The organism is Stenotrophomonas sp. 115C5 (assembly GCF_056861055.1).
Genome location: NZ_JBSPUQ010000008.1, coordinates 1 through 56,997 on the forward strand (window position 1 = coordinate 1; position 56,997 = coordinate 56,997).

48 protein-coding genes (1 of these 48 only partly in view) are annotated in these 56,997 nt (G+C 66.9%); 32 read left to right on the plus strand and 16 right to left on the minus strand.

What is annotated here, in order from left to right; all coding sequences use genetic code 11:
* Nucleotides 1-111 precede the first annotated feature (111 nt).
* From AC13FN_RS11455 to AC13FN_RS11480, 6 genes are all read left to right on the plus strand, one after another.
* Nucleotides 112-567, plus strand: coding sequence for a MarR family winged helix-turn-helix transcriptional regulator (locus AC13FN_RS11455; protein ID WP_012481667.1), 456 nt, complete (start codon nt 112-114; stop codon nt 565-567).
* A gap of 108 nt (nt 568-675) precedes the next feature.
* Nucleotides 676-885: a DUF1656 domain-containing protein gene (locus AC13FN_RS11460; protein WP_329923400.1), complete on the plus strand. Its 210-nt coding sequence runs from the start codon at nt 676-678 to the stop codon at nt 883-885.
* Nucleotides 882-1,799: an efflux RND transporter periplasmic adaptor subunit gene (locus tag AC13FN_RS11465; protein ID WP_482984425.1), complete on the plus strand. Its 918-nt coding sequence runs from the start codon at nt 882-884 to the stop codon at nt 1,797-1,799. The genes AC13FN_RS11460 and AC13FN_RS11465 overlap by 4 nt, the downstream gene beginning before the upstream one ends.
* A complete protein-coding gene (locus AC13FN_RS11470; RefSeq protein WP_482984424.1) occupies nt 1,796-3,256 on the plus strand; it encodes an efflux transporter outer membrane subunit in 1,461 nt (486 codons plus the stop codon). The genes AC13FN_RS11465 and AC13FN_RS11470 overlap by 4 nt, the downstream gene beginning before the upstream one ends.
* Nucleotides 3,257-3,259: 3 nt before the next feature.
* The gene (locus tag AC13FN_RS11475) at nt 3,260-5,299 is read left to right on the plus strand and encodes an FUSC family protein (RefSeq protein ID WP_482984423.1); all 2,040 of its coding nucleotides are present in this window, start codon (nt 3,260-3,262) and stop codon (nt 5,297-5,299) included.
* Between the two features lie 50 nt (nt 5,300-5,349).
* The gene (locus tag AC13FN_RS11480; RefSeq protein ID WP_482984422.1) at nt 5,350-5,748 is read left to right on the plus strand and encodes a hypothetical protein; all 399 of its coding nucleotides are present in this window, start codon (nt 5,350-5,352) and stop codon (nt 5,746-5,748) included.
* 394 nt (nt 5,749-6,142) lie between these two features.
* On the opposite strand, the gene recD is transcribed toward AC13FN_RS11480, so the two are convergent.
* The 3 genes from recD to recC are packed head-to-tail and all read right to left on the minus strand — an operon-like array spanning nt 6,143 to nt 15,047.
* On the minus strand, nt 6,143-8,026 hold the full coding sequence (recD, locus tag AC13FN_RS11485; protein WP_482984421.1) for an exodeoxyribonuclease V subunit alpha: 1,884 nt from the start codon (nt 8,024-8,026) through the stop codon (nt 6,143-6,145).
* On the minus strand, nt 8,023-11,703 hold the full coding sequence (recB, locus tag AC13FN_RS11490; RefSeq protein WP_482984420.1) for an exodeoxyribonuclease V subunit beta: 3,681 nt from the start codon (nt 11,701-11,703) through the stop codon (nt 8,023-8,025). Before recB ends, recD begins: the two co-directional genes overlap by 4 nt.
* Nucleotides 11,700-15,047: an exodeoxyribonuclease V subunit gamma gene (gene recC / locus AC13FN_RS11495; RefSeq protein ID WP_482984419.1), complete on the minus strand. Its 3,348-nt coding sequence runs from the start codon at nt 15,045-15,047 to the stop codon at nt 11,700-11,702. Before recC ends, recB begins: the two co-directional genes overlap by 4 nt.
* A 189-nt stretch (nt 15,048-15,236) precedes the next feature.
* Here recC and AC13FN_RS11500 point away from each other — a divergent pair, with 189 nt between their 5' ends.
* The 6 genes from AC13FN_RS11500 to AC13FN_RS11525 are packed head-to-tail and all read left to right on the plus strand — an operon-like array spanning nt 15,237 to nt 19,333.
* Nucleotides 15,237-16,025 carry an ABC transporter ATP-binding protein gene (locus AC13FN_RS11500; RefSeq protein ID WP_010487485.1) on the plus strand — a complete coding sequence of 263 codons (789 nt, stop codon included), beginning with the start codon at nt 15,237-15,239 and terminating at the stop codon, nt 16,023-16,025.
* On the plus strand, nt 16,025-16,774 hold the full coding sequence (locus tag AC13FN_RS11505) for an MlaE family lipid ABC transporter permease subunit (RefSeq protein WP_005414955.1): 750 nt from the start codon (nt 16,025-16,027) through the stop codon (nt 16,772-16,774). Before AC13FN_RS11500 ends, AC13FN_RS11505 begins: the two co-directional genes overlap by 1 nt.
* A 59-nt stretch (nt 16,775-16,833) precedes the next feature.
* Complete coding sequence (gene mlaD, locus AC13FN_RS11510) at nt 16,834-17,358, plus strand: outer membrane lipid asymmetry maintenance protein MlaD (RefSeq protein ID WP_010487482.1); 525 nt, start codon at nt 16,834-16,836, stop codon at nt 17,356-17,358.
* Nucleotides 17,355-18,017, plus strand: coding sequence for an MlaC/ttg2D family ABC transporter substrate-binding protein (locus AC13FN_RS11515; RefSeq protein ID WP_010487479.1), 663 nt, complete (start codon nt 17,355-17,357; stop codon nt 18,015-18,017). Before mlaD ends, AC13FN_RS11515 begins: the two co-directional genes overlap by 4 nt.
* A complete protein-coding gene (locus AC13FN_RS11520; protein WP_197645807.1) occupies nt 18,007-18,318 on the plus strand; it encodes an STAS domain-containing protein in 312 nt (103 codons plus the stop codon). Before AC13FN_RS11515 ends, AC13FN_RS11520 begins: the two co-directional genes overlap by 11 nt.
* A gap of 1 nt (nt 18,319) precedes the next feature.
* Entirely contained in the window at nt 18,320-19,333 is a 1,014-nt protein-coding gene (locus AC13FN_RS11525; RefSeq protein WP_482984418.1) for an MlaA family lipoprotein, read from the plus strand.
* Between the two features lie 85 nt (nt 19,334-19,418).
* Here AC13FN_RS11525 and AC13FN_RS11530 read toward each other — a convergent pair whose 3' ends face one another.
* The 3 genes from AC13FN_RS11530 to AC13FN_RS11540 form a co-directional block, all read right to left on the minus strand.
* A complete protein-coding gene (locus tag AC13FN_RS11530) occupies nt 19,419-19,964 on the minus strand; it encodes a redoxin domain-containing protein (protein WP_197654316.1) in 546 nt (181 codons plus the stop codon).
* A 127-nt stretch (nt 19,965-20,091) separates the two neighbouring features.
* Nucleotides 20,092-20,490, minus strand: a complete 399-nt coding sequence (locus tag AC13FN_RS11535) for a hypothetical protein (RefSeq protein ID WP_049486899.1) — start codon at nt 20,488-20,490, stop codon at nt 20,092-20,094.
* Nucleotides 20,491-20,561: 71 nt separating this feature from the next.
* The gene (locus tag AC13FN_RS11540; protein ID WP_049436087.1) at nt 20,562-22,118 is read right to left on the minus strand and encodes a DNA recombination protein RmuC; all 1,557 of its coding nucleotides are present in this window, start codon (nt 22,116-22,118) and stop codon (nt 20,562-20,564) included.
* 45 nt (nt 22,119-22,163) lie between these two features.
* Here AC13FN_RS11540 and AC13FN_RS11545 point away from each other — a divergent pair, with 45 nt between their 5' ends.
* On the plus strand, nt 22,164-22,769 hold the full coding sequence (locus AC13FN_RS11545) for a glutathione S-transferase family protein (protein ID WP_217014669.1): 606 nt from the start codon (nt 22,164-22,166) through the stop codon (nt 22,767-22,769).
* Nucleotides 22,770-22,922: 153 nt separating this feature from the next.
* Here AC13FN_RS11545 and AC13FN_RS11550 read toward each other — a convergent pair whose 3' ends face one another.
* Entirely contained in the window at nt 22,923-23,930 is a 1,008-nt protein-coding gene (locus tag AC13FN_RS11550; RefSeq protein ID WP_049436092.1) for a zinc-binding alcohol dehydrogenase family protein, read from the minus strand.
* Nucleotides 23,931-24,021: 91 nt separating this feature from the next.
* Between AC13FN_RS11550 and AC13FN_RS11555 the strand changes: the two genes are divergently transcribed.
* The 3 genes from AC13FN_RS11555 to AC13FN_RS11565 are packed head-to-tail and all read left to right on the plus strand — an operon-like array spanning nt 24,022 to nt 26,069.
* Nucleotides 24,022-24,993, plus strand: a complete 972-nt coding sequence (locus AC13FN_RS11555) for a LysR family transcriptional regulator (RefSeq protein WP_329766192.1) — start codon at nt 24,022-24,024, stop codon at nt 24,991-24,993.
* Nucleotides 24,994-25,008: 15 nt separating this feature from the next.
* Nucleotides 25,009-25,638: a leucine efflux protein LeuE gene (gene leuE / locus AC13FN_RS11560; protein ID WP_043397672.1), complete on the plus strand. Its 630-nt coding sequence runs from the start codon at nt 25,009-25,011 to the stop codon at nt 25,636-25,638.
* Nucleotides 25,635-26,069 carry a hypothetical protein gene (locus tag AC13FN_RS11565; RefSeq protein ID WP_049436096.1) on the plus strand — a complete coding sequence of 145 codons (435 nt, stop codon included), beginning with the start codon at nt 25,635-25,637 and terminating at the stop codon, nt 26,067-26,069. The genes leuE and AC13FN_RS11565 overlap by 4 nt, the downstream gene beginning before the upstream one ends.
* Nucleotides 26,070-26,092: 23 nt before the next feature.
* Here the strand turns inward: AC13FN_RS11565 and AC13FN_RS11570 are convergent, their stop codons facing one another.
* Entirely contained in the window at nt 26,093-26,995 is a 903-nt protein-coding gene (locus tag AC13FN_RS11570; RefSeq protein WP_049436099.1) for a LysR family transcriptional regulator, read from the minus strand.
* A gap of 121 nt (nt 26,996-27,116) precedes the next feature.
* Here AC13FN_RS11570 and AC13FN_RS11575 point away from each other — a divergent pair, with 121 nt between their 5' ends.
* Together AC13FN_RS11575 and AC13FN_RS11580 are read left to right on the plus strand one after the other, a co-directional pair.
* On the plus strand, nt 27,117-28,112 hold the full coding sequence (locus AC13FN_RS11575; RefSeq protein ID WP_482984417.1) for an aldo/keto reductase: 996 nt from the start codon (nt 27,117-27,119) through the stop codon (nt 28,110-28,112).
* Between the two features lie 175 nt (nt 28,113-28,287).
* A complete protein-coding gene (locus AC13FN_RS11580; RefSeq protein ID WP_054172873.1) occupies nt 28,288-29,715 on the plus strand; it encodes an amino acid permease in 1,428 nt (475 codons plus the stop codon).
* A gap of 55 nt (nt 29,716-29,770) precedes the next feature.
* Here AC13FN_RS11580 and AC13FN_RS11585 read toward each other — a convergent pair whose 3' ends face one another.
* Both AC13FN_RS11585 and AC13FN_RS11590 read right to left on the minus strand, forming a co-directional pair.
* Nucleotides 29,771-31,006, minus strand: coding sequence for a dipeptidase (locus AC13FN_RS11585; RefSeq protein WP_482984416.1), 1,236 nt, complete (start codon nt 31,004-31,006; stop codon nt 29,771-29,773).
* Nucleotides 31,007-31,184: 178 nt separating this feature from the next.
* Complete coding sequence (locus AC13FN_RS11590) at nt 31,185-32,354, minus strand: class I SAM-dependent rRNA methyltransferase (protein ID WP_010487449.1); 1,170 nt, start codon at nt 32,352-32,354, stop codon at nt 31,185-31,187.
* A 373-nt stretch (nt 32,355-32,727) separates the two neighbouring features.
* Between AC13FN_RS11590 and AC13FN_RS11595 the strand changes: the two genes are divergently transcribed.
* Complete coding sequence (locus tag AC13FN_RS11595; RefSeq protein WP_010487446.1) at nt 32,728-33,690, plus strand: TerC family protein; 963 nt, start codon at nt 32,728-32,730, stop codon at nt 33,688-33,690.
* A gap of 106 nt (nt 33,691-33,796) precedes the next feature.
* Nucleotides 33,797-34,567 carry a rhomboid family intramembrane serine protease gene (locus AC13FN_RS11600; protein ID WP_478413116.1) on the plus strand — a complete coding sequence of 257 codons (771 nt, stop codon included), beginning with the start codon at nt 33,797-33,799 and terminating at the stop codon, nt 34,565-34,567.
* 109 nt (nt 34,568-34,676) lie between these two features.
* Here AC13FN_RS11600 and AC13FN_RS11605 read toward each other — a convergent pair whose 3' ends face one another.
* The 6 genes from AC13FN_RS11605 to rpmH all read right to left on the minus strand — a co-directional run bounded on the left by AC13FN_RS11605 (nt 34,677) and on the right by rpmH (nt 42,426).
* Nucleotides 34,677-35,792, minus strand: coding sequence for a glycerophosphodiester phosphodiesterase (locus AC13FN_RS11605; RefSeq protein ID WP_482984415.1), 1,116 nt, complete (start codon nt 35,790-35,792; stop codon nt 34,677-34,679).
* A gap of 137 nt (nt 35,793-35,929) precedes the next feature.
* A complete protein-coding gene (gene mnmE, locus AC13FN_RS11610; protein WP_482995110.1) occupies nt 35,930-37,279 on the minus strand; it encodes a tRNA uridine-5-carboxymethylaminomethyl(34) synthesis GTPase MnmE in 1,350 nt (449 codons plus the stop codon).
* A gap of 3 nt (nt 37,280-37,282) precedes the next feature.
* Nucleotides 37,283-39,955 carry a polysaccharide deacetylase family protein gene (locus AC13FN_RS11615; RefSeq protein ID WP_482984413.1) on the minus strand — a complete coding sequence of 891 codons (2,673 nt, stop codon included), beginning with the start codon at nt 39,953-39,955 and terminating at the stop codon, nt 37,283-37,285.
* Nucleotides 39,956-40,070: 115 nt separating this feature from the next.
* Complete coding sequence (gene yidC, locus AC13FN_RS11620) at nt 40,071-41,786, minus strand: membrane protein insertase YidC (RefSeq protein WP_482984412.1); 1,716 nt, start codon at nt 41,784-41,786, stop codon at nt 40,071-40,073.
* A complete protein-coding gene (gene rnpA / locus AC13FN_RS11625; RefSeq protein WP_021203275.1) occupies nt 41,786-42,280 on the minus strand; it encodes a ribonuclease P protein component in 495 nt (164 codons plus the stop codon). Before rnpA ends, yidC begins: the two co-directional genes overlap by 1 nt.
* A gap of 5 nt (nt 42,281-42,285) precedes the next feature.
* Nucleotides 42,286-42,426: a 50S ribosomal protein L34 gene (rpmH, locus tag AC13FN_RS11630; RefSeq protein WP_005411729.1), complete on the minus strand. Its 141-nt coding sequence runs from the start codon at nt 42,424-42,426 to the stop codon at nt 42,286-42,288.
* A gap of 255 nt (nt 42,427-42,681) precedes the next feature.
* Between rpmH and dnaA the strand changes: the two genes are divergently transcribed.
* From dnaA to cls, 12 genes are all read left to right on the plus strand, one after another.
* Nucleotides 42,682-44,013, plus strand: a complete 1,332-nt coding sequence (gene dnaA / locus AC13FN_RS11635) for a chromosomal replication initiator protein DnaA (RefSeq protein WP_005411730.1) — start codon at nt 42,682-42,684, stop codon at nt 44,011-44,013.
* Nucleotides 44,014-44,288: 275 nt separating this feature from the next.
* A complete protein-coding gene (gene dnaN / locus AC13FN_RS11640) occupies nt 44,289-45,389 on the plus strand; it encodes a DNA polymerase III subunit beta (protein WP_005411731.1) in 1,101 nt (366 codons plus the stop codon).
* A 979-nt stretch (nt 45,390-46,368) separates the two neighbouring features.
* On the plus strand, nt 46,369-47,463 hold the full coding sequence (gene recF / locus AC13FN_RS11645; protein WP_054172880.1) for a DNA replication/repair protein RecF: 1,095 nt from the start codon (nt 46,369-46,371) through the stop codon (nt 47,461-47,463).
* A gap of 112 nt (nt 47,464-47,575) precedes the next feature.
* Complete coding sequence (gene gyrB / locus AC13FN_RS11650) at nt 47,576-50,035, plus strand: DNA topoisomerase (ATP-hydrolyzing) subunit B (RefSeq protein WP_010487426.1); 2,460 nt, start codon at nt 47,576-47,578, stop codon at nt 50,033-50,035.
* Nucleotides 50,036-50,102: 67 nt separating this feature from the next.
* Nucleotides 50,103-50,948, plus strand: a complete 846-nt coding sequence (locus AC13FN_RS11655; protein WP_401744576.1) for a CPBP family intramembrane glutamic endopeptidase — start codon at nt 50,103-50,105, stop codon at nt 50,946-50,948.
* 71 nt (nt 50,949-51,019) lie between these two features.
* Complete coding sequence (locus tag AC13FN_RS11660) at nt 51,020-51,826, plus strand: M48 family metallopeptidase (RefSeq protein ID WP_010487422.1); 807 nt, start codon at nt 51,020-51,022, stop codon at nt 51,824-51,826.
* 132 nt (nt 51,827-51,958) lie between these two features.
* Complete coding sequence (locus AC13FN_RS11665) at nt 51,959-53,146, plus strand: tetratricopeptide repeat protein (protein WP_032128511.1); 1,188 nt, start codon at nt 51,959-51,961, stop codon at nt 53,144-53,146.
* A 143-nt stretch (nt 53,147-53,289) separates the two neighbouring features.
* A complete protein-coding gene (locus tag AC13FN_RS11670; RefSeq protein ID WP_478057850.1) occupies nt 53,290-53,955 on the plus strand; it encodes an energy transducer TonB in 666 nt (221 codons plus the stop codon).
* Between the two features lie 94 nt (nt 53,956-54,049).
* Nucleotides 54,050-54,811, plus strand: a complete 762-nt coding sequence (exbB, locus tag AC13FN_RS11675; RefSeq protein ID WP_004132614.1) for a TonB-system energizer ExbB — start codon at nt 54,050-54,052, stop codon at nt 54,809-54,811.
* 57 nt (nt 54,812-54,868) lie between these two features.
* On the plus strand, nt 54,869-55,294 hold the full coding sequence (locus tag AC13FN_RS11680; protein WP_012509603.1) for an ExbD/TolR family protein: 426 nt from the start codon (nt 54,869-54,871) through the stop codon (nt 55,292-55,294).
* 3 nt (nt 55,295-55,297) lie between these two features.
* Entirely contained in the window at nt 55,298-55,711 is a 414-nt protein-coding gene (locus tag AC13FN_RS11685) for an ExbD/TolR family protein (RefSeq protein WP_032129281.1), read from the plus strand.
* A 101-nt stretch (nt 55,712-55,812) separates the two neighbouring features.
* Nucleotides 55,813-56,997: the 5' portion of a cardiolipin synthase gene (gene cls, locus AC13FN_RS11690; protein WP_217014683.1), read on the plus strand. The gene runs 276 nt beyond the window's last position; 1,185 of the gene's 1,461 nt are visible here — the first part of the coding sequence; its start codon is at nt 55,813-55,815; its stop codon lies beyond the right edge, outside the window.

Genomic DNA, 56,997 nt, shown 5'->3' on the forward strand with positions numbered 1-56,997 from the left:
CCCCGCCGCCCCACCCGGCACCAGGCAGGCGCAACGCTTTCCTCAACCCACCCACCCATTCAGCAAAAACCATTGATAGGAATGAAATTAGTAGTATCCTATCTATCTCTTATGGACCGACCCCTCGACGAGCGCACCGTGCTGCAGATGCAGCTCAGCTCCGGCCTGCTGTACGCAGGGCGGCAGTGGCAGCGCTTGGCCGACAGCCGGCTCGGCAGCTACGGCATCTCCACCGCCTGCACCATGCCGCTGCTGATGATCGGCCGCTCCGGCGGTGGCATCCGCCAGGTGGCGCTGGCCCAGCAGCTGGGCATGGAGGGGCCTTCCCTGGTGCGCCTGCTGGACAAGCTGTGCGCCAGCGACCTGGTCCGCCGCGAAAGCGATGCCAGTGACCGCCGCGCCAACCTGCTGTGGCTGACCGACGCGGGCCACGCGCTGGTCAGCGAGCTGGAAGACCAGTTGATCGGCCTGCGCCAGGACGTGTTCGGCGAGCTTTCCATGGATGAACTGCACGCCGTGCTGAAGGCATGGCGCCTGCTGGCCGAGGCCGCCGACCGCATCACGTAAGAGCGCTGCCCCCGAACACCGCCGCTGCCGTGCATACGCCAGCGGCTTTTGCCCGTTGCCGTTGTTTTGTTGTCCCTCCCCTCCCCCACCTCGCCCCCGCCCCTTCCGATGCCCGGTGAATTCAGTCTCCATGGAGTGTTCGTCCCGACCCTGCTCGGGTTGATGTTGTTGGCCTACCTGATCAACAGCGGTCTGCACGCGCTGCTGCAGCGTGCCGGTGCCTATCGCCATATATGGCACCCGCCACTGTTCAACCTGGCGCTGTACGGGATCGTGCTGGGCCTGCTGTTCCACCTCCTGCGTTGGATGCAATCGTGAACAAGATCGTGAAGAAGACCCTGCCCATACTGCTGACCAGCGCAGCCGTGATCGTCGCCCTGCTGGTGCTGCGCCAGCTGTGGGTCTATTACATGAATGAGCCGTGGACCCGCGACGCGCATGTCGGTGCCGACGTGGTGCAGGTGGCGCCGGACGTGTCCGGGCTGGTGGAAACGGTGGACGTGGCCGACAACCAGGCAGTGAAGAAGGGCGACCTGTTGTTCGTGGTCGATCGCGCCCGTTATCGCATTGCGCTGGAACAGGCCAAGGCCAGCCTGGCCGAGCGCCAGGCCTCGGTCGCCCAGCTGCGCCGCGAGATCGGTCGCGACCGCAGCCTGCAGGATCTGGTCGCCGCCGAGGATGCCGAAGTGCGCCGCGCCAAGCTGCAGGCTGCACAGGCTGCGCTGGCCACCGCACAGGCGGCGGTCGACCTGGCCGAGCTCAACCTGGGCCGTACCGAGGTGCGCGCGCCGGCCGATGGCCGGGTCAACGACCGCACCCTGCGCGTGGGCGACTACGTGGTGGCCGGCAAGCCGGTGCTGGCGTTGCTGGATACCGGCTCGTTCCGCATTGATGGCTATTTCGAGGAGACCCGACTGCGTGGCGTGGCACCGGGCCAGACGGTGGACATCCGCCTGATGGGTGAATCGACGCCGCTGCGTGGCCACGTGGAAAGCATCGCCGCTGGCATCGAGGACCGCTACCGCAGCAACGGCAGCACCCTGCTGCCGAACGTGACCCCGGCCTTCGACTGGGTGCGGCTGGCGCAGCGCATTCCGGTGCGCATCGCCATCGACGAAGTGCCAAAGGGCGTTGAGCTGATTGCCGGCCGTACCGCCACGGTGACCGTACAGACCAACAGCACGACGCATGCAGACAAGGTCGGCACCGCGCCGACACAGGCGGGCCTGTGAACGCCACCCTGCCCCGTCTCGGCCTGATCGTCGCGCTGGCCAGCCTGGCCGCGTGCAGGACCGTCGGCCCGGACTACGCGCTGCCGGAAGGCTCGGCGTTCAAGCGCCCGGAGGCCAATGCGGCCTTCATCGATACGCAGAACCCGCAGGTGGCCGCCAACCAGGCGCTGCCCGACCGCTGGTGGTCGCTGTACAACGACCCGGTGCTGGACGGCCTGATCACCCAGGCGCTGCGTGACAATGTGGAACTCAAGGCCGCCGATGCGCACCTGCGCCGTGCCGCCGCCGTGTACGAACAGGCGCTGGACGCCGGTGGCTTCGAGTACGAGGCCGAGGCCGGCGTCAGCCGCGCACAACTGTCGGCCGAGTCGTTCCTGCAGGAGCACGAGCTGCCGGTGATCAACCTGGCCGATGGCAAGTTCGCGGTCAGCTACCAGTTCGACCTGTTCGGCAAGCTCAAGCGCGGCGCCGAAGCGGCGCGTGCCGACGAGCAATCGGTCGCTGCCGCGCGCGACCTGGCCCAGGTCAGCGTGGTGGCACAGGTGGCCGACAGCTACCTGGAGATCTGCCATGCCAACCACGAACTGCACGTGGCCGAGCATTCGCTGCAGCTGCAGCAGCGCAGCCGCACCGTTACCGAGCGCCTGATCGCCGCGGGCCGCGGCACGCCGCCGGAGCTGGCCCGCGCCAATGCCCAGGTGGCGCTGCTGGAGGCCGCACTGCCTCCGCTGCATGCGCAGCGTTCGGCGGCCGCCTATTCGCTGGCCGCACTGCTGGGCCAGACCCCGGGCCAGCTGCCGGCCGGCGTGATCGACTGCGCGCACGCGCCCGGCCTGGCGCAGCCGCTGCCGGTCGGTGATGGCCGTACGCTGCTGCAGCGCCGCCCGGACGTGCGCCAGGCCGAACGCAAGCTGGCCTCGGCCACGGCGCGGATTGGCGTGGCCACCGCCGAGCTGTATCCGGACATCCGCCTGGGTGCCTCGGTGGGTGCCGCCGGCCTGCTGGAAGACTTCGGCACGCCGATGACCCAGCATTGGTCGATCGGCCCGCTGATCTCGTGGACGTTGCCGTCGTCGGGCACGCACGCGCGCATCCACGCCGCCGAAGCCGGTGCCGACGCGGCGCTGGCCGAGTTCGACCACACGGTCCTGCAGGCGCTGCGCGAGACCCAGACCGCGCTGGACCGCTATGCGCAGGACCTGCGCCGGCTGCAGTCGCTGCGCATCGCGCAGGAACAGGCCGCACTGGCTGCCGAGCAGAACCGCCGGCTGTACCAGGGTGGCCGCACGCCGTACCTGTCCAGCCTGGATGCCGACCGCAGCCTGGCCACCAGCGATGCCACCCTGGCCGCTGCCGAAGCGCAGGTCTCGCGCGACCAGATCCACCTGTTCCTGGTATTGGGTGGTGGCTGGCAGGCCAGCGCCGCCGCGCCCAACGCCTCGACCGCAGCGAAGTAAGCCATGAACGCGCTGACCGACCGCCAGGCCTGGCTGTTCTCGATCAAGACCTACCTGGCCGCGGTGGCCGCGCTGTACATCGCCATGGCCGGCAACCTGTCGCGCCCGTACTGGGCGATGGGCACGGTGTACATCGTCAGCCAGCCGCTGCTGGGCCCTACCCGTGCCAAGGGCGTGTACCGCATCGTCGGCACCCTGGTGGCCGGCCTGGCCACCCTGCTGGTGCTGCCGGCACTGGTGGAAACGCCGCTGGTCCTGAGCGCGGCGATGTCGATCTGGCTGGCCGGCTGCCTGTTCATGGCCCTGCTCAACCGCGGGCCGCGCGGCTACGCGTTCCTGCTGGCCGGCTACACCACCGCCTTCATCGGCTTCCCCGCAGTGACCTCGCCGGAAACCATCTTCGACACGGTGGTGGCGCGCAGCGAGGAGATCATCCTCGGCACGGTGGTGGCGGTGCTGTTCGCCTCGCTGCTGTTCCCGGCCTCGGTGCGCCCGATGCTGCGCGCCCGCATCGGCAACTGGATGGAGGACGCCGCGCAGTGGTGCCGGCAGATCCTGGAACGTGGCCGTGCACACGCGCCACGCAACCGGTTGGCCGCCGATCTGGTGCAGTTCGAGGCGCTGATCGAATTCCTGCGCCGCGATGATCCACGCCATGCAGGGTCAGCGGTGTCGATGGAGCGCCTGCGCGAGCGCATGCTGCTGCTGTTGCCGGTGCTGTCCTCGATCGCCGACCGCCTGAGTGCGCTGCGCAGCGATGGCCAGGCGTTGCCGGAAGGCCTGCCGGAGCTGATCGACGCCATCCACGACTGGCTCGACGGGCCGACCAATGCCAGCGAGTACGCCCGCCTGCGCGCGCGCATCAGTGCGCTGAAGCCGCAGGTGGACCGCGACCTGCAGCACCTGCAGCTGGCCAGCCTGCTGCTGCGCCTGGAGGAGCTGGTGGACCTGTGGCAGGACTGTCGCACCCTGCAGCACGCGATCGACCACGGCACCGCACCGCTGGATCGCGCGCACTACCGCATCCGCACCGAACGGGTGGCCGCCGACAAGCACGTCGACTACGGCATGGCGCTGTTCTCCGCGCTCAGCGCCGGCGTGGCGCTGATGAGCTACTGCGTGCTGTGGATCGCGCTGGGATGGGAAGGCGGCGGCAACGGTGCGATGATGGCCGCGGTGACCGCCGCGTTCTTCGCCGCACAGGACGATCCGGCGCCGAGCATGGTGTCGTTCCTGGTGTGGGCGATGGTCGCCTCGGTGGTGGCCGGCGTGTATCTGTTCGGCGTGTTCCCGGCCGTGCACGACTTTGGCCTGCTGGCACTGGTGCTGGCGGTGGCGTTCCTGCCCCTGGGGCTGATGCTGCACCACCCCAAGAGCGCGCTGTTCGCACTGCCGCTGACAGTGAACCTGGCCGCGCTGCTGAGCCTGCAGAACACCTACAGCGCCAACATCCAGACCTTCCTCAACTCGTCCATCGCGATGTTCATCGGCATTGGCTTTGCGGTGGTGATGACCCGCCTGTTCCGTTCGGTCGGTGCCGAATGGACCGCGCGCCGGCTGGTGCGGCAAGGCTGGACCACGCTGGCCGAGGCCGCCGAAGGCCGTGGCCAGCAGGACCGGCAGCGCTTCGCCGCACGCATGCTCGACCTGCTGGGCCTGCTCGCACCGCGCCTGGCGGCGACGCCGGAAGGCAGCGACATCGCCTCGGTGGACATGCTCAACGAAGCGCGCATCGGCCTGAACATCCTGCAGCTGCGCCGCGCCCGGCTGGAACTGCCCGAGCGCAGCCGCGAAGCGGTCGAGCACATCCTGGAAGAGATCGCCGGGCATTACCGCCGTCAGATCGCCGCGCGCAAACCCATTGTGGCGGCCGACGCGCTGCGCGAGCGGCTGGATACCTCGCTGGGCCGGGTCGGCAGCGTGGGTGCGTGCAAGGCCCGCGACGAGGCACTGATGGGCCTGATCGGACTGCGCTTCGCGTTGTTCCCGGAGGCGAAAGCGTTGGCGCCGGGGCTGGCAATGGACACGGCGACGCAGACGTAGCGCGCTACCCTGTGTGCCCACAGACCCCGGCACTGCAACAGGACGGTTCAATGAGTTACGACATGATGGTGTTCGAGGCCAGCGCCGCCCCGCGTGAGGCGGCGGCGTTCATCGCCTGGTTCGAAAAGCAGACGCAGTGGAACGAGCGCCACGAGTATGACGACCCGGCCGTCAGCAGCCCGGCGCTGCAGGCGTGGTTCGCGGAGATGGCGCAGGACTTCCCGCCGTTGAACGGCCCATTGAGCAACGACGATGACGATCGTGCCGAAGTGACCGAGTACAGCATCGGCCACCAGGTGATCTATGGCGCGTTCGCGTATTCGGTGGCCGAGCGCGCGCATGGCCGCGTGCAGGACCTGGCCGAGGAGCACGGCGTGGGGTTTTTTGATGTGAGCGCCGATGAAGCCGCGATTGTGTTCCCGGATGGCCTGGTGCTGATGCCGGAGTAGGTCTGGCGGCAGGGCTGCGCCCTGCACCTGCCGAATCAACGGCAACGGCAACGTCAGATGCGTGCTATCCGTGGGTTGGCGGGGTCGGTCCGGTTGCGGGGGACGCTGCAAGTACGTCCCTGTAAGCTCGGTCGCCGCTTGCTCGTGTGCGCTGTCCTGCGCACACGGCAAGACCGGGGTTGGGCGTCCTGCCGAACCCGCCCGAGGCATGCCTCGGGCCCATGCGGCTCACGCCCCCCGCAACCGGACCCACCCCGCCTTCGATAGATTCCCGCGATCTGTCGGAATGGCATGGCTTGCTTCTGGTGGGTGTCGACCTTGGTCGACACGGTAGATCCACGCCATGCGTGGATGAAGGTGCGCGTTGTGATTGGAGGAATTGGAAGGAGTGAGGTCAGAACAGCTGGCCCTGCACCGTCGGTTCTTCGATCAGTGTCGAGGGTGCTTCGATCACGTCTTCCGCACCCAACCGCCAGGCCAGGCCACCCAATCGACTGGCGTGGCGTTTCAATGCGGCCTGCAGCACCTCTGCGCTGCCTGCTACGTGCAGGCGCTGGCGGGCGCGGGTCAGGCCGGTGTAGACCAGCTCGCGCGACAGCACACGGCTGTCCTGGCGCGGCAGCTGCAACCACACTTCGTCGAACTCCGAGCCCTGTGCCTTGTGCACGGTCATCGCAAAGGCGCTTTCGTGCGCGGGCAGTGCGGCCGGGTGGAAGGCGCGCGGCTGGTCGACGGTGTCGCCGGGGAACCAGGCCACCATCGCGCCACTGCCATCGCGCAGGCAGATGCCGATATCGCCGTTGAACAGGCGGTGCCGGTAGCTGTTCTCGGTGACCAGCAGCAGGCGGCCCTGGAAGTAGCCCGGTGTGTTGCCGGCCAGCAGCTGTTCGATGCGGCTGTTGAGCCCGCGCGCGCCCTGCGGGCCTTCGCGCAATGCGGTCAGCACGCGCAGGCGCCCGGCCTGCTGCAGGGCATGTACCGGGTCGGCGGCCTCAGCCAGTGCGCGCCAGTGGCCGAGCAGGTGCTCGCGCTGGCCACGCAGTGGATCGGCTTCGCCTTCGTGGAAATGTACGCCGGCCAGTTCACCGCTGCGAAGCAGCTGCATTGCAGTACCGCTGTCACCCTCGCGCACGGCGTGTGCCAGCGGTGCCAGATCCAGTGCATCACTCTGCCGGTAACCGCGCTGCAGCTGCACGCGGCGGCCAGCGAAGGCGCGCGGTGCGGCCTGCGGCTGCAAGGTGGCCGGCGCCAGCAGACCATGCAGTGCCCGCGCGTCGTCAGCACGGGTGCCGATGCCATCGCCGCTGGCGCGCAGGATCGCGCTGAGCACGTCGCCAGCTTCGACCGACGGCAGCTGGTCGGGATCGCCGAGCAGGATCAGCCGGGTGCCGCTGGCGATCGCGTCGACCAGTTTGGCCATCATCGGCAGATCGATCATCGACGCTTCGTCGACCACCACCACATCCACCGGCAGTGGACTATCAGCGTGGTGGCGGAAGCGCGGTGAATCGGGAATCACGCCGAGCAGGCGATGCAGGGTGGTGCCGGTACTGGGCAATGCCGCGCACAGCGTCGCATCCACTCCTTGTTCCTGCAGACGTTGCACGGCTACGCGAAGGCTCTCGGCCATGCGCTCGGCAGCGCGACCGGTCGGCGCGGCCAACGCCACCTCGGGCAGCGGCTGGCCGGCATGCCGGGCCTGTGCGGCCAGCAGCAGCAACAGGCGCGCGATGGTGGTGGTCTTGCCGGTGCCGGGGCCGCCGGTGACCAGCGCCAGCGGATGGCGCAGGGTCACCCCGGCCGCGCGTGCCTGGTGATCTTCACTGGTCAATGCCTGCGGGAACAGCTGCGCGAACAGCGGCGCCAACGCCGTCATGTCCGGCGCCGGCAGCGGATGCCGGCCGATGCGCTGCAGCCCGGCCGCCAACTGACGCTCGTACTCGCGATAACGGCGCAGGTAGAGCAGGCCATTCTCCAGCACCAGTGGCGCATCCTCGGCGATGGCGTCGGACTGCTCGGGTGTCGCCACCCACGGCGACGCACGCAGCTGTGCCATCCAGTCGTGCGCGGCAGGCCACTCGGGCACGCCTTCCAGCAACCGCTGCGGTTGTACCGGATCGAACGCGGCGTGGCCCTGCGACACCGCCAGCGAGGCCAGCGCCGCCGCCACTGCCACGCTGTCAGGGGTATCCTCCCGCAAGCGTTGCAGGCTGGTCGCCAGTGCGTGATCGAGAGTGCGCAGCTGGCCGTTTCGATACAACTCGTGCAGCAAGCTCATGCGCTGGCTCCACGGGCACGTGCGGCCAGTTCGGCCTGGGCCTGCTCGCCACCGGCGAACAGCGCGTCCAGCGCATCTACCAACGCCAACGGGAAACGATCCACATGCACGCCATTGCCGGCAGCATCCAGGCCGCGGCAGAACAGGTAGCGGATGCCGCCCATGTCACGTTCGTAGTCATAGGCCGCGCCCAGGCGGAAGCGCAGCCAGCGATGCAGGGCCACGGTGTAGATCAGCGCCTGCAGGTCGTACTCGCTGTGCCGCATGGCAATGGCCAGCAGATCCGGGCTGTAGCCGGGCAGGCGGTTGGACTTGTAGTCGAGCACGTACCAGCGCCCGTCGCGCACGTAGGTCAGGTCGATCATGCCGGTCATCAGCCCTTCCAGGCGGCGACGCTGGCCGAAGCCTCGACGACCACTGGAAACGCCGTGCGAATGAAGGACCTGCAGCAGCGCCGGCACCGTGGTCGGTTCGATGGCGAAATGGAAGTCGATTTCTGCGCGGCGCTCGCCTTCACCCAGGCTGTGCAGCGCACCGCCTTCGGGTAGCGGCACGGTCAGCGTGTGGCCAACCAGCGGCATCAGCACCGCCACGCCATCGTCCAGGTCGACATCGGCATAGCCTTCGTCGTGCAGCGCCTTGCGCAGCACCTCGGCCTGCCCCTCGGGCGCTTCCGTTCCCGGTTGCCAATCCGCCCATGCAGCGAAGTCGACGTTCTCCATTGCCTCATGCAGCACGTTGCCGAAGCGACTGCCCATGAAACGCGGATCGAGCGGTGCGCTGTCTTCGGCGGCCGCGGTGGGTTCCGGCAGGGCCGGTTCCAGCGGCAGTTCCGGGCCAGCCGGTTCGTCGGCCGCCGGTGCTGGCAGTTCGGTGGCGGCCGCTTCGATATCGTCGCCGGCGCCACCATCGGCATGGGCCAGCTGGGTGAAGCTGTACACCCACCAGTCATGCGGCACGCGCCGGGTCAGTGCACGCACCGCCGGAAGCTCACCTTCCACCTCGGCCGCCAGCTGCGGCAGCGTGGCCGGCGTTTCGCTGTCGTCGACATGTACATCGCCATGTGTGCGCAGCCCCTGCAGATCACCCAGCAGGGGCGCCAGGCGCGTCCTGCCGAGCCCGGCCAGGTCGCCCACGGCGATCCACAGCGCGTGCTCGGCACGGGTCAGGCCGACATACAACAGGCGCGCATCTTCGGCACGCTGCTCGCGTTCGCGCTGCGCGGTGGCTGCTTCCCAGGCCTCGTCCTTGTCCAGCTTCCAGTGCAGCTGGCGCTGGCCGCCCACATGCACCGTGCAGTGCGAGGCGGTGTTCGGCGCACCGCCGTCGATGCCGACGAACGGCAGGAACACCAGTGGGTATTCCAGGCCCTTGCTCTTGTGCAGCGTGATGATCTGCACGCGGCGCGCGTCCGACTCCAGGCGCAGCAGCTGCTGCTCGTCATCCTGGTCGGCGCTGGCCATCTGCCCCTGCAGCCAGTCCAGCAGGCCGTGCATGCCCAGCGCCTGTGCGGAGGCTTCCTGCAGCAGTTCACCCAGCTGCAGATAGTTGGTCAGGCGGCGCTCGCCATCGATCAGCGCCAGCAGGCGCTCGCCTTGTGCAGCACAGACGTCGGCGATCACCGCGAACGGTCCGCCGCGCTGCCAGCGTTCGCGCCAATGCAGCAGCTGTGCCTGGAACCCGCGTTGCAGGTCGCCCTCGCGTTCCATCGCCGCAATCGCACTTGCGCGCTGGCCGAGCAGCACGGTGGCCAGCGCCGCACGCAAGCGGCCTTCGTCGGCCGGTTGCAGCAATGCCAGCAGCAGCGCACGGAGATCACGCGCTTCAGGAGTGGCGAACAGGCTCTGCTTGCCGGCTGCCACTGCCGGAATGCCACCCTGGTGCAGCGCGCGCTGCACCAGGGTGGCCTCGCGATGTGAACGTACCAGCACCGCGATGTCACCGGGCTGCACCGGTCGCCCGCGCAGCACGGCGTTGCCGGCCCGCGCATCGACCAGGGTCTGGTGGATGGCGGCGACGCAGGCCTGGGTGGCCGCGTCACGCGAGGCGTCGGCACTCATCGCCTTGTCACCGCCACTGCGCAGCACGTGCAGGGTCAGCGCGACGGCGGCGCGGCCATCGCGCAGGTAATCCTCGTCAACGCGCACGCCACCGGGCCGCACCGGCTCGAACTGGATGTCGCGTTCGAGGAAGGCGTCCTCGCCACCGTTGTCATACAGCGCCTGCAGCGCACGCAGCACGGCCGGTCGCGAGCGGAAGTTCTGGTCCAGTACCGGCGCCTGCTGCGCCACCTGCTTGGCCTTCAGGTAGGTGTGGATGTCGCCGCCGCGGAAGCCGTAGATCGCCTGCTTGGGATCACCGATCAGGAACAGCGCCGGCGCCAGGCCGAGTTCACGCACCTCCGGCGAATCGCCGAAGACGGTGTGGAAGATGCCCCACTGGCGGTCGTCGGTGTCCTGGAACTCATCGACCAGCGCGATGCGGTACTGCGCGCGCAGCTGCTTCACCAGTGCCAGCCGCTGCGGGCCTTCCAGGGCGAGCGCTACCCCATCGATCAGATCGTCGTAGGTCTGCACCCGGCGCGTGCGCTTCAGCGCCTGCAGCCGCTGCGTGGCGTCGGCGCGAAGCGCGTGCAGGAAATTCAGCGCGGTAGCGCGCAACCAGGCATCGCGTTCGGCCAGCAACGCGACATAGCGCGCCAACGGCGTCTGCAAAGCGGATGACGGCGTGCGCTCGGCGAACTTCTTGTTGGTCTTGGCGGCCAACGCCTCCGGCAGCAGCGCCGGCAGGCGTTCGCTGATCAGCAGCTCGCGCGGGTCGGCGCGCCCGGCCCAGGCCAGCAGCTGCCGGCCCAGCGGGTGCAGCCAACCCAACTTGTAGGACACACCGTTGAGCCACTTGTTGTCGACCGCATCGCAGAGGTCGATGAAGAACTGCTCGCCATGCTCGCGCACGCTTGCGGACAGTGCTTCTGCCGCGCTCTGCAATGCCGGGTGTGGATCGGCCAGTGTCACCGGCTGTGGCAGCGGATGCAGCGGTGGCGTGCCCAGCAACGCGCGCAGATCGGCGGCCAGCGCGTCCGGGTTGGACCACAGCCAGGTCAGCGGCTCCAGCGTGGCCGGGTCGTTGGCGTGCACCCGCCACAGGTCGGCCGCCAGCTCCTCCAGCAGCTCGCGGTCACTGGCCAGCAGTTCCGGCGGATCGAAGGTATGGCCGCTCTCCAGCGCATGCTCGCGCAGCACGCGGGTGCAGAAGCCGTGGATGGTGAAGATGGACGCCAGATCGATCTCGTCGGCCGCCACCTGCAGACGGCGTTTCAATGCGGCGGCGCTTTCGCTGCCCTCGTGCAGATGACGCTGCAGCACCGCGCGGGTGAGGCGCACGTCCGGCGCTTCGCCCTCGGCCGGTTCCAGATCGACCAGGCGTGCGGCCAGCGCCAGGCGCTCGCGGATGCGCTTGCGCAGTTCCTGGGTAGCGGCGTCGGTGAAGGTCACTGCCAGGATCTGGCCGATGCGCAGGCCCTGCTCCACCACCAGGCGGGTGAACAGCGTGGCCAGGGTGAAGGTCTTGCCGGTGCCGGCGCTGGCTTCGATGAGGCGGATGCCGTCCAGCGGCAGGGTCAGGTAGGGATCACGGCTGAGGGATTCGATGCCGTCTTCGGCGATGGCGGTGCTCATGCGTTGCCCTCCTGGCGTGCTTCGGCGCCGAGAGTGCGGCCTTCGCGCACCGCGCTGAAGACCACCTGGCTGTTACGCAGCAGGTCGGCATAGCTGGCATCGCTGGCGAACGGGTCTGCGCCGCGCAGCAGCAGCTGCCAGGCGTCGCTGCTGGATTCACCCCAGGTGCGGTCGCTGCCGTGCCATTGCTTCCAGCCTTCGCTGCGCTGTTTTTCTGTCGGCGCGTTGTACAGCACCCAGCCGGTGTACGGGGCAAAGCGCAGCGGCTCACGCAGGCCACGTTGGCGCAACTGCAGCAGCGCACGCAGCGCCGCGCGCGCAGCCGGAACGCTCAGTGCCGGAAGCACATGTGGGCCGGGACCGGCGTCGCCGCCATCGTGGAACTGCACAAGTGGCAGCGCGTCGCCAGCGGCGTTGGCCAGCAGCCAGTCCAGGCCCTGACGAATCACTGCGTTGCCATTGAGCGTGCCGGCACGCAGGCGCACCAGCCCTTCGGGATGCCGATCGGCCACGCGGCCATGCAGGCGCACGCCATCGATGTCCACTTCGTAGCGACGGCTTTCCAATGGTTCGCCCTGCATCCAGCCCAGCAGCGCGCTGGCATACGGGCGCGTCTTCAGCTGCTCCACCTCGAACTGGCGCTCGCCCAATGGCCCCGAGGGCAGCAGGCCACGCGCGCGCAGCCGCGGGTACAACGGCTCGGTATCGCCGCTGAGCGTGGCGCGCACCACCGCCGCCTGCACGCTGCGCTTTTCCGGCCCGCGCGAGGACAGCACCAGCGGTTCCAGGTCATCAACCTCGTCGACATCGTCGGCCAGGCGCAGGCCCAGCGACTGTGCGAGGAACTGCCCGGCCGGGTCGCACAGGAAGCGGCGCAGGGTATCGAGCGCGACCTCCTCTTCCACCGCATCGTCGAGCGGCGGCGGCAACGGTGCATCGAACCACGGCTGCAGGCCACCGCGCTGGCCGGTCAGGCGACCGGCGGCCGGATGCCACTGGCGGCGATAGCTGAAGCGACGCGGGTCGCCATCACCGAACGCGGCTGGCGAGAACGGCTGCAGGGCATGGCGCACGGTGAAGTCGCGGACCGCCGCAGGCGGATCGAGGTGATACGCGGCGGCGGCATCGATCAGTTCGCTGACCAGCACCGACGGCTCACGCACGCTGCCATCGCGCGGATCGGCGCCGAGATAGCTGAGATAGAACACCTCCTGCGCGGCGGCGAACAGCTGCAGGAACAGGAAGCGGTCGTCTTCCCGGGTAGAGCGGTCACCTGGGCGGCGACGCGGCGTATCCAGCTCGGCGGTGAGCTGGTTGAGACCAGCGGCCGGGTCGCGGCGGGGGAAATCACCATCGTTGAGCCCGAGCACGCAGATCACCCGGAACGGCAGCAGGCGCATCGGCACCATGCGGCCGAAACTGATGCCACCGGTCAGCAGCGGCGCGCGCGTATCGGCCTCGCCCAGCGCCCCGGCGAAGTGCGAACGCACCACCTCCGGCGGCACGCCGTCTTCGAAACCGGCCTTGGCGGCATCGTCGGCGAACTGGTTGAGCAGCTTGCGCAGGCGCTCCAGCGCGCGCTGGCTGTTGGGCGAGCTGGGCGCGGTGGGCAACAGTGCATCCAGCAGCGACAGCAGGCGCTGCCGCCACTGCGCCGGGGTCAGCAGCTCGCCGAGGCGACGCTGATAGATCGCCAGCACGCGCAGCAGGCGCAGCAGCCGGTCCAGCGCGTCCAGCGCGCCGCCTTCCAGTTCGATCCACGGCGCCACGCCTGCCAGGTCGGCATCGCTGCCGGTGGCATGGCCGAGTACCAGGCGATCCAGCGCGAACTGCCAGGTGTAGGCGTCGTCGGCCGGTGCCTGGTGCTGGTTGCGGTGCTTCGCATCCAGGCCCCAGCGTGCACCGGCCTGCTGCAGCCAGCCGTGCAGGCGATCGAAGTCCACCGCTTCCAGCCCGGCCGCTTCGGCCAGCGGCGCGCTGGCCAGCAGGTCCAGCACTTCGTTCAAGCCAAAGCGCGAGACCGGCAGGCCCAGCAGGTGCACGAACACATCGGCCAATGGCTCGCCCGCCAGTGGACTGCTGTCGGCCAGCGCATACGGAATGTGCTCCTCCTCGCCGCCGCGACCGCCGAACACCGCCTCCAGGTAGGGCACATAGGGATCGATGTCCGGCGCCAGCACCGCGATCTCGCGTGCTTGCAACGGCGGGTCGAAGCGCGGGTCCTGCAGCAGGCTGCGCAGCTGGTCGTGCAGCACCTGCAGCTCGCGCAGCCGGGTATGGCAGGCGTGTACCTGCAGGCTGGGGTCGTCGCTGCGCAGGCCGTCGCGCAGCTCGCCCGAGGGCAGTGCGCGGCGGTGGAACAGATCGCGCTGCAAGCGATGCAGCAGGCTGTCGGACAGGCCGCCTTCGTCCAGCGTCGGCCGGGTGTCCTCCTCCGGATCGGAATAGGCGGCGATCTCGCCGGCCGGGTGCACCACCTCGTAACTGCCCAGCACCGCCATGAAGTCGCGGCCGGCCGCTCCCCAGGCTTCCAGCAGGCGGTTCTCGCCGGCCGCTTCACCGAAGGGATCGGGCGCGCCGCTGCGCAGGCGCTCGGCCAGCGTCTGCAGGTCGCCCCAGTACGACTGCACCGGGGTGGGCATATAGAAGTGCAGGTCGCCCACCCGGGCCTGGGTGGCCATCACCCGCAGCACGTCGGGCGAGATGTTGAGCGTCGCGAACGCAGACATGCGCGGCGGCAGGCCTTGCGGCAGCGGCTGGCCGGCGCCTTCGAAGCGGTCCAGGTACTCCTGGATGCGGCGGGCGCGATAGTCGTGGCCCCGGGTGATGGTGCGCCACAGGATTGCCTGCGGATCGGCCGGATCGGCCCCGGCCGCCCAGCGCAGCAGCCAGTCACGCCGCCAGGCCTGGTACTTCTCGAACACCGAGGCCAGCTCGCCGGCCAGCGCCCACGGCTTCAGAGCATCATCGCCGGCAAGATAGGACTGCAGCGCGCGCATCGGTGGCTGCGCCAGCAACGACGGATCGCGCAGCGCCTGATACAGCTTCCAGTGCAGGCCGGCGGCGTCCAGATCGTCCTGCTCACCGCTGACATTGGCCTTCAGCGCGCGCGCCACGAACTCACCCGGGGTCAGGAACTCGAGGTTGGCAGCCACACCGAACTCGGCCGCCAGCGTCGCCTGCAGCCAACGCCGCATCGCCACCTGCGGGATCAGCACCACTTCCGGCGCCAGCAGCGGCTGGCCCGGTACCGGCGCACGCACGTTGCGCGCCAGCAGCGCGGCCAGCACGTCCAGGGAGTTGGAATGGTAGAGGCGGAAATCGCTGCCTGGGTCACTCATCATGCACAGTGTGCAGGACGGCAGGCAGTATTCAATGGTCAGCCCATCGCCGGTACGGATTGTTCCGGGCTGCCGGGTGATTGTCCCGGCCTGCGCGAGGCCTTGCCGTGCAACAATACTGGACCGTCCAGTCTGCTTATGTTCAGCCGACGGGCCCGATCCTTCGATGTCTAAAAAACGTTAATGGTGCCCATGTCGGCTTCCACCTCCAGTCTGGTGCAGTTATCCAACGTCCGCATCGACCGGAGCGGACGCACGATCCTGCGCGACGTGTCGCTGCAGGTGCCCAAGGGCAGCATCACCGCGGTGCTCGGTCCGTCCGGCAGCGGCAAGTCGACCCTGCTGGCGGCGCTGACCGGCGAACTGCGCCCGGTCGCCGGCGAGGTCACCCTGTTCGGCAAGCCGATCCCGCATGACAGCGGCGCGCTGCTGGAAATGCGCAAGAGCGTGGGCGTGCTGCTGCAGGGCAACGGCCTGCTGACCGACCTCACCGTGGCCGAGAACGTCGCCCTGCCGCTGCGCACGCACACCCGCCTGCCGACCGCCGTGCTGCGCCGGCTGGTGCAGATGAAGCTGCATGCAGTGGGCCTGCTGGCCGCCGCCGATGCCTGGCCGCGCGAGCTGTCCGGTGGCATGGCGCGCCGTGTGGCGCTGGCCCGTGCACTGGCGCTGGACCCGCCGCTGATGATCTACGACGAGCCGCTGACCGGGCTGGACCCGATCGCCTCGGGGGTGATCATGAGCCTGATCCAGCGCCTCAACCACAGCCTGGGCCTGACCAGCATCATCGTCAGCCACCACGTGCATGAGACCCTGCCGATCTGCGACCAGGTGATCGCGATCGCCAATGGCGGCATCGTGTTCCAGGGCACGCCCGAGGCACTGCAGTCCAGCCAGGACCCGCTGCTGCGGCAGTTCCTGCACGGCCAGCCGGATGGCCCGATTCCGTTCGATGCCGCGCCACGCGCGAGGGTTGCCTGATGCCGTTCGTCCAAGCCACCCGCTCGCTTGGCCGCGCCGGCCTGTTCTCGCTGACCGTGCTGCGCGGTTCGCTGCCCACGCGTGATTTCCTGGCCGAGCTGACCCGCGAGATCTACAAGATCGGCGCGCGCTCGCTGCCGATCATCGCCGTCGGCGGTGCCTTCGTCGGCCTGGTGCTGACCCTGCAGGGCTACCGCACGCTGACCACCTTCGGCGCGGCCGACGCGCTGTCGACCCTGCTCGGCCTGTCACTGTACCGTGAGCTGGCACCGGTGCTGACCGCGCTGCTGTTCATCGGCCGCGCCGGCAGCTCGATCGCCGCCGAACTGGGCCTGATGCGTGCCACCGACCAGATCAAGGCGCTGGAGCTGATGGCGATCGACCCGGTGGCCAAGGCGGTGGCGCCGCGCTTCTGGGCGGCGGTGCTGACCGTGCCGTTGCTGACCGGCATCTTCTGTTCGCTGGCGATCAGCGCCAGCTACTTCGAAGCGGTGCATGTGCTGGGCCTGGACAACGGCGTGTTCTGGTCAGCGCTGCGCAACAGCGTGGATTTCTGGGACGACTTCGGCGTGGCAATGCTGAAGTCGGCGATCTTTGGCGGCACTGCCGCGCTGGTCGCCGCCTACGTTGGTTTCCATGCCGAGCCGACCATCGAGGGCACCTCGGTGGCGACCACCCGTGCAGTGGTCAACGCTTCGCTGCTGGTGCTGATGTTCAACTTCGTGCTGTCGGCAATGTTGTTCACCTAACCCCTCCACCGGCGGTGCGCAGGCGCGCGCGGCCACCACGACTCGATCAGGTAATCCACATGGCCATCCGCGGTCCCAGACTTGAATTCTCTGTCGGCGCATTCCTGCTGCTGGCCCTGGCCTCGCTGATGGTGCTGGCCGTGGCCTCGACCAACCAGCGCTGGAGCTGGGGCAGTGAAGGCTATGACCTGAAGGCGCGCTTCTCCCAGGTCGGCCAGCTGCGCAAGCAGGCGCCGGTGAAGATCGGCGGCGTCACCGTTGGCCAGGTCGCCTCGATCGACCTGGACCCGGTGAAGTTCGAATCGATCGTGACCCTGCGCATGGACAGCAAGGTCAAGGACCTGCCGGCAGACACCTCGGCCGGCATCTTCACCAGTGGTTTGCTCGGCGAGAGCTATATCGGTCTGCAGCCGGGCGGTGATCCGGACGTGCTGAAGGCCGGCGACGAGATCGTCTTCACCCAGCCGGCGGTGGACCTGATCCAGCTGGTCGGCAAGTACATGTTCAGTGGCGGCGCCGGTGGCGGCGCTGCTCAGAAGCCCAACGATGGCGCGCAGGCGCCTGCAACGGAACCGCAACCATGAAGATGAAACTGATCCCGGCCCTGCTCGCCTCGGCGCTGCTGGCGGCTACCCCGTTCCTGGCCCAGGCCCAGGCCGCCGCGCCTGCCGCTGCAGCGACGCAGAGCCAGGCCGGCAAGGTGGTGATCGATGCCAGCAGCCGCATCCTGTCCACGCTGCAGCAGCGCAAGAGCGAGTTCACCAGCAACCCGGCCAGCCTGCGCAGCTACATCGACAGCGAGCTGACCCGCACCTTCGACCGCGACTACGCCGCGCGCCTGGTGCTGGGCCCGCACGCCCGCGGCGCCTCTGACGCCGACATCAAGCTGTTTGCCGATGCCATGGCCGACAGCCTGATGCAGCGCTACGGCTCGACCCTGCTCAACATCCAGGGCAAGCCGAGCTTCCGCCTGAAGGGTGAAAGCCCGCTGCCGGGCAATCGTGGCGTGCGCGTGAGCACCGAACTGGTGCGCGCCGGCAACGAGCCGACCCCGGTCGAGTACTGGATGCGCAACGTGAATGGCCAGTGGAAGATCTTCGACGTCAACATCGAAGGCATTTCCTACGTGCAGACCTTCCGCAACCAGTTCGATACCCCGCTGCGCCAGAAGGGCATCAAGCAGGTGGCCAACGAACTGCACAGCGGCAGCATGCAGGCCGGGCCCGCGGGCAATGGCAAGTAACGCACTGGCGCTTCTGGAAGGCGACACCCTGCGCCTGCGCGGGGTGCTCGACCGTGCCGCGGTGATCGCGCTGTGGCCGCAGCTGCAGGCCCTGCCGGCGAAGCTGTCACGGCTGGAGCTGGGTGAGGTCGAACGCGTGGACAGCGCCGGCCTGGCGCTGCTGGCCGAACTGGCGGCACGTGCGCGCAACGCCGGCCACCCACTGGCGATCTCCGGCGCACCGGCCGGCTACAACGAGCTGAGCGCAGCCTACCGGCTGTCGCCCAACCTGGATTTCAACGCTACTTCTGCTGCGAGCTGACATGAACGTCGTACGCACTTTCCCCCTGATCGTCCTGGCCACCGCCCTGACCGCCTGCGCCGGCAAGCCCGCACGCAGCGATGCGCCGGCGGCCAGCACCGTGGTCCCGGCCAGTACCATCGCCGAGGCCTCCGCCCCCACCGCCGATGCCGCTACGGTCGATGCCGCGCCGGCCGCAGCCGTGGTTGCCGCACCTGCACCGGCCACGCCACCATCGGCACCGGCCCGCAGCGCCGACACCGCTGCGGCCAGGGCCGCAGCGGCAACCGCCCCCGGTGGTGATGACGACTTCGATGCCCTCTATGGTGGTGCCGGCAACACCGGCAGCGCGGCGGCCTACGATCCGTGGGAACCGTTCAACCGCAAGGTGCACACCTTCAACAACGCGGTTGACCGCGGCATCGCGCGCCCGCTGGCCACCGCCTACACCCACGTGGTGCCGCGCTTCGCCCGCACCGGCGTCAGCAACTTCTTCAGCAACCTGCGCGCACCGGTGACCATCACCAACCAGCTGCTGCAGGGCCGCGGTGCCGATGCGTGGGACAGCCTCGGCCGCTTCCTGATGAACAGCACGCTGGGTATCGGCGGCCTGTTCGATCCGGCCAGCAAGGCGATGGTGCCGCGTCGCAATGAGGACTTCGGCCAGACCCTGGGTGCCTGGGGCTGGCGTCGTTCGCGCTACGTGGAACTGCCGTTCTTCGGCCCGCGTACCGTGCGTGATGTGTTCGGCCTGGCCGGTGACATTCCGCTGTCGCCGATCCGCCGTATCGAAGAGGACAAGATCCGCATCGGCCTGCAGGGCCTGCAGCTGGTCGATACCCGCGCGCAGCTGCTGGCGATCGACAACCTGCGTGACACCGCCGTGGACGAGTACTCGCTGGTACGCGATGCGTGGATGCAGCGCCGCAACTACCAGATCGAGAACGATCTGCGCAGCAAGCGCGACCGCGGCCACGACGATGCCAATTCGCCGATCCCGGTCGATGCCATGCCGATGCCGAACTGGAGCAACTGATCGCTGCAGCCCGTGCATGAAAAAACCCCGCCTCGGCGGGGTTTTTCTTTTCCGGTAGGTGCCAACCTCGGTTGGCACGCTTTCCTCAGGCCGCCAGCGCGGCCTCGATGGCTTCGCGCAGGCGCGTGTCATCGGCAGCCACGTCCGGGGCGAAGCGCGCGATGACCTTGCCGTCGCGGCCAACCAGGAACTTCTCGAAGTTCCACAGCACCGCCGGCGCTGCGTGGATCGGAATCTCCTTGCTCGCCAGGCGCTCACGCAGCGGACCTTCGCCGATCGACTGCGGCTGGGCGGCGGTCAGCTGCTGGTACAGCGGGTGGGTGTCGTCGCCGGCCACGCTGATCTTGGAGAACATCGGGAAGCTGACGTCGTAGGTGAGCTGGCAGAACTGCTGGATCTCCGCCTCGCTGCCCGGCTCCTGGCCGAGGAAATTGTTGGCGGGGAAGCCCAGCACTTCCAGGCCCTGCGCGTGCTTTTCCGCATACAGCGCCTGCAGGCCTTCGTACTGCGGGGTCAGGCCGCACTTGGAGGCAACGTTGACCAGCAGCAGCACCTTGCCCTGGTAGTCGGCAAGCGAGGACGGCTGGCCGTCGATGGTGGTGAGGGAAATGTCCTGGATCGGGGTGCTCACGCGGGGGCTCCGGCAACAGCGGGGAATGGCCCACCAGCATAGCGCCGCGCGCGCTGTTGTAGAGCCGAGCCCACGCTCGGCTGATGGCCACAGCCGCCGAGCGTGGGCTCGGCGCTACAGGCAGGATTCAATCCACGCAGATCGTGCCCTGCGCCTTGCCGTCATCAATGCGCTGGCGGCAGCCGAAATTCTGGCGCACATCGCGCTGGCAGGTCCCGGTGGCGACGCTGCCGACAGTCACCTCGCCGCCGGCCAGGCACTGGCCCGTGCAGTCGCTCCTGCGGCTGCAGGCCTTGCCGGCGTCGGCGTAAGGAATCACGCACTGTTCGCGCTGCAGCCGGCCCAGCCGCTGCAGGGTGCCGCCAGCGGCCTGGCAGTCGACGTCGCGCGCTTCGCGGTAGGCCTCGGCTGCTTCAGGGCTGGTGGCTGCAGCAGGTGCGGCCGCCGTATCGGCGGCCGGTGGTGCGCTGCTGCAGGCGGCAAGCAGCGCGGTCAGGACAAGGCTGGTGAAGCGGCGCAGGCGCATGACGATACCTGATCGAAGCGGACAGGCCGCCAGCATACGCATCGGCGATGCAGGCGGCGTGTCAGCGTGGCTCAGGTCTCGTCGCCGTCGCCTTCACTGCCTTCGTCCTCGCCCGCCGCATCACCCTCGGCCAGATCGCCGAGCAGCGACTGCGCCTGTTCGGACGCCAGCGACTCCACGCCACGCAGGCGCCGTTCGATGGTGCGGGTCTTGCGGCTGGCCTCGCCGATGCTGCGACCCACCGTGGTGATCTGCTTCTCGGCCTTTTCGAGGATGCCGGCGAACTTGCCGAACTCGCTCTTCACCGCACCCAGCAGGCTCCACACCTCGCTGGAACGTTGCTCGATGGCCAGCGTGCGGAAGCCCATCTGCAGGCTGTTGAGCAGCGCGGTGACCGTGGTCGGGCCGGCCACCACCACGCGGTGCTCGCGCTGCAGCAGGTCGACCAGGCCCGGGCGCCGGATCACTTCGGCATACAGGCCTTCGGTGGGCAGGAACATCACCGCGAAGTCGGTGGTGTGCGGCGGCGCGATGTACTTGTCGCAGATCGACTTGGCCTGCACGCGCACCGCGCGCTCCAGCTGGATGCCCTGCAGGCGCACACCCTCGGCGTCTCCCTGTTCCTGCGCGTCCAGCAGGCGCTCGTAGTCCTCGCGCGGGAACTTGGAGTCGATCGGCAGCCACACCGGCGTGTCGTCGCTGCTGCGGCCCGGCAGGCGCACGGCGATATCGACCATCTCGCCACTATCCGGGCGCACCTTCACCGCACGCGCGTACTGCTCCTGGGTGAGCGTCTGCTCGAGGATGTTCTCCAGCTGTACTTCACCCCAGCTGCCACGGTTCTTGACGTTGGTCAGCACGCGCTTGAGGTCGCCGACGCCGGTGGCCAGCTGCTGCATTTCGCCGAGGCCACGCTGCACCTGTTCCAGGCGCTCGGAGACCAGCTTGAAGGAATTGCCCAGCCGCGTTTCCAGGGTGGACTGCAGCTTCTCGTCCACGGTGTGGCGCATCTGCTCCAGCTTCTGCGCGTTGTCGTTCTGCAGCGCGCGCAGCTGTTCTTCCAGCGTCGTGCGCATCTCGGCGATGCGCTGCTCGTTGCGCTGCGTCAGTTCCTGCAGGCGCAGGCCAAGGCTTTCGGTTAGTCGCTGCTGCGACTGCGCGCCCTCCTCGCGGCCCTTGCGTGCATCGTCCACCAGGGTCTGGCGCAGCGCGCCGAGCTGGGTATCGGTACGCCCGGTGAGCTCCTGCAGCTGCTGGCCAAACGCATGGATGCGCGCTTCCTGCTGCTGGCCGAAGGTCTCCAGCTGGCCGCGCAGTTCCTGCAGCCGCTGTCCCATCAACGCCGCGCCCCGCTGCTGGCTCTCGGCCGCTTCGGCACGCGCCTTGCGGGCGTCCTCACCCAGCGCTTCGCGCAGCAGGTCCAGGCGCTGGTCGGTGCGGGTGGACAGGTCGGTCAGCGCGCGGGCAAAACCATCGAGCTGTTCGCGCAGTTCGCTGCGCCCGGCGCGCGCCTCCTCGCGCACCGCCTGTTCCAGGCGGTCGTGCGGCGGGCGGCGCAGCAGGGCGACCAGCTGCAGGATGAGCACGGCCAATAGAAGGCCGCCAATGAGCAGATATTCGGTTTGCATGGAGCAAGTGTAGGCTGGCCGAGTCTCAGCCGCTGCGTCAGGACCATGCTCGCTCTGTACGGAAAGCCCACCTCCATCAATGTGCGCAAGGTGCTGTGGCTGCGCGCGGGGCTGGATCTGCCCCTGCACCACGAACCAGCACCCCCGCCGGACCTGCTGGCCGCACTGAACCCCAACCGGCAGGTGCCGGTGCTGCGCGATGGCGACTTCGTGCTGTGGGAATCCAACAGCATCTGCCGCTACCTGGTCGCACGCGCCGACCGCGAGGACCTGCTGCCACGTGCAGCAAAGGACCGGGCCCGGGTGGAGCAGTGGATGGACTGGCAGGCCAGCGACCTCAACAGCGCCTGGCGCCACGTGTTCATGGCGCGCGTGCGCCAGCATCCGGACTACCCGGATGACGCCCGTGCGGAGGCCAGCCTGGCGCAGTGGAACCGATTGATCGGCATGCTTGATGCACAGCTGGCCACCACCGACGGCTACGTGGTGGGCAGCACCTTCACCCTGGCTGATGTCGTGCTGGGACTGTCGACCCAACGCTGGCGCAGCACGCCGGGCAGCAAGCCCGCGCTGCCCCACGTCGCCGCATGGTTCGAGCGCCTGCGGCAGCAGCCCGGTTTCGCCGAACACGTCGACAACGGCGTGGCGTGAGCCGTGGTTCCCGCAGCTGTTGGTAGGTGTCGACCTTGGTCGACACGGCTGATCCATGCCATGCGTGGATGAATCTCTGTAGAGCCGGACCCATGCTCGGCTGACGCCCATGCGCGAACGGCAGCCGAGCATGGGCTCGGCTCTACAGGAGCCTTACCAGCCTTGCAGCACGATCTTGCCCTTGGCGCGATGGCTCTCCAGCAGCGCATGGGCACGGCGCAGGTTGGCCGCATCGATGCGCCCAAAGTGCTCGCCCAGGGTGGTCTGCAGCACGCCCGTGTCGATCAGCTCGGCGACCCGGTTCAACAGGTCGTGCTGGCGCTGCATGTCGGCGGTGCGGTACAGCGGCCGGGTGAACATCGATTCCCAGTGCAGTGACAGCGCCTTGCGCTTGAGCGCCATCACATCCACCTGGCCCGGGTCATCGATCAGGCCGAACTGGCCCTGCGGCGCCAGCAGCTCCACGATCTGCGCGTAGTGCTGGTCGGAGTGGGTCAGGCTGGCCACGTGCTGCACCTCGCTGATGCCCAGCCGTGCCAGTCCCTCGGCCAGCGGCAGGCTGTGGTCGATCACGTGGTGTGCGCCCATTGCGTACGTCCAGTCCTGGGTATCCGGACGCGAGGCGGTGCCGATCACGGTCAGCTTGGTCAGCTTCCGCGCCAGCTGCACCAGGATCGAACCGACACCACCGGCAGCGCCGATCACCAGCAGGGTCTGGCCTTCACCGCCGCCCTCGGGGATGCGCAGACGGTCGAACAGCAGCTCCCAGGCAGTGATTGCTGTCAGTGGCAACGCGGCGGCGGCCGCATCGTCGAGACTGGCCGGCTTGCGGCCGACGCTGCGCTCGTCCACCAGCTGGTACTCGGCATTGCTGCCCGGGCGGTCGATGACGCCGGCGTAGTAGACCGCGTCGCCGGGCTGGAACAGGGTCACCTCGCTTCCCACCGCATCGACGATGCCGACCGCATCCCAGCCCAGCACGCGCGGGCCATCGGTGGCCACGCCACGGCGGACCTTGGTGTCGACCGGGTTCACCGCCACCGCGCGCACCGCCACGCGCAGGTCACGCGGGCCGGGCTGCGGCAGCTCCAGTTCGATGTCGATCAGGGCCTGGGCATCATCGATCGGCAGGCCGGCTTGGGTGTAGGCAATGGCGCGCATGGCAGCGGTCCAGTGGGGAAGGAGGCGACAGGTTGCGCCGCGCGCGCTCCCGCAGAAAGGCGCAGAATCGGGCAGCACTTTCACTCTGGCAATGAAGATGATCCGCTTCGACGATCTGCAGCTGTTCGTCCGCACTGCCGCGCTGGGCAGCTTCTCGCAGGCGGCGCGCGAGGCCGACCTGCTGCCGGGGCAGGTTGCCGCGGCAGTGGCGCGGCTGGAACGCGAGCTGGACCTGCGCCTGTTCGTGCGCACCACCCGCAGCCTGCGCCTGACCGGCGAGGGCGCGCTGTACCTGCCGTATGCGCAGGAGGTGCTGGCCACCCTGCGCGAGGGCCAGGCGCGCGTGCAGGGCGAGGACACCGAACTGCACGGCACCCTGCAGCTGTCGGCGCCCTCGGACCTCGGCCGCAACCTGCTACTGCCCTGGCTGAGCGCCTTCCGCGCCGCGCACCCGCGGCTGCGCCTGCACCTGCGCCTGTCCGACGAAGTGGCTGATGTGTTCCGCGACCCGGTCGACGTGGCCATCCGCATCGGCCACTTCGACGACGCCAACTACGTCGCCCTGCCCCTGCTGGAAGGCAATCGGCGCGTGCTCGCGGCCTCGCCCGACTATCTGCAGCGGCGCGGCACGCCCACCCGCCTGGACGAGCTGCGTGAGCACGACTGCCTGGTCTACCAGCTCAGTGGCCGCGCCTACGATCGCTGGTCGTTCGAGGTTGACGGGCGCCGCAGCGTGATTCCGGTGCGCGGTCCGCTGGTCTGCGACGACGCCGACGTGGTGCGACGCTGGGCGGTGGCCGGCGAAGGCATCACCTACAAGTCCTGGCTGGACCTGCGCGAGGACGTGCTGGCCGGCCGCCTGCAGCTGCTGCTGGACGGTGTTGGCAGCCACATTCCGCTGCAGCTGGTATGCCCGCACCGCAAGCAGTTCTCGCCAGCGGTACGGCAACTGCATGCGCAGCTGCGCCAGCACCTGCAACCGCTGCTGTCTGGCATGCCTGGTGGGTCCAACGCCCCCCTGTCGCCAATCCCGGCGCTGACCGACAATGGCGGCCCCCCGTAACAAGAGAACGCCGCCATGCCGTGGATGGGCATCCAGGACCTGTGGACGTTTCTGGTCGCTGTGCTGGTGTTTCTCGCCCTGCCCGGCCCCGGCACCTTCACCCTGCTGACCGCCACCGGCCGTGGCGGCGTGCGTGGCGGCTACACCGCGCTGGCCGGCCTGCTGGTCGGCGACCAGATCCTGATGTGGCTGGCGCTGGCCGGTGTGGCCGCATTGCTGAAGGCCAACCCGCTGGTGTTCCACGCCGTGCAGTACCTGGGTGCGGCCTACTTGGTGTGGGTGGGCATCAGCCTGCTGCGCACGCCGAAGCACGAGGGTGATGACGCCGGCCCGATCCGCATGCAGCCGGGCCGCTACTTCCAGCAGGCGATCCTGGTCAGCCTGCTCAATCCGAAGGCGATCCTGTTCTACATGGCCTTCCTGCCGCTGTTCATCGACCCGAAGGCACACCAGGGCATCGCGACCTTCGCGGCACTGGCCGGCATCATCCTGGTGGTCAGCATCGCCTACTGCTCGATGCTGATCGGCGTGGGCAACCTGGCCCGTCGCCGGTTGATCCAGCACCCGCGCATCAGCGATGCGCTGCGCCGCGTGGCCGGCCTGTTCCTGGTGGGGTTCGGCATCCGGTTGGGGCTGAACGGATGATCCGGTGGCTGCTGGTGGTGGGGTTCATCGGTCTGCTGGCCGACACCGCAGCGGCCAGCGCGCAGGACCATCGCTGCCTCACCGGGGGCCGCAACGACGGCATCCACCTGCTGTGGCGCTGGCTGGACGATGGCAGCGCCGACGTGCAGTACGCCGGGCAGCGCGGCCGCCTGCAGGTGCAACAGGTGTCGCAGGAAACGACGGTGCTGGCCGAAGACCGCCCGTACCAGTTCGACAGCGTCTGGGAAGAACGCATCGGTGGCCGCCTCAATGGGCGCTACTACCTGAGCACCCAGGGCGCGCACGTCTACGGTTTCAGCTACGAGCGCGCCCACGACGGGCGACGTACCGAGTTCAACGAGGACGTCGAGGCGTGGCACGAGGATGGCTGCCATTGGCCGGGAGGCGTAGCGGCGCGCGTGGTCGATTGAAGCATGCCAACCAAGGTTGGCATCTACCGGTCGTGCATCTCCGCGCGCAGGTGGTCGATGAACACCCGCAGCTTGGGCGCCATCTGCTCGCGCGCGGGGTAGTACAGGTGGAAGCCGGGGAACGGCGGCTGCCAGTCCTGCAGCACGCTCTGCAGTCGCCCAGCGGCGATGTCGTCGGCCATCAGCGAAGCGAAGCCCTGGGCCATGCCCAGCCCCGCCCGCACGGCGTGATGGGCGACACCGGCATCGTTGAACACGAGCCGCCCGCTTACTTCCACGTCCAGGTCGTGGCCTTCGCGGCTGAACTCCCAGGGCATCAGCCGGCCATTGGCCAGGCGGTGCACGATGCAGGCGTGGCCATGCAGGTCATGCGGGGTCTGCGGCACGCCATGGCGTTCGAAATAGGCCGGCGTGGCCACCACCACCTGCCGCTCGGGTGGCCCGACCGGCACCGCGATCATGCCCTGCGCGAGTGATTCGCCCAGGCGGATGCCGGCGTCGAAGCCCTCGGCCACCAGATCGGTCAGCGCGGGGTCGACGCAGAGTTCCACCTGCACCTGCGGGTAGCGCGCAAGGAAATCGGGCAGCCGCGGCAGGACCATGCGATCGGCGACGATGCGCGGCAGGGTCACCCGCAGCCGCCCGGCAGGCACCGAACGCGCGCTGTCCAGTTCGGCAAAGGCCTGGTCGATCTGGTCCAGGCCGCCGCGCACGCGCTGCAGGAAACGCGCGCCGTGTTCGGTCAGGCTGACCCGCCGTGTGGTCCGCTGCAGCAGGCGCACGCCCATCCGCGCTTCCAGCGCGCGCACGCTCTGCGACAGCGCCGAAGTCGACACGCCCAAGGCATCGGCGGCGCGGGTAAAGCTGGCGTGCTCGGCCACGTGGACGAAGGCGACCACAGCGTTGAGGGGGACGGAGGCATCCATTGTGAAGCCAGCCTTCAAGGTAAGTCCGGTGGCACGCAGTTTATCCACATGATGGCGTGGAGGATGCTGTGCCCCTCGCCACTGCCCATCCAGGCGTGGCGCCTTCCCCAAGGAGATCCGCATGAAGACCCGTACTCTCGGCCCCGCCGGCCCCACCGTGTCCGCCCTCGGGCTGGGCTGCATGGGCATGAGCGCCTACTACGGCGGCCGCAGCAGTGAGGAGGACGCCATTGCCGTCATCCAGCACGCGCTGGACCGAGGCGTGACCCTGCTCGACACCGCCGATGTGTATGGCCCGCACACCAACGAGGTGCTGGTCGGGCGCGCGATCGCCGGGCGCCGCAACCAGGTGTTCCTGGCCAGCAAGTTCGGCATCGGCCTGGACCCTTTCGACCCGCAGGCGCGGCAGGTCAACGGCCACCCGCACTATGTGCAGGCCGCCTGCGAGGCCAGCCTGCGCCGCCTGGGCGTGGACCACATCGACCTGTACTACCAGCACCGCGTCGACCCGACCGTGCCGATCGAGGACACCGTAGGTGCGATGGCACGCCTGGTGGAACAGGGCAAGGTCCGCTGGCTGGGCCTGTCCGAGGCCTCGGCGGCCACCCTCCGCCGCGCCCATGCGGTGCACCCGATCACGGCGGTACAGAGCGAGTACTCGCTGTGGTCGCGCGAGCCGGAGCAGAACGGGGTGCTGGCCACCACGGCGGAACTGGGCATCGGCTTCGTGCCGTATTCGCCGCTGGGCCGTGGCTTCCTGACCGGCGCCATCCGCAGCCCGGACGACTTCGACGCCGACGATTACCGGCGCACCTCGCCCCGCTTCGAAGGCGAGAACTTCCAGCGCAACCTGGCGCTGGTGGACACCGTGCAGGCGCTGGCCGCCGAGCGCGGGATCGCCGCCTCGCAGCTGGCGCTGGCCTGGGTGCTGTCGCGCGGCGAGCACATCGTACCGATCCCGGGCACGACGCGGCGGGCACGGCTGGACGAGAACCTCGGTGCGTTGCAGGTGGAACTGGATGCGGCCACGCTGGACGCACTGGATGCGGCCTTCCCGCTGCATGCCGCTGCCGGTGACCGGTATTCGGCCAGTGGCATGGCCAACATCCAGTCGTAGCAGCGGCCGGGACCAATGCACACCGGTGGCTGTCGCCGGATTGTGCCGATTCCGGCAGCCTGGCCGGGGCGCAGCGCGCGCCCCGCCATGCATGACCCCCGTCAGTGGTAATGCTGCGCTGCGTTCGGTCACACTCGGGAACTTGTCGTTCTCAGTCACCCCTTCCGAGGCCTGCATGTCCCTGTTCCGGCGCAAGTCCCTAGATTCCGTCACCGTCCACGAAGCCGGCAGGCGCCTGATCCCCACGCTCAGCTGGCCGCACCTGATCGCGCTGGGCATCGGCGCCATCGTCGGTACCGGCATCTATACGCTGATCGGCGTGGGTGCCAACCTGGCCGGCCCGGCCGTGCTGATCTCCTTCGCCATCGCCGGTGCGGTCTGCGCCTGTGCGGCGCTGTCCTACGCCGAGCTGTCGACGATGATGCCGGCCGCCGGCAGTGCCTACACCTACAGCTACAGCGCACTGGGCGAGGTGTTTGCCTGGGTGGTGGGCTGGAGCCTGATCCTGGAGTACTCGCTGGTGGTGAGTACGGTGGCGGTGGGCTGGTCCGGCTACTTCGTCGGCTTCCTCGAATGGGTCCACACCCAGTTCGGCTGGAACGTGCACCTGCCGGCCTGGCTGGCGGCCGGCCCGCACGTGGAAGGCGGCATGATCAACCTGCCGGCGATCATCATCACCTGGCTGGTAGCCGGCATGCTGATGGCCGGCACCAAGGAAAGCGCCACCCTCAACGCCATCCTGGTGGTGTTCAAGCTGATCGCGCTGGCCATCTTCGTGGCCGTGGCGCTGCCCGCGTTCGACAGCGCCAACCTGCAGCCGTTCATGCCGTACGGCTTCGCCAAGTCGATCGGCCCTGACGGCGTCGAACACGGCGTGATGGCGGCAGCAGCGATCATCTTCTTTGCCTTCTACGGCTTCGACGCGATCTCCACCGCCGCCGAGGAAACCAAGAACCCGGGCCGCGACCTGTCGATCGGCATCATCGGTTCGATGATCGGCTGCACCATCGTCTATGTGCTGGTGGCGCTGGCCGCGGTCGGTGCGATGAGCTACGCCGTGTTTGGCCACAGCGCCGAGCCGCTGGCGCTGATCATGCGCCAGCTGGGCCATCCGACCGCAGCGATGGTGATCGGCGTGATCGCGATCATCGCGCTGCCGACCGTGCTGCTGGCCTTCCTGTACGGCCAGAGCCGCATCTTCTTCGTGATGAGCCGCGATGGCCTGCTGCCGCGTGGCCTGTCCAAGGTCAACGCACGCACCGGCACGCCGGTGGCGACCACGCTGTTCACCGCGGTGGTGGTGTCGGCGCTGGCCGGCGTTGCGCGCCTGGACGAGATCGCCGCGCTGGCCAATGCCGGTACCCTGGCCGCCTTCACCGCCGTGGGCATCTGTCTGGTGGTGCTGCGCCTGCGTGAGCCCAACCGCGAACGCACCTTCCGCACCCCGCTGGCCTTCGTGGTCGGCCCGCTGGCCGCGCTGGGCTGCATCTACCTGTTCCTCAGCCTGCCGCACAGCACCCAGCTGTATTTCCTGCTGTGGAACCTGGCCGGCCTGGTGCTGTACTTCCTGTACAGCCGCCGCCACGCGTTGATCGCGAAATAAGGGCGCCGCCGGGCACGGCCCGGCGCCTCTCTGTAGAGTCGAGCGCGGCTCGACTCTACTTGCTCCCGGCGTACTCCTGCGCCTGGCGCATCACCCGCAGCAGGTTGCCGCCCCATATGCCGGCAATCTGCTTCTCGGTATAGCCCTTGCGCAGCAGCCACGCGGTGATCTTCGGCAGCTGGCTGACATCGGGCAGGTCGCTCAGGCCACCGCCGCCATCCCAGTCCAGGCCGATGCCCACATGTTCCGGGCCGACCACCTTGAGGATGTGCTCGAAGTGGGCGAAGAAATCGTCCAGGCTGGCATGGCGTACCGGATGCTCGTGGTCCAGCGCCTGTTCGGCCTTCAGCAGGGCAACGCCCTGTTCGATGCCCATCCCTTCCCAGCCGCCCAGCTGCTTGCTGAGCGCTTCCTCGGCCTGCTTGCGCTCGGGCGTCTTCGCGGTGTCGATCAGGTAGCCGCCATAGGCGTTCACCTGGATCACGCCGCCGGCCTTGGCCAGCTTGCGCAGGCGCGCATCGTCGAGGTTGCGCGGGTGGTCGTAGACCGCCTTGGCCGAGCTGTGCGAGAGCACGAACGGCACCGGCATCATTGCCAGCAGGTCATCGAACACCGCGTCCGACGCATGTGACTGGTCGATCACGATGCCCAGCTTCACCGCCTGCCGCACCAGGTCCTTGCCGGCCGGGCTCAGGCCTTTCCACTCCGCACCCTTGGGGTCGGTGGCCGAATCGGCGAACTCGTTGTTGGCGAAGTGCACGGTGCTGAGCAGGCGCAGGCCGGCACGGTGATAGAACGAGAGCAGGCTGGGATCGGCCACCAGCGGGCTGGCGTTTTCCATGCTGATGTAGACCACGCGCTTGCCGGCAGCCTTGATCCGCGCCGCGTCATCGGCGGTCAATGCCAGCGCGAAACGCTCGGGATTGGCGGCCAGCATTTCGCGGATCTCCAGCAGCCGCTGCAGGCCATGGTCACGCTCGGCCAGATGTGCAGCGGCGCTGCGGTCGCCCTGGTCGGTGTAGATCGCCCAGAAGCCACCGTCCAGCGCGCCTTCGACCATGCGCGGGTAGTCCACCTGCGAGAGTGCGTTGCGGTCGTGGCGCTGCTCGATGTCGAAGCCGCTGCGGCCGAAATTGGCCGGCGTATCCAGATGGCTGTCGAGGGTGACCAGGCGCTGCTGCAGGGCCTTGGCCCGCGCCAGCTCCTGCGCACTGAACTCGATGGCGTGGGCGGACAGCGGCGCACACAGCGCCAGGGCAAGCACGACGGACAGGTGGCGCAACGAAGGCATGGGCTCTCACCGCGAATGGGAAGAGCCCGACCATAACGCTGCAGCATTCGCTTTTGTAGAGCCGAGCCGCGCCCCCTCATCAATGGGGCGCCATTCTCACGAACGCATCGCAATGCGCGGAAAGCTGGCCGCCGGGCAGTGGACATGATTCATGCCCGGCGAACGCAGAAGCCGACCGTCAATCCACCACGCGGCAGAACACGGCCTTCAGGTAACGCGATTCCTGCACGTGGGCCATGAACGGATGGTCCGGACCGGCGCCGGCAACCTTCAGGATCTGGATCGTGCGGCCGGAGAAGTAGGCCGCGCGGCGCAGCATGTCGAGGAACTGGTCCTCGGCCACCAGGCCGGTGCACGAGAACGTGGCGAACAGGCCGCCCGGCTTGACCACGCCCAGCGCCAGCTTGTTCATGTCCAGGTACTTCTTCAGCGCGGTGATGACCTGGTCGCGGTCGCGGGTCATCTTCGCCGGGTCCAGGATCACCACGTCGTACTGCTCGCCGCGGTTGGCGGCATCGCGCAGCCACGGGAAGATGTCGGACTGGACGAACTTCGGACGCACGTTGTTCAGGCGCGAATTGCCCTTGGCGATCTGGATGACGTCTTCATCGATGTCGATACCGACCACTTCCGAAGCACCACGCGCCGCCGCATACACGGCGAAACCGCCAGTGTTGCAGCACAGGTCCAGCACGCTCTTGCCTTCCACCTGCTGGCTCAACCATTCGCGGTTCTCGCGCTGGTCGGCGAAGAAGCCGGTCTTGTGCGCACCGGCCGGGTCGGCGCGGAACTTGATGCCGTACTCGGTGATCACCGACGCTTCGGTGGTGGTGTTGCCGTGGAAGTCGAAACTTTCCTGCTTCTGCACATGCTCGTCGGCGAAGCTGTGGAAGCGGCAACCCGGGAACTGCTCGCGCAGGGCGTCGTAGATCCACTCGCGGTGGCGGAACATGCCGGCGGCGAAGAACTCGACCACCACCAGGTCGCCGTAGCGGTCGACCACCAGGCCGGACAGGCCGTCGCCTTCGCTGTGCACCACGCGCCAGGCGTCGGAGACCGCATCGAGCTTCAGCACCTCACGGCGCAGCGACACCGCCTGGGCGATCTTGCGCGAGAACCAGCCGGCATCGACCGGCACGTTCTGATCGGTTTCGAGGATGCGCACGGCGATGCGCGAGTGCCCGTTGTAGAACCCGCGGCCAATGAACTCACCATCGATGCCGACCACGTCGACGATGGAACCGGGCTTGGGCCGGACGGTCGGCTTCTCGACCAGTTTCTGGAAGATCCACGGGTGGCTGGAACGCCACGCATTCTTGAGGCGGACAATCGGAAGGGGGGTATTCATCCACCTATTGTAAACCGGGCGCCGGGGTCAGATTCCCGTAGGGGCTCTGCCCCCGGCCAGTATGCCAACCAAGGTTGGCATCTACCAGAGCGGGGGTGCGGAGCCCGGTTGGGGACTCGACCCCAGTGCAGGGGCATTTGACTGCGGCCCGGCCAGGCCGCAGAATCGGCGGCAGAAGGGGAGTAGCTCCCAGACGTTGTCGCCGTCATTTCGAGCCCGCAGGCTCCGGTGCAACGGCAGTTCCAGCCGACTGGAACTGCGAGCGAGACCTTCGCCGTACTGGCGAAGCTCTGTCCCTGGATCCCCCTCCCGATCCTCCGTTGCAGATCCTCGCCGTCCGGCCTGGCATTCATCTTTCCAACGGACATTCCCAATGCAGACGATCGGTAACGTGTGGTTGTGGGGCGGCTTCGCAGCGGTGGTGGTCATCGCCCTGCTTGTCGACCTCGTGTTGATGCGCCATGGTGGACCGCACAAGGTCACCTTCAAGGAGGCCCTGTGGTGGTCCATCGGCTGGGTCGCGCTGGCCCTGCTGTTCAATGCGGGCCTCTGGTACTACCTGAATGAGACTGCAGGCCAGGTGGTGGCCAACAAGGTCGGCCTCGAATTCCTGACCGGTTACCTGGTCGAGAAGGCGCTGGCAGTCGACAACATCTTTGTCTTCCTGATGATCATGAGCTACTTCGCAGTGCCGGAAGAACAGCGCCAGAAGGTGCTGATCATCGGCATCCTGGGCGCGATCGTGCTGCGTACGATCATGATCTTCGCCGGTAGTGTGCTGATCAGCCAGTTCCATTGGCTGCTCTACGTGTTCGGTGCCTTCCTGCTGTTCACCGGCTGGAAGATGTGGTTCGCCGCCGGCCAGGAGCCGGACCTGGAGACCAACCCGGCCCTGCGCTGGATGCGCAAGCACCTGCGCCTGCTGCCGGACTACGCTGGCAACGCGCTGAGCGTGAAGCGTGATGGCGTGCGCTGGTTCACCCCGCTGTTCGCGGTGCTGATCCTGATCGCAGTCACCGACGTGATCTTCGCGGTGGACAGCATCCCGGCGATCTTCGCGATCACCACCGACCCGTTCATCGTGCTCACCTCCAACGTGTTCGCGGTGCTGGGCCTGCGTGCAATGTTCTTCCTGCTGGCCGGCATGGCCGACCGCTTCCACCTGCTGCCGTACGGCCTGGCACTGGTGCTGGGCTTCATCGGCATCAAGATGATGATCATCGACCTGTTCAAGATCCCGACCCCGGTGTCGCTGGGCGTGGTCGCGGTGATCATCGCCGCCACCGTGGTGCTGAGCCTGAAGTACCCGCCGAAGGAAGGCGAAGGCCAGGCCTGAGCCCGACCCGCTGGATGGCGCGGTCGGTGGGATTGTCCCGCCGGCCGTTTCCACTCTCCCGCTGCGGTGGCCTTGGTTTCACGCCAACCACCGCCATTGCTGAGGTATGAACAACAACGCGCCCCTGCCCGCTGGCGACGTGCCGGCCCCCCGCAATGACCGCTCGCGCATCCTGCGTGCGTTCAATGTCAGCCTGGCCGCCGTGCTGGTGCTGGTGGCCGTGTTCGCCCTGCAGGGCACGTTCGACTGGCGACCGTGGGCGGTCGCACCGCTGGAAGCCAGGGGCCTGCTTGGCCTGATCGGTGGCCCGATGCTGCATGCCTCGGTCGAGCACATAGTCGCCAACAGCATTGCGATCCTGATCCTCGGCACGCTGGCCGGCAGCGTCTACCCGAAAGCCACCGTTCGCGCGCTGCCCCTGCTGTGGCTGGGCTCGGGCATCGGCGCATGGATGCTGGGCAATCCGGGCAGCGTGCACCTGGGCGCCAGTGGCGTGACCCATGGCCTGATGTTCCTGCTGGCCAGCCTGGGCCTGCTGCGCCGCGATCGCGCGGCGATCGCCACTGGCCTGATCGGCATGCTGTTCTACGGCGGCATGCTGATGACCATCCTGCCACACGCCGACGGCGTGTCCTGGCAGTCGCACATGGGCGGCGCCTTCGCCGGCATCATCGCCGCGCTGCTGTTCCGCAACGCCGACCCGCTGCCGCCGCGCCCGCGCTACAGCTGGGAAGACGAGGAAGAAGACTTCGAACCGCTGCCCGACGACGAGCTGGAGCCGCCGTCACCGCAACGCGTGCCGGTGCTGTGGCAGCCACGCGAAGGACAGGATTACGTGGTGATTCCGTTCCGCCGCCCGGACGAGCCGCGCAGTTGAGGTGACGGTAGTGCCGGCCGCTGGCCGGCAATCTCATGAGCCGGTAGTGGCCGACCTTGGTCGGCACTCCTGCCGTGTGCCAACCAAGGTTGGCATCTACCAGAGCCCGTCAGTTCGCCGCATTCCCGGCGGCACCCATCCCACCCACCGCCTTCCGGCCCAGTGCCGGGTCATCGGTGAAGAACGCATCGATACCGGTGGCCAGGTAGGCACGCATTTCGGCGATCGATCCCTCTGCATTGCGCGCGTTGTCGGCACCCTTGCGCAGGTTGCTGGCCTGGAAATGGTTCTCCGGGCGGAACGTGTACGGAATCACCATCAGGCCCACCGCATGCGCATCGCGCACCAGCGTGGTCGGCGTGCCCAGTGCGCCCTTGTCATCCAGCGGAATGATCGAGCGCAGCTCCGGGCCGATGCTGTCGGCGTAGCTGGCGATGTCCTTCAGTCCGGCCGGCGTCATCATCTGCGCGTAGGTCAGCGTGCCACCGGCCTTGGCGATGTCGGCCGGCTGGGTATCTCCCTTCCACAGCAGCTGCAGCAGGCGGATGTTGCTGCCGCGCGGGATCTTGCCGCGCAGGTAGCGCAGGTTGGCGGTCTCGAACGACTGGATGGTGACCGGGCCGACGTTGGTATAGGCGTTGCCGCGCAGTGCGGCCAGCAGCTTGTCTTCCATCGGCAGGCCGATCGACTGGAAGTAGGTCGGGTGCTTGATCTCCGGTACCAGGCCGATGCCACGGTTGGCGCGGCCGGCCTGCTGCACCAGGAAGGCCAGGATCTCGTCCAGGCTGGCGATGCGGAACTGGCCGTCGTAGGCGGTGCTGCGCAACTCCGGCAGGCGCTCGCGTGCGTACAGGGTCTTCAGCTCGGCCAGGGTGAAGTCTTCGGTGAACCAGCCGTCGACCTTCTGCCCGTCGATGACCTTGCTGGTGCGGCGGCTGGCGAACTCCGGATGCGAGGCGACGTCGGTGGTGCCACCGATCTCGTTCTCGTGGCGGGCCACCATCACCCCGTCCTTGGTCATCACCAGGTCCGGTTCGATGCAGTCGGCGCCATCGGCGATCGCCTGGGCGTAGGCCGCCAGGGTGTGCTCCGGCAACAGCGCGCTTGCCCCGCGATGGCCGTAGACCGACACCTTGTGCGCGGCCGGGGTGGAGGATTCAGCACTCATGGCCACCGATGGTGCCACGGCCAGCGACAACAGCAACGCACAACCCCACGACTTCACTGCGACTTCCCCAAGCGGTATGTGATGGGCGTCAGTATGCGGCGGCAATGTGACAGGTGGGGGAAGCCGGTCCCTGTAGAGCCGAGCCCCTGCGCGGGGGGTGTACCCGCCAGCCCCGCAAGGGCTCGGCGCTAAAGTTACTTGCCGCTGCAGAAACTGGAGAAGATCCTTCCCAGCAGATCATCAGCGCTCATCTGCCCGGTGATCTCGCCCAGTGCATCATGCGCCAGCCGCAGTTCCTCGGCGGCCAGTTCCAGGTGCTCATGCGCCAGCTCGCCATCGGCGCGCTGCGCGTGTTCCTGCGCGCGCTCAATCGCATCCACGTGGCGGGTGCGCGCGGAGAACTCGCCATCCACCTGCTCCCCTGCCCCGGCCGATGCGATCGAACGCAGGCGCGCGTGCAGATCCTCCAGGCCGGCACCGGTCGCAGCGGAGACGAACACGCGGTCCGGATCGTCCAGTGCCGGCAACGCCTCCAGCAGGTCCGACTTGTTATGGATGTAGACCTTGTGCGGCACCGCCTCCACGGCATCGCCCAGCGCCGCTTCGCCGGCCACGGGATCGCGCGCATCCAGCACGATCAGGGCCAGGTCGGTGCGCTCGATCTCCACATGGGCGCGGCGCATGCCTTCGCGTTCGATGGCGTCGCCGCCGTCGCGCAGGCCGGCGGTGTCGACCAGAGTCAGCTCCAGCCCATCCAGGCGGATGGTCTCGCGCAACGTGTCGCGGGTGGTGCCGGCGATGTCGGTAACGATGGCGCGTTCGCTGCCGGCCAGTGCGTTCAGCAGTGAGCTCTTGCCGGCATTCGGCGGACCGATCAGCACGGCGTGCAGGCCATCGCGCAGGCGGCGGCCACGTTCGGCGTCGCGGCGCAGAATGGCCAGATCGCTGCGCGCCTGTTCCAGGCCACGCCGCACCTGCGCACCACCGAGGGTATCCAGCGGTTCGTCGGCGAAGTCGATGGCCGCTTCCACATGGATGCGCAGCAGCACCAGCTGCTCGACCACGGCGTCGATGCGGCGCGAGAACACGCCGTCCAGCGAGCGACGTGCAGCGCGCGCGGCGCGATTGTCGCCGGCCGCGATCAGGTCGGCGATGGCTTCGGCCTGGGCCAGGTCGAGCTTGCCGTTGAGGAACGCGCGTTCGCTGAACTCGCCCGGCCGCGCCTGGCGCGCACCGAGCGCGATGCAGCGCGCGACCAGTTGCTGCAGCAGGACCGGACTGCCGTGGCCCTGCAGTTCCACCACTTCCTCGCCGGTGAAGCTGTTCGGCGCCGGGAACCACAGCACGATGCCATCGTCGATCACCTCATCGTCGGCATCGCGCAGGCGTGCGTAGTGCGCATGGCGCGGGCGCAGCGTGGGCGCACCCAGCGCGTTGGCGATGGCCGCCGCGCGCGGGCCAGACAGGCGCAGCAGGCCGACACCGCCAGCACCCGGTGCGCTGGCAATGGCGACGATGGTGTCAGTGCGAAAGGTATCGTTCATCGCTCAGAGCTTCTCCAGCTGCGTGCGTGCCTGCGCGGCTCCGCTGCCCTGCGGCTGCAGCGCCAGGTAGGTGGTGTAGGCCTGCTTCGCCTTGGCCTTGTCGCCGGCGTTGAAGTAGGCATCGCCCAGGTTGAGATAGGCCACGGCACGCGAGGGGTCGATCTTCAGCGTGTTCTCCAACCAGCGCGCAGCTTCGGCGTAGCGCTGCTGGCGGTAGTAGACGAAGCCGAGGTTGTTGGCGGCCTGGGCGAAGTCCGGGCGCAGCTTCAGTGCCTCGGTGAACTGGGCTACCGCTTCGTCGTACTGCTTCTCGCGGTACAGCTGCAGGCCACGGTCATTGGCCTGCTGCGCGCGCTGGCGATCCGAGGCCGGGCCGGCGGTGGGCACCACCAGCTTGGCCTTGCCACCCTGCAGATCGGCCACGGTCACCGGTGCCTGGCTGCCCTTGGCCTCGCTGGCAGCATCGACCTTGTTGTTCAGCGCGATCGCATCGGCGGTCAACTGGCGCGTATCGGCGTTGAGGAATTCCTGGCTGTCCGGCACCTGGAACACGAACTCCCCGCCCTGCGAACCGGGCAGGCTGCCGAAGGCCGGGGTCTGGTGCGAAACGGCCGAGACGGCCGGCGCCACGTAGGCGGCGAGTTCGGTACCGGTGATCAGGCCGTCGCCGTTGAGGTCACCCTTGCCGGCCAGCGCCTGCAGCAGCACCCAGGTGAACACCGAATGGCCGTTCGGGCCGGCATCGGCCACCTGCTGGTCGGCACCGCCCGCAGTCAGCATCTGCCGCGCGCTACGGCGTGCGTTCTCGCGCAGGAATGACGACGACGACGGGCCGCCGCGGGTCAGGCCAAGGCCGCTGTAGCAGGCATCCATCACGAACATCACGTGCTTGGCCTGCATGCTCTCGGCGATGTTCTGGATGTCGGTCATCGCGATGGCGTCGGTGGCGAATTCCTTCGGGTCCGAATCAACCGGGATGATGTAGCCGAGGTCGCGTCCGGAGGCGAGCTGACGGGTGGCGCCATGGCCGGCGAAGAACACGAACACGCGGTCGTTCTTTCCGGTGCGGTCATCGGCCAGGCGGTCATGGAAGGCGGCCAGGATGTTGTTGCGGGTGGCCTGTTCGTTCTTCAGTACGATCACCTGCGAGGACGGGAAGCCGAACTGCCCGGTCAGGGTATCGGCCACCGCCTGCGCGTCGTGGCTGGCGTATTCCAGCTTCGGCCACTTGGCGTAGTTGTCGATGCCGACCACGATCGCCCACGACTTCTCGTAGCCGGTGGTGACGGTGGCTGCGCTGGTGTCACCCTTGCGCGCACGGGCCACGGTGAAATCGCGGCCGTTCCAGCCAGCGAACTGGTAACCATCGGCGATCAGCCGGTCGAGGATCTGCGGCAGCGCCTTCACCGCACGGTCGTGGATATCATGGAACAGGATGATGCCGCGCTGTTCCTTGTTCACCTGGTCGAGCACGCGCTGCACGATCGATTCCGGCACCGGGTCGGCCCAGTCCATCGAATCGATGTTCCACATGATCGACTTCAGTCCCGCCTCGTTGAGCAGCTGCAGGCCTTCGGCGTTGCGCGCGCCATAGGGGAAGCGGAACAGCGGCGCGCGCTTGCTGTCGACATCCTTCAGCAGGGTGTCGGTGTCGAGCACCTGCTGGCGCAGCGCATCGCCGGTGGTGCGCGACAGCTGCGCGTGGGTCAGGCTGTGGTTGCCCACTGCATAGCCCTCTTCCATCAGGTTGCGGCTGATCTTGGCCATCGGGCCGAGGCTGACCTTGCCATCAGCCTCGACCTTGCCGAGGTTGCGGCCCACTTCAAAGAACACGCCCGGCACGTCGTAGCGCTTGAGGATGGCCACCACTTCATCGGTATAGGCCTTGTGCGGGCCATCGTCGAAGGTCAGCACCACGGTCTTGGCCGGCAGGTCGCGGCCGAAGATCTCGCGATCGCTGTCCTTCATCGACATCGGGTACGGCTCGATCACGCCGTAGTCGCGCAGGATCGCTTCGCGGCTGTAGTCCTTGTGCAGGTGGGCGATGTAGTCCTCCCACTTCTCGCGCTTCAGCTCGATGGCGCGGGTGCGCTCGAAGCGGCTGAAGATGCGGGTCAGTTCCTGGTTGTAGTTGCGCTCGATCTCATCAAGCGCTTCCAGGTCCTCGCCGATGCGCTGGTGCAGCTTCACCGCCGGCAGCGACGAGTCAGTGCCAACGCGCTCATGCAGGTCGCGCAGCACTTCGCGGAAGGCCAGGCGGTCGGCGTCGAACAGTTCCGGCGCCGACTCGATGTAGTCCAGCACGGTACCGAGGGTGGCGAAGCGCTGGGCGCTGGAACCGCGCAGCAGCGTATCGAACTGCGCGGCGATGGCCGTGCGCTGTTCCAGCCCATCGTGGAACAGCTGCTGGCCCACGCGCGTGGAGGTACTGCGGTCGGCCGCCGACTGCTGGTCCTCGTCGGCCAGCAGCACGATGATCCGGCGGTAGCCGTCTAGCTGCTTCTGCAGCGCGGCCAGCAACGGCGCCGCGGCGGGATCGGCGGCGGCCGCGGCCTGCGCGCTGGGCTGGGTGACGGTGGTCGCCGGCGCCTTCGCATCCTTGTCGCCGCAGCCGGCAACGACCAGGGTCAACAACAGCGAGGGCAGGAACAGGCGGAACGACGACGCACGCGGCATGGCGGACTCAATGGATGCAGGATCGGTGTGCCGGCGATTCTAACGCCGGATGCGAAAAGCCCGCCTTGCGGCGGGCTTCTGCTGGGGTCAGCCGGCCAGCGGCCGGCTCTACCGATTACTTCTTTTTGACCGGAGCCGGCGCGGTGGTGGCCGGGACCGGCTCGCCGCCATGGCGCTTGGTCATCCACCACTGCTGCAGCAGGCCCAGGCCGCCGTTGACCACCCAGTACAGGACCAGGCCGGACGGCATGAAGGCCATCATGACGCCGAACACCAGCGGCATGAACTGCATCATCTTCTGCTGCATCGGGTCCATGCCCGGTGCCGGGGTCAGCTTCTGGGTGAACCACATCACTGCCACGTTGATCACCGGCAGGATGAAGTACGGGTCGCGTGCGGTCAGGTCCTGGATCCAGCCGAACCAGGGCGCCTGGCGCAGTTCGACCGATTCCACCAGCACCCAGTACAGGGCGAAGAAGATCGGCATCTGGATGAGGATCGGCAGGCAGCCGCCCATCGGATTGATCTTTTCCTTCTTGTACAGCTCCATCATCGCGGTCTGGAACTTCTGGCGGTCATCGCCATAGCGTTCCTTCAGCTGCGCGATGCGCGGCTGGAAGCGACGCATCTTGGCACCGCTCTTGTACTGGGTCGCGGACAGCGGGTACAGCACCAGCTTCAGCAGCACCACCAGGCCGACGATCGCCCAGCCCCAGTTGCCAACCAGCTTGTGCACCTGGTTCAACACCCAGAACAGGCCCTGGCCGATCACCGCCATCATCGAGAAGCGGCTGTAGTCGACCACGCGGTCCAGGCCCGGCACGTCTTCCTTGGCGATCAGGTTGACCAGCTTCGGGCCGACCCACAGGCGGGCTTCGGTGCTGGTGGACTGGCCCGGTGCCACGGTGAAGGCCGGGCCACGCGCTTCGATCAGGTCACGACCGGCCACCTGCGACAGCACGTAGTGTGCGGTCTGGTCCTTCTGCGGGATCCAGGCAGTGAAGAAGTGGTGCTGCAGCATCGCCAGCCAGCCACCGGTGATGTTCTGGTTCAGCGTGCCGTCTTCCAAGTAGTCCTTGAACGCACGACGCTGGTACTTCTTGTCGTTGTCGTACCAGGTGGCGCCGTTGAAGCTGAAGGAATCCGGATTGGTCATGCTCCGCGACAGGATGGTCGGGGTGCGGTCCAGGGTGCGGTAGACGTAGCCGTTCCAGGGAGCGGCACCAGTGTTGCTGACTTCGTCCTTGAAGCGCACGGCGTACTCGTTGCGCGAGACGGTCAGGGTGCGCTTGATGGTCACGCCGTTGTCGGCAGTCCACACGAACGGGATCTGCAGATCGTTCTGGCCCTTGGCCAGCACGAAGTCCTTGGTGTCACCCACCAGCTTGAAGCCGTCAGCGCCGGGGACCGGGGTGTTCTTGTCTTCGCTGGCCCAGCCACTGATCGCGCTGTAGGGATGCGCGGGGTCTTCGGTCAGCAGGCGGACCGGCGGGCTGCCTTCGTCCTTGGTCTGCGGGAACTGCAGCAGCTCGGCGTCGAGCACGCGGCCGCCATCGAGCACCAGGCGCAGGACGTCGGTGGTGACGGTCACGCGCTGGCTGGCCGGGGTGGCGCTGGCCTGCGCCTGCACGGCGGCCTGGCCGGGCGCACCCGGAACCTGGGCGCTGGGGATACTGCCCGGGGCGGCGCCCGGAACACTCTGTGCGGCAGCCGGGGCCGACGTGGTCGTCGGTGCCGGGGTCGGAGCAGCCTTTTCACGGCTCCACTCCATCCACAGCAGCACGGCCACCATCAGCCAGGCAAAAATGAGGAATACGCGGGTCTGGTTCATCAGCGGACAGGCTCGGCGGGGCCGGGACGCGATGCCGGCTCGGTCAAAGAAGGAGTTGCGATGCCATCAGGCGGCGGCATTGTGCCGTCCACGCCCGGCGTGGGCAATGCACGCAGGCGACGCAGCAGGCGCAGGAAGGCCTGGCGGATCTCGTCGTTGCTGGCGGAACGCGCAGCACTTCGAGCCACGACGACAAAGTCGCCTGGCTGGATGTCGGTACGTGTCTGACGCAGGATGTCGCGCAGGACGCGCTTGATCCGGTTACGCCCAACGGCGTTCGGATCAACCTTGCGGGAAACCGCCAGACCCAGCCTGGCCGGCCGGTCAGCCGGCAGCCAGTGCAGGGTCATCAGCGGATCGGACACACGGCGGGCGCCGTTGAAGACCGTTGAATATTCGGCACGCGTGCGAACCCGCGCAGAGCGAGGGAATCGCTTGCGCGGGTCTGCAGTATTCACTGTCGAAGGGATTGCGTCTGCCGCGATGTGCGGCATGGCAATCAGGCGCTCAGGACTTTGCGGCCCTTGGCGCGGCGACGCGACAGGATCTTGCGGCCGTCAGCGGTCTTCATACGGGCACGGAAGCCGTGGTCGCGCTTACGCTTGAGGTTGCTGGGCTGGTAGGTGCGCTTCGTGGCCATTGGGGGCCTCTCGTATGAATGGGACGGAAAGAACCGGAAATTCTAGAGAGGTACCCCGCCCCAAGTCAAGCCCTGGCAGCTACGCGAATTCACTGGGCTGTGCAATAGCTGTGGATGTTTTTGTGAATAAGTAGGGGACAAGCATTCCGAAGGCGGGCGCTCGGTGGTAGTCTGAGCCATCCATTTCCCCCCTTTCCGGCCTGTGTTTGGGCGCCTTGTCGCGTCCATGCCCCGGCCACCGGACGATTATTGCTGATGGATGCTTGGTCCCGTAGTCTCGAGCGCCTCGAAGCGGAGTTCCCGCCGGAAGACGTTCATACCTGGTTGAAGCCACTGCAGGCCGATCTGCGCGTGGACAGCCTGGTGCTGTATGCACCGAATGCCTTCATCGTCGACCAGGTCCGCGAGCTGTACCTGGCCCGAATCCGCGAACTGCTGGCGCATTTCGCCGGTTTCAGCGACGTTTTTCTTGAAATCGGCTCGCGCCCGCGTCCCGTGGAGGCGCAGAACGCGCCGGTTTCCACGCCCTCGGCGCATGTGTCCAGTGAACCGCAGGTACCGTTCGCCGGCAACCTGGACAATCACTACACGTTCGCCAACTTCGTCGAAGGCCGCAGCAACCAGCTGGGCCTGGCCGCCGCCTTCCAGGCAGCGCAGAAGCCGGGCGACCGCGCGCACAACCCACTGCTGCTGTACGGAGGCACCGGCCTGGGCAAGACCCACCTGATGTTCGCCGCCGGCAACGCCATGCGCCAGGCCAATCCGGGCGCGAAGGTGCTGTACCTGCGTTCGGAACAGTTCTTCAGCGCGATGATCCGGGCCCTGCAGGAAAAGACCATGGATCAGTTCAAGCGCCAGTTCCAGCAGGTGGACGCGCTGCTGATCGATGACATCCAGTTCTTCGCGGGCAAGGACCGCACCCAGGAAGAGTTCTTCCACACCTTCAACGCGTTGTTCGATGGCAAGCAGCAGATCATCCTGACCTGCGACCGCTATCCGCGCGAGGTCGAAGGCCTGGAAGCGCGCCTGAAGTCGCGGCTTGCCTGGGGCCTGTCGGTCGCGATCGAACCGCCGGACTTCGAGACCCGCGCCGCGATCGTGCTGGCCAAGGCACGCGAACGCGGTGCCGAGATTCCCGATGATGTTGCGTTCCTGATCGCCAAGAAGATGCGCTCCAACGTGCGCGACCTCGAAGGTGCGCTCAATACCCTGACCGCCCGCGCCAATTTCACCGGCCGCGCGATCACCACCGAGTTCGCCCAGGAAACCCTGCGCGACCTGCTGCGCGCCCAGCAGCAGGCGATCAGCATTCCCAATATCCAGAAAACCGTTGCCGACTACTACGGCCTGCAGATCAAGGATCTGCTGTCGAAGCGTCGGACCCGTTCGCTGGCACGTCCGCGCCAGGTCGCCATGGCCCTGACCAAGGAACTGACCGAGCACAGCCTGCCCGAGATCGGCGATGCCTTTGCCGGTCGCGATCACACCACGGTGCTGCATGCCTGCCGTCAGATCCGGACCCTGATGGAAACCGACGGCAAGCTCCGCGAGGACTGGGACAAGCTGATCCGGAAGCTGAGCGAATGATGCACGGATGCCGATGAGGCGTCATCGCACAAAACGGTGCAGAATCCGGTAGCAAGCGCGGGACACGTTGTGGATAAAAATGGCGTTTGAAATCGCGCCGAATTTATCCACAGCTTTCCCCACCCCCTGGGGGTCGGTAATACAGAGGGTTTCGAGGTCTGAAATTCTTTTATTTACAAAGACTTAGCGTTGTTTTCCAGCGATTCTGTCTCTACCAGCACCACCAAGCTTTTGATTTATTCCACATTTTTTAAAGCATAGGGGCACGGAACCACATGCGTTTCACACTGCAGCGCGAAGCCTTTCTCAAGCCGTTGGCACAGGTCGTCAACGTGGTCGAACGCCGCCAGACCCTTCCGGTTCTGGCCAATTTCCTGGTCCAGGTGCAGAACGGCCAGCTGTCGCTGACCGGTACCGACCTGGAAGTGGAGATGGTGTCGCGGATCGCGGTTGAAGACGCCCAGGACGGCGAAACCACCATTCCCGCCCGCAAGCTGTTCGAGATCATCCGCGCCCTGCCCGATGGCAGCCGGATCACCGTCTCGCAGACCGGTGACAAGATCACCGTGCAGGCTGGTCGCAGCCGCTTCACGCTGGCGACCCTGCCCTCCAACGACTTCCCGTCGGTGGACGAAGTGGAAGCCACCGAGCGCGTGGCCATCGGCGAAGCAACCCTGAAGGAACTGATCGAGCGCACCGCTTTCGCGATGGCCCAGCAGGACGTGCGTTACTACCTCAACGGTCTGCTGTTCGACCTACGTGGCGATGCGCTGCGCACCGTTGCCACCGACGGCCACCGCCTGGCCCTTTGCGAAACCGACCTGGCCAAGCCCAGCGGTTCCAAGCGCCAGATCATCGTGCCGCGCAAGGGCGTGACCGAGCTGCAGCGCCTGTTGGAAAGCGGCGATCGCGAGATCGAGCTGGAAGTCGGCCGCAGCCACGTCCGCGTCAAGCGCGACGATGTCACCTTCACCTCGAAGCTGATCGACGGCCGCTTCCCGGATTACGAAGCGGTGATCCCGATCGGTGCCGACCGCGAAGTGAAGGTTGATCGTGAAGCACTGCGTGCCTCGCTGCAGCGCGCCGCGATCCTGTCCAACGAGAAGTACCGCGGCATTCGCGTGGAAGTCTCGCCGGGCAACCTGAAGATCAGCGCGCACAATCCGGAACAGGAAGAAGCCCAGGAAGAGATCGAAGCCGACACAACGGTCAGCGATCTGGCCATCGGCTTCAACGTGAACTACCTGCTGGATGCCCTGTCTGCCCTGCGCGACGAGGAAGTGATCATCCAGCTGCGCGACTCCAACTCCTCGGCGCTGGTGCGTGAATCCAGCAGCGAGAAGTCGCGCCACGTGGTGATGCCGCTGCGTCTCTGACGGAAACGCTGTTTCACGTGGAACCCAGAAGCGCCCGGGACCTCCCGGGCGTTTTTTTATGTTCCACGTGGAGCATTGTCGAAACGGATCGGAGAAATTCCGGACGTGCCCTGCTCGGCCCCAGACCAACCCGATCTCGCTTGCTCCAAGCAACTCGGGATCCAGGACGCTGGGAATTCACCTTGCAGTGCTCGTCGGGCTCCATGCGATTGGGGATCTGGCAGCGAGCGCTTCACATATCCCACTTCGCTGTCCTGATCTTCAATGCTGGAAGCAGCAGATCATCTTCCGCGGGAGGAGGTCCTCCGCTTCTGCGAACGGCACTGTCCACAGGCCGGCTCGGAGGCAATTTTGGGCAATCCTAGCTTCTAAATCTGGGTATAAATCTAAAGCATGGTGGTGATGGTAGAGCCAGATTTCGTGGAAAAACGCACTATCTATTTGTTTTTAAAGATATTTATGAGCCTGAAACCCCCTGTATAGAGGGCCCTCGGGCTGGGGGGGAACCTGTGGATAGTTTTCACCGCGGATCAAAAGAGCTTTTTTATCCACAGATTGCCCATACCTTGTGTATAAGTCATACATACCTCCTGTGGACAGCGTGGAACGAGCGTCCTGAATTTCTTGAAATCTGTGGAACCCTTCAGGGCATCGGATCGCAGATTTGAAGGAATCGGCGGGGTCATCCGTCGGAACCACCCGCGAGGTGTCCCGCAATGGCCCTTCAGTGCTCGTGAAATCGGCGAAATCTGAGGGCCTGAACCCTGGAACCCCGCGCAGATTTGAAGAAATTTCGGGCCGTTCCAGCCCGGCACGCGCGGGAGCGTCACCCGCATTCCACGTGGAACGGGTCCATCGATGGGTGCAGAAGCTGCACCTTCGGCTCGACCGGCCTGCCCCGCGCCCGGCTTGACCGATGCAGTAAGCTGATGGATTCCCTGCCCCTCTACCGCCTCGTGCGGATGGTCTTTCGCGCCCCATGCAGATCCGCCGCCTCGCCTTGCATCAACTGCGTCGCTTCAGTGCGGTGGACCTGTCGCCCCAGCCGGGATTGAACCTGCTGACCGGCGACAACGGTGCCGGCAAGACCAGCGTGCTCGAAGCCCTGCACCTGATGGCCTATGGGCGCAGCTTCCGTGGTCGAGTGCGCGATGGTCTGGTAAGCCAGGGCCAGGAAGCGCTGGAAATCTTCGTTGAATGGGACGAACAGCGTGCCAATCACCCGCCCCATCGCCGAAAGGCCGGGTTGCGCCACAGTGGCCAGGACTGGAAGGGGCGATTGGACGGCGAAGATGTCGCGCAGCTGGGTAATCTCTGCGCAGCACTGGCCGTGGTGACGTTCGAGCCCGGGAGCCATGCACTGGTCAGTGGTGGTGGCGAACCCCGCCGCCGCTTCCTCGATTGGGGCTTGTTCCACGTGGAACCGGATTTTCTGTCCTTGTGGCGCCGCTACTCCCGGGCGCTGAAGCAGCGCAATGCTCTGCTCAAGCAGGGCGGGCCGTCGCGGATGCTCGATACCTGGGATCACGAGCTGGCCGAGGCCGGGGAACCGCTGACCAGCCGCCGCCAGCACTACCTGGAGCGTCTGCAGCAGCGCACTGTGGCCTTGGCCGCCAGCCTGGCGCCGCAACTGGGCATCCAAGGACTGGACCTGAGTCCTGGGTGGCGGCGGCATGAGCTTCCCTTGGCCGATGCCCTGCTTCTGGCCCGGGAACGCGACCGGCAGGCCGGGTATACCTCGGTCGGCCCGCACCGGGCGGACTGGAGTGTGGATTTCCACAGCATTCCGGGGCGTGATGCGCTGTCCCGGGGCCAGGCCAAGCTGACGGCATTGGCCTGCCTGCTCGCGCAGGCCGAAGACTATGCCGAACAGCGCGGCGAATGGCCGGTGATCGCGCTGGATGATCTGGCTTCGGAGCTGGATCGCACCCACCAGGCGCGGGTACTGGAGCGCCTGCTCACTGGACCGGCACAGATCTTCATCACCGCCACCGAAACCCCGGCGGCGTTGCAGAAGCTGACCCATATCGCCCGGTTCCACGTGGAACATGCACAGATCGTGGCTGTGCCATAGTGGGCACACCAGGGCCGCTCGACCCCGGCTGGTATAATTCGGGTTGGAATCCTTTCATTCTCGGCACATCGCCCCAAGCGGTGGCCGACCTGCGGAGCCTACGGCAAGCGCAATGAGCGACGAACAGAACACCCCGGCAAACAACGGCAATTACGACGCCAACAGCATTACCGCCCTGGAAGGCCTGGAGGCTGTCCGCAAGCGTCCAGGCATGTACATCGGCGACGTGCATGACGGTACCGGTCTGCACCATATGGTGTTCGAGGTCGTCGACAACTCGATCGACGAAGCGCTGGCCGGCCACGCCGACCATGTTGCAGTGACGATCCACGCCGACGGCTCGGTCTCGGTGTCCGACAACGGCCGCGGCATTCCGACCGGCAAGCACGAGCAGATGAGCGCCAAGCTCGGCCGCGAAGTGTCTGCGGCCGAAGTGGTCATGACCGTCCTGCACGCGGGCGGCAAGTTCGACGACAACAGCTACAAGGTTTCGGGCGGCCTGCACGGCGTCGGCGTCAGCGTGGTCAACGCGCTGTCGCAGAAGCTGCTGGTGGACGTGTTCCAGAACGGTTCCCACTACCAGCAGGAATTCAGCAACGGCGCAGCCGTGACCGCGCTGGCCAAGCTGGAAGCCACCACCAAGCGTGGCACCACCGTGCGCTTCTGGCCGTCCACCGTCGCCTTCCACGACAACGTGGAATTCCACTACGACATCCTGGCCCGTCGTCTGCGCGAGCTGTCGTTCCTGAACTCCGGCGTCAAGATCGTCCTTGCCGACGAGCGTGGCGATGGCCGTCGCGATGACTTCCACTACGAAGGCGGCATCCGCAGCTTCGTGGAGCATCTGGCCCAGCTGAAGACCCCGCTGCACCCGAACGTCATCTCGGTCACCGGCGAGCACAACGGCATCGTCGTGGATGTGGCGCTGCAGTGGACCGACTCCTACCAGGAGACGATGTACTGCTTCACCAACAACATTCCGCAGAAGGACGGCGGTACGCACTTGGCCGGTTTCCGCGGTGCGCTGACCCGTGTGCTCAACAACTACATCGAGCAGAACGGCATCGCCAAGCAGGCCAAGATCAACCTGACCGGCGACGACATGCGCGAAGGCATGATCGCGGTGCTGTCGGTGAAGGTGCCGGACCCGAGCTTCTCCAGCCAGACCAAGGAAAAGCTGGTCAGCTCCGACGTGCGTCCGGCGGTGGAAAATGCCTTCGGTGCGCGCCTGGAAGAGTTCCTGCAGGAAAACCCGAACGAAGCCAAGGCGATCGCCGGCAAGATCGTCGATGCCGCCCGTGCACGTGAAGCCGCGCGCAAGGCCCGCGACCTGACCCGCCGCAAGGGCGCGCTGGATATCGCCGGCCTGCCGGGCAAGCTGGCCGACTGCCAGGAAAAGGATCCGGCACTGTCCGAACTGTTCATCGTCGAGGGTGACTCGGCAGGTGGCTCGGCCAAGCAGGGCCGCAACCGCAAGAACCAGGCGGTGCTGCCGCTGCGCGGCAAGATCCTCAACGTGGAACGCGCGCGTTTCGACCGCATGCTGTCCTCCGACCAGGTCGGTACGCTGATCACCGCGCTGGGCACCGGCATCGGCCGTGACGAGTACAACCCGGACAAGCTGCGTTACCACAAGATCATCATCATGACCGACGCCGACGTCGACGGCGCCCACATCCGCACCCTGCTGCTGACGTTCTTCTACCGTCAGATGCCGGAGCTGATCGAGCGCGGTTACGTCTACATCGGCCTGCCGCCGCTGTACAAGATCAAGCAGGGCAAGCAGGAGCTGTACCTGAAGGACGACCCGGCGCTGGACAGCTACCTGGCCAGCAGCGCAGTGGAAAACGCTGCACTGGTGCCGGCCACCGGCGAGCCCGGCATCGAAGGCCTTGCGCTGGAGAAGCTGCTGCTGGCCTACGCGGCCGCGCTGGATTCGATCGAGCGCAACGCACACCGCTACGACCGCAACCTGCTTGAAGCGCTGGTCGATTTCGTACCGATGGACCTGGAAAGCCTGCGCGCTGCCGGCGAAGGCGAGGGCCTGGATGCACTGGCCAAGCGCCTCAACCAGGGCAGCCTGGGCAGCCCGCGTTTCACGCTGGAACTGCAGGAAGCCAACGACGAGCGCCCGGCCGCTGTGCTGGTGACCCGTCGCCACATGGGCGAACAGCACATCCAGGTGCTGCCGATGTCGGCCTTCGAAAGCGGCGAACTGCGCGCGATCCACCAGGCATCGAAGCTGCTGCACGGTCTGGTCCGCGAAGGCGCGACCATTTCCCGCGGTGCCAAGTCGATCGAAGTCGACAGCTTTGCCAAGGCACAGAACTGGCTGCTCGAGGAGGCCAAGCGCGGCCGCCAGATCCAGCGATTCAAGGGCCTGGGTGAAATGAATCCGGAGCAGCTGTGGGACACCACGGTGAATCCGGAAACCCGTCGACTGCTGCAGGTGCGCATCGAAGACGCTGTCGCTGCTGACCAGATCTTCAGCACGCTGATGGGCGATGTCGTCGAACCGCGTCGCGACTTCATCGAAGACAACGCGCTGAAGGTCGCAAACCTGGATATCTGACACAATCGGGACACGGCCGGTGCGCGGGGAGGCGCGCCGGCCTTCGACTCTTGAACACAGGTACCTGATGTCCGCATCCGCCCCGGTTTCCGCTCCGCCCCCGGTTCCGCCGGCTTCTGCCGCGCCGCGTGCCGTTTCGCCGTTGGCGGGGTTCTTCATCGACCTGGGCATCGCCGCCGTCACTCTGTTCGGCCTGAGCCTGATCAGCGGCCTGGTGTGGGGCCTGTACCGTGGCGTGGTGGTCGGTTACGCGAACGCGCAGGCCGGCGCTGGCGCACCCGAGGCCAGTTCGGTAGCGGCGTCACTGGGCCAGCCCGGCGCGCTTGCGCAGATTCTCATGGCGCTGTTTGCCACCGGCGGCGCCGCGCTGCTGCTGTACTTCTGGCGACGGCCGGCCAACGCGGCCGAGCGCCACGCGTCGCGCCAGGCGCTGCGCCGTCCCTCCACCTGGGGCTGGACCCTGCTGGTGGCGACCCTGATCGTGCTCGGCAGCAATGGCATCGCCTTCCTGGCCAAGCAGTTCGGTATCGAGCCGGTCCCCACCAACCTGGCGCTGATGCAGAGCGCGATCGCGCGCTTCCCCTTGTTCCTGGTGCTGTTCGCGGTAGTACTGGCACCGGCCTACGAGGAGCTGCTGTTCCGCCGCGTGCTGTTTGGCCGCCTGTGGAAAGCCGGGCGCCCGTGGCTGGGCGTGGTACTGAGCAGCCTTGCTTTCGCCCTCATCCATGAAATCCCTGGCACCAGCGCCAACGGCCCGGCCGAGATCGCGCAGCTGTGGCTGGTCTATGGCGGCATGGGTGCCGCGTTCTGCTGGTTGTACCAGCGCACCGGTACGCTCTGGGCCGCGATCGCCGCGCACGCGCTGAACAACGGCGTGGCGCTTGCCGCACTTGTGTTCTTCGGGGCAACGTAACGCCGTGTCCGCTTGACGAAAGATTAAGCCGTTACGCTACACACTGCGCATATGAACACGGGGGTGGATCCATGAAACAACTGCTGCTGGCCCTTGTCATCACCACCCTGGTCAGCGCCTGCGCGACCACGACCTCCCCTACCGGCCGCCGGCAGATGGTGGGCGGGGTGTCGCAGGCGCAGCTGGATCAGCTCGGCGCACAGGCGTTCGCTGAAACCAAGCAGAAGGAAAAGATCAGCACCGACGGCCGCCAGAACGGTTACGTGCAGTGCGTGGTCAATGCCCTGGTCGCGCAGTTGCCGCCTCAATACCGTGGCGTACGGTGGGAGACGGCGGTGTTCGTCGACAAGGAGCCCAACGCCTTCGCCCTGCCCGGCGGCAAGGTCGGCGTTAACACCGGCATCTTCACCGTCGCCAAGAACCAGGATCAGCTGGCTGCCGTAATCGGCCATGAAATCGGCCACGTCATCGCCCGCCACCACGAGGAGCGCATCACCCGGCAGATGGGCGCGCAGACCGGGCTGGCCGTGCTCGGTGCGCTGGCCGGCGCGGCGTACGGCGAAGGCGCTGCCAGCACCGTCAACCAGCTCGGTGGCATGGGCGCGCAGACCGCCTTCCTGCTGCCCGGTTCACGCACCCAGGAAAGCGAGGCCGACGTGATCGGCCAGCGACTGATGGCCCAGGCCGGTTTCAATCCGGCACAGGCGGTCGACCTGTGGCAGAACATGATGGCCGCCAGTGGCGGTCGCAGCCCACAATGGCTGTCCACCCACCCTGACCCAGCCAACCGGATCCAGGAACTGCGACGCGATGCACCGGCTCTGACGCCGGTCTATCAGCAGGCGCAGGCGGCCGGGCTGCGGCCAAAGTGCGGATGAGTGCGCATTTCTATGCTGTATTGCAGCACATAAAACGATTTCTCACGCCATCTGTTTCTGATACGTTTGGCGGCTCAGATTTTTCTGACAGTCCGACTTTGCCGCTAACCGGCGGTTCGATCGAGGTGAACGATGATTTTCCGTAACCACAAAGCTGTGCTTTCCGTCCTCGTCGCGACCGCCCTGACCGGCGCCGTGGTCACCGATGCCTTCGCGCAGTCCTCGCGTTCCTCCGAGCGTGGCAACCGCGGCGGCAAGCAGGCCAAGGCCGAAGCGCTGTACCCGAACGCGACCCGCGAGGAGCCGACCGTCAAGGCTTCGGCCAAGCTGGGCAGCAAGCTGCAGAAGATGATCGACAGCTACAACAAGGAAAAGTTCCCGGAGACGCGCACGCAGGCCGACGCGATCCTGGCTGACAGCGCCGCGAACGAGTACGACAAGTCGCTGGCCGCGCAGCTGGCCTCGCAGGCCGCCTACCAGACCGACGACACCCCGGCTGCCGTTGCGTACCTGAAGCAGGTCCTGCAGTTCAACGGCCTGGACAACAACGGCCACTTCCAGTCGATGCTGATGCTGGGCCAGCTGCAACTGCAGGAAGACCAGACCGCCGAAGGCCTGGCGACCCTGGACAAGTACTTCGCCGAAAGCAAGTCGACCAAGCCGGAAGAACTGATCGCCAAGGGCCAGGCGCTGTACCAGCTGGAGCGCTACCAGGAAGCGATCCCGGTGCTGAAGCAGGCCATCGCCGGCGCCACCGAACCGAAGGACAACTGGAACCAGCTGCTGATGGCCGCCCTCTCCGAAGCCGGCCAGTCCGGTGAAGCGGTGAAGGAAGCCGAGGCACTGGCCGCCAAGAACCCGAACGACAAGAAGGCCCAGCTGAACCTGGCCAGCATGTACATGCAGGCCGATCAGATGGAGAAGGCTGCCGCGGTGATGGACAAGCTGCGCAGCAGCGGCCAGCTCACCGAAGAGCGCGAGTACAAGCAGCTGTACTCGATCTATGCCAACACCGAACACAAGGAAAAGGACGTCATCGCGGTCATCAACGAAGGGTTGCAGAAGGGCATCCTGAAGCCGGATTACCAGGTCTACCTGGCGCTGGCCCAGTCCTACTACTACTCCGACCAGGTGCCGCAGGCGATCGATGCGTGGCAGAAGGCTGCCCCGCTGTCCAAGGACGGTGAGACCTACCTGAACCTGGCACGCGTCCTGCATGCCGAAGGTCGCATCCCGGAGGCCAAGCAGGCCGCCCAGCAGGCGCTGGCGAAGGGTGTGAAGAACCAGGCTGATGCCAAAAAAATCATCAACCTGAAGTAAGTAGGAATAACGCCTGAATGCCTGCACAGTTGATGCGCAGGCGCTCAGGATTGGTATAAGCTTGGAGGTTCCTGCGGTGTCATGCACCGCTGATCAGGGATTCCGCCCCCGGCATCCCGGCCCCACTATTGAGCTCTTGGCGCATGACGGAACAACTAGTCGTTCACCGGTACGAACAACCCGATGACAAGGGGCTGAGCTGGCCTCGCATCGTCGGCATCGCGTTTGTAATTGCCCTGCATCTGGCCGCGTTCATGATGCTCCTGATCCCCGCCGTGGCTCCCAAGGCCGTGGCTGAGAAGGAGCGCAACGTCATGGTGACCATCGTCGACGCCCCGCCGCCGCCCCCGCCGCCGCCGCCGCCGCCGCCGACCGATACTCCGCCGCCGCCGGTGAAGAATCTGTCGCCGCCGAAGCCGTCGCCGGTCCCGCCGCCGCCGCAGGCGCCGGTCGTGGATGTGCCGGAACCGCGCCCGAGCGATATCGTCACCCCGCCGTCGCCTCCGTCGCCGCCGGCTCCGCCGACCTCGATCGAGGCCAGCGTGGACATCTCGTCGAAGGCCATGAATCCGCCGCGCTACCCGCCGGCAGCCTTCCGCGCTGGTATCCAGGGCGAAGTGATCCTGATCATTGATGTCGATGCCAGCGGCAACGTCACCAATGTCACGGTGGAAAAGTCCAGCCGTAACCGCGACCTGGACCGTGCTGCGATGGAAGCAGCTCGCAAGTGGCGCTTCAACGCCGCTGAATCTGGCGGTAAGAAGGCGGCAGGTCGCGTTCGCGTCCCGGTCAACTTTGCGCTGAACTGATGCGACCGGGTGGCCGCCTGGCCACCCCCGCTCCCAGTTCGATTGTTTAGCTTAGCTACACCCTTTATCACCACACACAACAAAGGTAAGCGTCATGCTGCAGGAAATTTTCATCGCCGCTGCTGCCGGGGGCAATCCGTCCAACGCCCTGTCGCAGATGGGCTTCGAGCACCTGATCCACGAAATGACCACCAAGCCGGGTGATTTCGCGGTTTCCTGGGTCGTGCTGCTGACCCTGGTCGTCATGTCGGCCATGTCCTGGTACTGGACCGTCATCAACATCTTCCGCGCCACCCGCCTGAAGAGCGCCGCTGATCGCGTCGTCAGCCTGTTCTGGGATACCCCGAACGCGCAGGACGCCATCCGTGCGATGGAAGAACAGCCGGCTTCCGAGCCGTTCTCCAAGATCGCCCTGGACGCTGCCCAGGCTGCTGCCCACCACCAGCGCGCTGAAGGCGGCGCCACCGGCGGCGTGGGTGAGAACCTGAGCCGTTCGGAGTTCGTCGACCGCGCCCTGCGTCAGGCCGTGACCCGCGAAAGCAACAAGCTGCAGTCGGGCATGACCCTGCTGGCCACCGTCGGCGCGACCGCTCCGTTCGTCGGTCTGCTGGGTACCGTGTGGGGCATCTACGGCGCGCTGATCAAGATCGGTGCCACCGGCTCCGCTTCGATCGACGCCGTTGCAGGCCCGGTGGGTGAAGCGCTGATCATGACCGCGATCGGTCTGTTCGTCGCGATCCCGGCCGTGTTCGCCTTCAACTTCTTCAGCAAGATCAACAGCGCGACCATCAGCAAGTTCGATACCTTCGCGCACGACCTGCACGACTTCTTCGCCACCGGTTCGCGCGTCCGCTAATTGCGACGCGCTGTACCCAGCGAGAACGTAGTCAACACGATCTAGACGGAGCCCGTTATGGCTTTCAGTAGTGGTAACAGCGGCGGCCCCATGGCCGACATCAACGTTACGCCCCTCGTGGACGTGATGCTGGTGCTGCTGATCATCTTCATCATCACGGCGCCCCTGATGTCCCACAAGGTCAAGGTGGATCTGCCGGAGGCCAACCTGGTCCAGAAGCCGGACGACACCAACGACCGCAAGGGCCCCATCACCCTGGCAGTCAAGGAAGATGGCTCGATCTACTGGAACGACGAAGAAATCAACAAGCAGACTCTCGAGTCGCGCTTGGCGACCGCCGCCCAGCAGACCCCGCAGCCGCCGTTGAACCTGCGTGGTGACCGCACCACCAAGATGCGTGTCATCAACGAGATGACCAAGATCGCGCAGGAACAGGGCATGCTGGACGTCGGCTTCGTCGCGACCAAAGAGAAGGGGCAGTAAGCCATGGCATTCAGTAGTGGTGGTGGCAAAGGCCCCATGGCAGACATCAACGTCACGCCCCTCGTGGACGTGATGCTGGTTCTGCTGATCATCTTCATCGTGACCGCACCGATCATGACGTACCCGATCGCCGTGGACCTGCCGCAGCGCGTGCTCAACCCACCGCCGCAGCTGGTCGAACCGCCGCCGCCGATCGAACTCAAGATCGACGCCAGCAACCAGGTCTCGTGGAACAACAGCCCGATCAATGCGAGCGAGCTGCAGCAGCGGATGGAGAACGAGGTCCAGAAGGACCCGACCAACCAGCCGGAACTGCGCATCGACGCCAGCCCGGATTCCGAGTACGACGTGATGGCCAAGGTTCTGGCCGCCGCGAAGAACGCTCAGATGAAGAAGATCGGTTTTGTGCAGCAGTAACTGCTACACCGCAATACAACAGTCATGACGCGACTGCAGACGCCCCTGGAAACAGGGGCGTCTTTTTTATGCCTGACGGCCTGGACCGTTATGATCGGCGGATGCTCGCCCTCTTCGACTCCCTGCGCCACTGGCTCGACGGCATCGCCCACCTCGGCACGATCCTGGCGGTAGCCTACCTGCTGTACCTGTTCGCGCTGGCGGGCTGGATCATGCTGCAGAAGCGCGAGCCGGTAGCGACGCTGAGCTGGATCCTGTCACTGGCGCTGCTGCCCTACCTGGGTCTCTTCATCTATTACCTGCTGGGCCCGCAGAAGGTGAAGCGGCAGCGCCTGCGCCGTGGACGCGCGCGGTCGGGCATGGAGCACTACAGCGACGTCTGCCCGCCCGATGCCGACTGCACCGAGCTGGCCAAGGTCGCACAGGCCACGACCGGGCTCGCGCCGAGCAGCGCCACCGAAGTCACCTGGCTGGTGGATGGCGCGGCAACCTACGCGGCCCTGCTGGACGCCATCGCGCAGGCCCGCGACCACGTCCATCTGGAGTACTACATCTTCAACCCGGACCACGCCGGCACCGCGCTGCGCAATGCCCTGGTCGAACGCGCCCGCGCGGGTGTGCAGGTGCGCCTGCTGCTCGACGCGGTGGGTTCGTCGGCCCTGCCCCGCCGCTTCCTGCAGCCGCTGCTCGACGCAGGCGGCGAGGCCATCTGGTTCCATCCGCGGCAACTGCTGAAGCCCTTCAAGCGCCCGTGGTTGAACCTGCGTACCCACCGCAAGCTGGTGATCGTCGATGGCCGCCTCGCCTTCACCGGTGGCATCAACATCACCGACGACGAGGATGAAAGCCGCAGGGCGGATGCCTACCGCGACCTGCACATGCGCATCCGCGGCCACGTGGTGCGCAGCCTGCAGCTGGTGTTTGCCGAGGACTGGCTCTACGCAAGTGGGCAGGATCCCTCGCGCATGGACATCGCCCGTCTGTGGCCGGCGGACATGCCGCTGCGCGGCGATGGTGCGATCAACGCCCAGGTGCTGGTCTCCGGCCCGGATTCCGGCTGGGAAACCATCCATCGCCTGCATGTGGCGGCGATCCAGGAAGCGCACGAGCGTGTCTGGCTGGTCACGCCCTACTTCGTGCCGGGCGAAGCGGCGCGGATGGCACTGACCTCGGCCGCGCTGGGCGGGCTGGACGTCCGCCTGCTGGTGCCGAAGATGAGCGATTCCTGGTTCGTCACCCAGGCCGCCCGCTCCTACTTCGACGAGCTGCTGCATGCCGGGGTGAAG

Excerpts from the sequence above, each read along its gene's own strand:
- gyrB (WP_010487426.1), top strand. The coding sequence starts at position 47,576 with ATGAGCGACGAACAGAACACCCCGGCAAACAACGGCAATTACGACGCC.
- AC13FN_RS11500 (WP_010487485.1), top strand. The coding sequence starts at position 15,237 with ATGTCGGCTTCCACCTCCAGTCTGGTGCAGTTATCCAACGTCCGCATC.
- AC13FN_RS11475 (WP_482984423.1), top strand. The coding sequence starts at position 3,260 with ATGAACGCGCTGACCGACCGCCAGGCCTGGCTGTTCTCGATCAAGACC.
- recD (WP_482984421.1), bottom strand. The coding sequence starts at position 8,026 with ATGAGCTTGCTGCACGAGTTGTATCGAAACGGCCAGCTGCGCACTCTC.
- mlaD (WP_010487482.1), top strand. The coding sequence starts at position 16,834 with ATGGCCATCCGCGGTCCCAGACTTGAATTCTCTGTCGGCGCATTCCTG.
- AC13FN_RS11455 (WP_012481667.1), top strand. The coding sequence starts at position 112 with ATGGACCGACCCCTCGACGAGCGCACCGTGCTGCAGATGCAGCTCAGC.
- AC13FN_RS11460 (WP_329923400.1), top strand. The coding sequence starts at position 676 with ATGCCCGGTGAATTCAGTCTCCATGGAGTGTTCGTCCCGACCCTGCTC.
- AC13FN_RS11600 (WP_478413116.1), top strand. The coding sequence starts at position 33,797 with ATGAACAACAACGCGCCCCTGCCCGCTGGCGACGTGCCGGCCCCCCGC.
- AC13FN_RS11670 (WP_478057850.1), top strand. The coding sequence starts at position 53,290 with ATGACGGAACAACTAGTCGTTCACCGGTACGAACAACCCGATGACAAG.
- rpmH (WP_005411729.1), bottom strand. The coding sequence starts at position 42,426 with ATGGCCACGAAGCGCACCTACCAGCCCAGCAACCTCAAGCGTAAGCGC.
- dnaN (WP_005411731.1), top strand. The coding sequence starts at position 44,289 with ATGCGTTTCACACTGCAGCGCGAAGCCTTTCTCAAGCCGTTGGCACAG.
- AC13FN_RS11550 (WP_049436092.1), bottom strand. The coding sequence starts at position 23,930 with ATGCGCGCCATTGCCTACACCCAAGCCGGCCTGCCGATCGATGATGCC.
- AC13FN_RS11685 (WP_032129281.1), top strand. The coding sequence starts at position 55,298 with ATGGCATTCAGTAGTGGTGGTGGCAAAGGCCCCATGGCAGACATCAAC.
- AC13FN_RS11590 (WP_010487449.1), bottom strand. The coding sequence starts at position 32,354 with ATGAATACCCCCCTTCCGATTGTCCGCCTCAAGAATGCGTGGCGTTCC.
- yidC (WP_482984412.1), bottom strand. The coding sequence starts at position 41,786 with ATGAACCAGACCCGCGTATTCCTCATTTTTGCCTGGCTGATGGTGGCC.
- AC13FN_RS11615 (WP_482984413.1), bottom strand. The coding sequence starts at position 39,955 with ATGCCGCGTGCGTCGTCGTTCCGCCTGTTCCTGCCCTCGCTGTTGTTG.
- AC13FN_RS11565 (WP_049436096.1), top strand. The coding sequence starts at position 25,635 with ATGATCCGGTGGCTGCTGGTGGTGGGGTTCATCGGTCTGCTGGCCGAC.
- AC13FN_RS11585 (WP_482984416.1), bottom strand. The coding sequence starts at position 31,006 with ATGCCTTCGTTGCGCCACCTGTCCGTCGTGCTTGCCCTGGCGCTGTGT.
- AC13FN_RS11595 (WP_010487446.1), top strand. The coding sequence starts at position 32,728 with ATGCAGACGATCGGTAACGTGTGGTTGTGGGGCGGCTTCGCAGCGGTG.
- AC13FN_RS11580 (WP_054172873.1), top strand. The coding sequence starts at position 28,288 with ATGTCCCTGTTCCGGCGCAAGTCCCTAGATTCCGTCACCGTCCACGAA.
- AC13FN_RS11655 (WP_401744576.1), top strand. The coding sequence starts at position 50,103 with ATGTCCGCATCCGCCCCGGTTTCCGCTCCGCCCCCGGTTCCGCCGGCT.
- dnaA (WP_005411730.1), top strand. The coding sequence starts at position 42,682 with ATGGATGCTTGGTCCCGTAGTCTCGAGCGCCTCGAAGCGGAGTTCCCG.
- AC13FN_RS11525 (WP_482984418.1), top strand. The coding sequence starts at position 18,320 with ATGAACGTCGTACGCACTTTCCCCCTGATCGTCCTGGCCACCGCCCTG.
- AC13FN_RS11480 (WP_482984422.1), top strand. The coding sequence starts at position 5,350 with ATGAGTTACGACATGATGGTGTTCGAGGCCAGCGCCGCCCCGCGTGAG.
- AC13FN_RS11520 (WP_197645807.1), top strand. The coding sequence starts at position 18,007 with ATGGCAAGTAACGCACTGGCGCTTCTGGAAGGCGACACCCTGCGCCTG.
- recB (WP_482984420.1), bottom strand. The coding sequence starts at position 11,703 with ATGAGCACCGCCATCGCCGAAGACGGCATCGAATCCCTCAGCCGTGAT.
- AC13FN_RS11570 (WP_049436099.1), bottom strand. The coding sequence starts at position 26,995 with ATGGATGCCTCCGTCCCCCTCAACGCTGTGGTCGCCTTCGTCCACGTG.
- AC13FN_RS11505 (WP_005414955.1), top strand. The coding sequence starts at position 16,025 with ATGCCGTTCGTCCAAGCCACCCGCTCGCTTGGCCGCGCCGGCCTGTTC.
- AC13FN_RS11575 (WP_482984417.1), top strand. The coding sequence starts at position 27,117 with ATGAAGACCCGTACTCTCGGCCCCGCCGGCCCCACCGTGTCCGCCCTC.
- recC (WP_482984419.1), bottom strand. The coding sequence starts at position 15,047 with ATGATGAGTGACCCAGGCAGCGATTTCCGCCTCTACCATTCCAACTCC.
- AC13FN_RS11665 (WP_032128511.1), top strand. The coding sequence starts at position 51,959 with ATGATTTTCCGTAACCACAAAGCTGTGCTTTCCGTCCTCGTCGCGACC.
- AC13FN_RS11540 (WP_049436087.1), bottom strand. The coding sequence starts at position 22,118 with ATGCAAACCGAATATCTGCTCATTGGCGGCCTTCTATTGGCCGTGCTC.
- AC13FN_RS11535 (WP_049486899.1), bottom strand. The coding sequence starts at position 20,490 with ATGCGCCTGCGCCGCTTCACCAGCCTTGTCCTGACCGCGCTGCTTGCC.
- recF (WP_054172880.1), top strand. The coding sequence starts at position 46,369 with ATGCAGATCCGCCGCCTCGCCTTGCATCAACTGCGTCGCTTCAGTGCG.
- AC13FN_RS11680 (WP_012509603.1), top strand. The coding sequence starts at position 54,869 with ATGGCTTTCAGTAGTGGTAACAGCGGCGGCCCCATGGCCGACATCAAC.
- rnpA (WP_021203275.1), bottom strand. The coding sequence starts at position 42,280 with ATGCCGCACATCGCGGCAGACGCAATCCCTTCGACAGTGAATACTGCA.
- exbB (WP_004132614.1), top strand. The coding sequence starts at position 54,050 with ATGCTGCAGGAAATTTTCATCGCCGCTGCTGCCGGGGGCAATCCGTCC.
- AC13FN_RS11660 (WP_010487422.1), top strand. The coding sequence starts at position 51,020 with ATGAAACAACTGCTGCTGGCCCTTGTCATCACCACCCTGGTCAGCGCC.
- AC13FN_RS11555 (WP_329766192.1), top strand. The coding sequence starts at position 24,022 with ATGAAGATGATCCGCTTCGACGATCTGCAGCTGTTCGTCCGCACTGCC.
- leuE (WP_043397672.1), top strand. The coding sequence starts at position 25,009 with ATGCCGTGGATGGGCATCCAGGACCTGTGGACGTTTCTGGTCGCTGTG.
- AC13FN_RS11515 (WP_010487479.1), top strand. The coding sequence starts at position 17,355 with ATGAAGATGAAACTGATCCCGGCCCTGCTCGCCTCGGCGCTGCTGGCG.
- AC13FN_RS11545 (WP_217014669.1), top strand. The coding sequence starts at position 22,164 with ATGCTCGCTCTGTACGGAAAGCCCACCTCCATCAATGTGCGCAAGGTG.
- mnmE (WP_482995110.1), bottom strand. The coding sequence starts at position 37,279 with ATGAACGATACCTTTCGCACTGACACCATCGTCGCCATTGCCAGCGCA.